This is a genomic window from Ditibartonella apis (genome assembly GCF_001952075.1).
Classification (GTDB): Bacteria; Pseudomonadota; Alphaproteobacteria; order Rhizobiales; family Rhizobiaceae; genus Bartonella; species Bartonella apis.
Genome location: NZ_LXYU01000004.1, coordinates 173,015 through 230,685, shown reverse-complemented (window position 1 = coordinate 230,685; position 57,671 = coordinate 173,015). Strand labels below are relative to the sequence as shown.

At 44.4% G+C, this 57,671-nt stretch carries 51 protein-coding genes and 2 tRNA genes (2 of these 53 running past the window's edge); 18 read left to right on the top strand and 35 right to left on the bottom strand.

What is annotated here, in order from left to right; genetic code table 11:
* A protein-coding gene (locus PEB0122_RS10165; protein ID WP_075917222.1) for an extracellular solute-binding protein crosses the window boundary here: on the top strand, positions 1–179 show its end. The gene continues 1,606 nt to the left of window position 1, outside the view; 179 of the gene's 1,785 nt are visible here — the last part of the coding sequence; its start codon lies off the left edge, out of view; the stop codon is at positions 177–179.
* 12 nt (positions 180–191) lie between these two features.
* Positions 192–866 (top strand): DsbA family oxidoreductase, encoded by a 675-nt coding sequence (locus PEB0122_RS10160; RefSeq protein WP_143238713.1) that lies wholly within the window; start codon positions 192–194, stop codon positions 864–866.
* A 122-nt stretch (positions 867–988) separates the two neighbouring features.
* Here the strand turns inward: PEB0122_RS10160 and mfd are convergent, their stop codons facing one another.
* Together mfd and PEB0122_RS10150 are read right to left on the bottom strand one after the other, a co-directional pair.
* Positions 989–4,492 carry a transcription-repair coupling factor gene (gene mfd / locus PEB0122_RS10155; RefSeq protein WP_075917078.1) on the bottom strand — a complete coding sequence of 1,168 codons (3,504 nt, stop codon included), beginning with the start codon at positions 4,490–4,492 and terminating at the stop codon, positions 989–991.
* A gap of 3 nt (positions 4,493–4,495) precedes the next feature.
* Complete coding sequence (locus tag PEB0122_RS10150; RefSeq protein ID WP_075870685.1) at positions 4,496–4,789, bottom strand: FAD assembly factor SdhE; 294 nt, start codon at positions 4,787–4,789, stop codon at positions 4,496–4,498.
* Positions 4,790–4,942: 153 nt separating this feature from the next.
* On the opposite strand from PEB0122_RS10150, the gene PEB0122_RS10145 reads away from it, so the two are divergent.
* Together PEB0122_RS10145 and PEB0122_RS10140 are read left to right on the top strand one after the other, a co-directional pair.
* A complete protein-coding gene (locus tag PEB0122_RS10145) occupies positions 4,943–5,665 on the top strand; it encodes an AzlC family ABC transporter permease (protein WP_075917076.1) in 723 nt (240 codons plus the stop codon).
* On the top strand, positions 5,665–5,979 hold the full coding sequence (locus tag PEB0122_RS10140) for an AzlD domain-containing protein (protein WP_075914437.1): 315 nt from the start codon (positions 5,665–5,667) through the stop codon (positions 5,977–5,979). The genes PEB0122_RS10145 and PEB0122_RS10140 overlap by 1 nt, the downstream gene beginning before the upstream one ends.
* A gap of 55 nt (positions 5,980–6,034) precedes the next feature.
* Here the strand turns inward: PEB0122_RS10140 and PEB0122_RS10135 are convergent, their stop codons facing one another.
* The 20 genes from PEB0122_RS10135 to PEB0122_RS10040 form a co-directional block, all read right to left on the bottom strand.
* Entirely contained in the window at positions 6,035–6,715 is a 681-nt protein-coding gene (locus PEB0122_RS10135; protein WP_075870688.1) for an ABC transporter ATP-binding protein, read from the bottom strand.
* A complete protein-coding gene (locus tag PEB0122_RS10130) occupies positions 6,715–7,995 on the bottom strand; it encodes a lipoprotein-releasing ABC transporter permease subunit (RefSeq protein ID WP_075870689.1) in 1,281 nt (426 codons plus the stop codon). The genes PEB0122_RS10135 and PEB0122_RS10130 overlap by 1 nt, the downstream gene beginning before the upstream one ends.
* Complete coding sequence (gene proS, locus PEB0122_RS10125) at positions 7,995–9,320, bottom strand: proline--tRNA ligase (RefSeq protein WP_075917074.1); 1,326 nt, start codon at positions 9,318–9,320, stop codon at positions 7,995–7,997. Before proS ends, PEB0122_RS10130 begins: the two co-directional genes overlap by 1 nt.
* Positions 9,321–9,605: 285 nt before the next feature.
* The gene (locus tag PEB0122_RS10120; RefSeq protein ID WP_075917072.1) at positions 9,606–11,282 is read right to left on the bottom strand and encodes a ribonuclease J; all 1,677 of its coding nucleotides are present in this window, start codon (positions 11,280–11,282) and stop codon (positions 9,606–9,608) included.
* Positions 11,283–11,338: 56 nt separating this feature from the next.
* Positions 11,339–12,136 (bottom strand): biotin--[acetyl-CoA-carboxylase] ligase, encoded by a 798-nt coding sequence (locus tag PEB0122_RS10115; protein WP_075917070.1) that lies wholly within the window; start codon positions 12,134–12,136, stop codon positions 11,339–11,341.
* Positions 12,137–12,141: 5 nt separating this feature from the next.
* Positions 12,142–13,599 (bottom strand): NADH-quinone oxidoreductase subunit NuoN, encoded by a 1,458-nt coding sequence (gene nuoN / locus PEB0122_RS10110; RefSeq protein WP_075870693.1) that lies wholly within the window; start codon positions 13,597–13,599, stop codon positions 12,142–12,144.
* A 14-nt stretch (positions 13,600–13,613) separates the two neighbouring features.
* Positions 13,614–15,083: an NADH-quinone oxidoreductase subunit M gene (locus PEB0122_RS10105; RefSeq protein ID WP_075870694.1), complete on the bottom strand. Its 1,470-nt coding sequence runs from the start codon at positions 15,081–15,083 to the stop codon at positions 13,614–13,616.
* Positions 15,083–17,047, bottom strand: coding sequence for an NADH-quinone oxidoreductase subunit L (gene nuoL / locus PEB0122_RS10100; protein ID WP_075870695.1), 1,965 nt, complete (start codon positions 17,045–17,047; stop codon positions 15,083–15,085). Before nuoL ends, PEB0122_RS10105 begins: the two co-directional genes overlap by 1 nt.
* Positions 17,048–17,053: 6 nt before the next feature.
* Entirely contained in the window at positions 17,054–17,362 is a 309-nt protein-coding gene (gene nuoK, locus PEB0122_RS10095) for an NADH-quinone oxidoreductase subunit NuoK (protein WP_075870696.1), read from the bottom strand.
* A 13-nt stretch (positions 17,363–17,375) separates the two neighbouring features.
* Positions 17,376–17,996 (bottom strand): NADH-quinone oxidoreductase subunit J, encoded by a 621-nt coding sequence (locus PEB0122_RS10090; RefSeq protein ID WP_075870697.1) that lies wholly within the window; start codon positions 17,994–17,996, stop codon positions 17,376–17,378.
* A gap of 99 nt (positions 17,997–18,095) precedes the next feature.
* Complete coding sequence (nuoI, locus tag PEB0122_RS10085) at positions 18,096–18,587, bottom strand: NADH-quinone oxidoreductase subunit NuoI (protein ID WP_075870698.1); 492 nt, start codon at positions 18,585–18,587, stop codon at positions 18,096–18,098.
* Between the two features lie 11 nt (positions 18,588–18,598).
* The gene (gene nuoH, locus PEB0122_RS10080; protein ID WP_075870699.1) at positions 18,599–19,645 is read right to left on the bottom strand and encodes an NADH-quinone oxidoreductase subunit NuoH; all 1,047 of its coding nucleotides are present in this window, start codon (positions 19,643–19,645) and stop codon (positions 18,599–18,601) included.
* A gap of 24 nt (positions 19,646–19,669) precedes the next feature.
* Entirely contained in the window at positions 19,670–21,739 is a 2,070-nt protein-coding gene (gene nuoG, locus PEB0122_RS10075) for an NADH-quinone oxidoreductase subunit NuoG (protein WP_075870700.1), read from the bottom strand.
* Positions 21,740–21,792: 53 nt separating this feature from the next.
* The gene (gene nuoF / locus PEB0122_RS10070) at positions 21,793–23,100 is read right to left on the bottom strand and encodes an NADH-quinone oxidoreductase subunit NuoF (RefSeq protein ID WP_075870701.1); all 1,308 of its coding nucleotides are present in this window, start codon (positions 23,098–23,100) and stop codon (positions 21,793–21,795) included.
* A 102-nt stretch (positions 23,101–23,202) separates the two neighbouring features.
* Complete coding sequence (gene nuoE, locus PEB0122_RS10065) at positions 23,203–23,862, bottom strand: NADH-quinone oxidoreductase subunit NuoE (RefSeq protein WP_075870702.1); 660 nt, start codon at positions 23,860–23,862, stop codon at positions 23,203–23,205.
* On the bottom strand, positions 23,862–25,052 hold the full coding sequence (locus tag PEB0122_RS10060) for an NADH-quinone oxidoreductase subunit D (protein ID WP_075917221.1): 1,191 nt from the start codon (positions 25,050–25,052) through the stop codon (positions 23,862–23,864). Before PEB0122_RS10060 ends, nuoE begins: the two co-directional genes overlap by 1 nt.
* Before the next feature lie 108 nt (positions 25,053–25,160).
* On the bottom strand, positions 25,161–25,772 hold the full coding sequence (locus PEB0122_RS10055) for an NADH-quinone oxidoreductase subunit C (protein WP_075917068.1): 612 nt from the start codon (positions 25,770–25,772) through the stop codon (positions 25,161–25,163).
* Positions 25,773–25,786: 14 nt separating this feature from the next.
* Positions 25,787–26,368: a NuoB/complex I 20 kDa subunit family protein gene (locus PEB0122_RS10050; protein ID WP_075870705.1), complete on the bottom strand. Its 582-nt coding sequence runs from the start codon at positions 26,366–26,368 to the stop codon at positions 25,787–25,789.
* Positions 26,359–26,724, bottom strand: coding sequence for an NADH-quinone oxidoreductase subunit A (locus PEB0122_RS10045; RefSeq protein ID WP_075870706.1), 366 nt, complete (start codon positions 26,722–26,724; stop codon positions 26,359–26,361). The genes PEB0122_RS10050 and PEB0122_RS10045 overlap by 10 nt, the downstream gene beginning before the upstream one ends.
* A gap of 579 nt (positions 26,725–27,303) precedes the next feature.
* Positions 27,304–27,380: transfer RNA gene (locus PEB0122_RS10040), tRNA-Asp, on the bottom strand.
* A gap of 239 nt (positions 27,381–27,619) precedes the next feature.
* On the opposite strand from PEB0122_RS10040, the gene PEB0122_RS10030 reads away from it, so the two are divergent.
* The 7 genes from PEB0122_RS10030 to PEB0122_RS10000 all read left to right on the top strand — a co-directional run bounded on the left by PEB0122_RS10030 (position 27,620) and on the right by PEB0122_RS10000 (position 33,757).
* Positions 27,620–27,695 (top strand) — tRNA-Val (locus tag PEB0122_RS10030).
* 498 nt (positions 27,696–28,193) lie between these two features.
* A complete protein-coding gene (locus PEB0122_RS10025) occupies positions 28,194–28,823 on the top strand; it encodes a LemA family protein (RefSeq protein ID WP_075917220.1) in 630 nt (209 codons plus the stop codon).
* Positions 28,820–29,665: a TPM domain-containing protein gene (locus PEB0122_RS10020; protein ID WP_075917066.1), complete on the top strand. Its 846-nt coding sequence runs from the start codon at positions 28,820–28,822 to the stop codon at positions 29,663–29,665. Before PEB0122_RS10025 ends, PEB0122_RS10020 begins: the two co-directional genes overlap by 4 nt.
* 5 nt (positions 29,666–29,670) lie before the next feature.
* Positions 29,671–30,312, top strand: coding sequence for a TPM domain-containing protein (locus PEB0122_RS10015; RefSeq protein WP_075870881.1), 642 nt, complete (start codon positions 29,671–29,673; stop codon positions 30,310–30,312).
* 717 nt (positions 30,313–31,029) lie between these two features.
* Positions 31,030–31,758 (top strand): lipoyl(octanoyl) transferase LipB, encoded by a 729-nt coding sequence (gene lipB / locus PEB0122_RS10010; RefSeq protein ID WP_083650317.1) that lies wholly within the window; start codon positions 31,030–31,032, stop codon positions 31,756–31,758.
* Positions 31,759–31,769: 11 nt separating this feature from the next.
* Positions 31,770–33,320, top strand: coding sequence for a glucosyltransferase domain-containing protein (locus PEB0122_RS10005; RefSeq protein ID WP_075917062.1), 1,551 nt, complete (start codon positions 31,770–31,772; stop codon positions 33,318–33,320).
* Positions 33,317–33,757: a GtrA family protein gene (locus PEB0122_RS10000; protein WP_075917060.1), complete on the top strand. Its 441-nt coding sequence runs from the start codon at positions 33,317–33,319 to the stop codon at positions 33,755–33,757. Before PEB0122_RS10005 ends, PEB0122_RS10000 begins: the two co-directional genes overlap by 4 nt.
* Positions 33,758–33,781: 24 nt before the next feature.
* Here PEB0122_RS10000 and PEB0122_RS09995 read toward each other — a convergent pair whose 3' ends face one another.
* Together PEB0122_RS09995 and PEB0122_RS09990 are read right to left on the bottom strand one after the other, a co-directional pair.
* Positions 33,782–34,672 carry a ChbG/HpnK family deacetylase gene (locus PEB0122_RS09995; RefSeq protein ID WP_075917057.1) on the bottom strand — a complete coding sequence of 297 codons (891 nt, stop codon included), beginning with the start codon at positions 34,670–34,672 and terminating at the stop codon, positions 33,782–33,784.
* Complete coding sequence (locus PEB0122_RS09990) at positions 34,669–35,628, bottom strand: glycosyltransferase family 2 protein (protein WP_075917055.1); 960 nt, start codon at positions 35,626–35,628, stop codon at positions 34,669–34,671. The genes PEB0122_RS09995 and PEB0122_RS09990 overlap by 4 nt, the downstream gene beginning before the upstream one ends.
* 175 nt (positions 35,629–35,803) lie before the next feature.
* On the opposite strand from PEB0122_RS09990, the gene parE reads away from it, so the two are divergent.
* Positions 35,804–37,882, top strand: coding sequence for a DNA topoisomerase IV subunit B (gene parE, locus PEB0122_RS09985; protein WP_075917053.1), 2,079 nt, complete (start codon positions 35,804–35,806; stop codon positions 37,880–37,882).
* A 546-nt stretch (positions 37,883–38,428) separates the two neighbouring features.
* Here the strand turns inward: parE and recJ are convergent.
* The gene (gene recJ / locus PEB0122_RS09980; RefSeq protein WP_075917219.1) at positions 38,429–40,210 is read right to left on the bottom strand and encodes a single-stranded-DNA-specific exonuclease RecJ; all 1,782 of its coding nucleotides are present in this window, start codon (positions 40,208–40,210) and stop codon (positions 38,429–38,431) included.
* 160 nt (positions 40,211–40,370) lie between these two features.
* Complete coding sequence (locus tag PEB0122_RS09975) at positions 40,371–41,654, bottom strand: O-acetylhomoserine aminocarboxypropyltransferase (RefSeq protein WP_075917218.1); 1,284 nt, start codon at positions 41,652–41,654, stop codon at positions 40,371–40,373.
* 1,403 nt (positions 41,655–43,057) lie between these two features.
* Here PEB0122_RS09975 and rplM point away from each other — a divergent pair.
* Together rplM and rpsI are read left to right on the top strand one after the other, a co-directional pair.
* Positions 43,058–43,522, top strand: a complete 465-nt coding sequence (gene rplM / locus PEB0122_RS09970; RefSeq protein ID WP_075870718.1) for a 50S ribosomal protein L13 — start codon at positions 43,058–43,060, stop codon at positions 43,520–43,522.
* A gap of 2 nt (positions 43,523–43,524) precedes the next feature.
* Positions 43,525–44,013, top strand: a complete 489-nt coding sequence (gene rpsI / locus PEB0122_RS09965; RefSeq protein WP_075870719.1) for a 30S ribosomal protein S9 — start codon at positions 43,525–43,527, stop codon at positions 44,011–44,013.
* A gap of 89 nt (positions 44,014–44,102) precedes the next feature.
* Here the strand turns inward: rpsI and PEB0122_RS09960 are convergent, their stop codons facing one another.
* Positions 44,103–44,468, bottom strand: a complete 366-nt coding sequence (locus PEB0122_RS09960) for a response regulator (RefSeq protein ID WP_075870720.1) — start codon at positions 44,466–44,468, stop codon at positions 44,103–44,105.
* A gap of 73 nt (positions 44,469–44,541) precedes the next feature.
* On the opposite strand from PEB0122_RS09960, the gene PEB0122_RS09955 reads away from it, so the two are divergent.
* Positions 44,542–44,835 carry a DUF3572 domain-containing protein gene (locus PEB0122_RS09955; protein ID WP_075914419.1) on the top strand — a complete coding sequence of 98 codons (294 nt, stop codon included), beginning with the start codon at positions 44,542–44,544 and terminating at the stop codon, positions 44,833–44,835.
* Positions 44,826–46,145: a DNA polymerase IV gene (locus tag PEB0122_RS09950; RefSeq protein WP_075917051.1), complete on the top strand. Its 1,320-nt coding sequence runs from the start codon at positions 44,826–44,828 to the stop codon at positions 46,143–46,145. The genes PEB0122_RS09955 and PEB0122_RS09950 overlap by 10 nt, the downstream gene beginning before the upstream one ends.
* Before the next feature lie 319 nt (positions 46,146–46,464).
* On the opposite strand, the gene PEB0122_RS09945 is transcribed toward PEB0122_RS09950, so the two are convergent.
* From PEB0122_RS09945 to PEB0122_RS09920, 6 genes are all read right to left on the bottom strand, one after another.
* Complete coding sequence (locus PEB0122_RS09945; protein WP_075917049.1) at positions 46,465–46,869, bottom strand: SUF system Fe-S cluster assembly protein; 405 nt, start codon at positions 46,867–46,869, stop codon at positions 46,465–46,467.
* Entirely contained in the window at positions 46,862–48,106 is a 1,245-nt protein-coding gene (locus tag PEB0122_RS09940) for a cysteine desulfurase (protein WP_075917047.1), read from the bottom strand. Before PEB0122_RS09940 ends, PEB0122_RS09945 begins: the two co-directional genes overlap by 8 nt.
* 9 nt (positions 48,107–48,115) lie before the next feature.
* Positions 48,116–49,396 (bottom strand): Fe-S cluster assembly protein SufD, encoded by a 1,281-nt coding sequence (gene sufD / locus PEB0122_RS09935; RefSeq protein WP_075870725.1) that lies wholly within the window; start codon positions 49,394–49,396, stop codon positions 48,116–48,118.
* On the bottom strand, positions 49,389–50,162 hold the full coding sequence (gene sufC / locus PEB0122_RS09930; protein ID WP_075870726.1) for a Fe-S cluster assembly ATPase SufC: 774 nt from the start codon (positions 50,160–50,162) through the stop codon (positions 49,389–49,391). Before sufC ends, sufD begins: the two co-directional genes overlap by 8 nt.
* A 57-nt stretch (positions 50,163–50,219) precedes the next feature.
* Positions 50,220–51,731 carry a Fe-S cluster assembly protein SufB gene (gene sufB / locus PEB0122_RS09925; RefSeq protein WP_075870727.1) on the bottom strand — a complete coding sequence of 504 codons (1,512 nt, stop codon included), beginning with the start codon at positions 51,729–51,731 and terminating at the stop codon, positions 50,220–50,222.
* 172 nt (positions 51,732–51,903) lie between these two features.
* Complete coding sequence (locus tag PEB0122_RS09920; RefSeq protein ID WP_075917045.1) at positions 51,904–53,049, bottom strand: cysteine desulfurase family protein; 1,146 nt, start codon at positions 53,047–53,049, stop codon at positions 51,904–51,906.
* Positions 53,050–53,230: 181 nt separating this feature from the next.
* On the opposite strand from PEB0122_RS09920, the gene PEB0122_RS09915 reads away from it, so the two are divergent.
* The gene (locus PEB0122_RS09915) at positions 53,231–53,905 is read left to right on the top strand and encodes an alpha/beta hydrolase (protein ID WP_075914413.1); all 675 of its coding nucleotides are present in this window, start codon (positions 53,231–53,233) and stop codon (positions 53,903–53,905) included.
* Between the two features lie 298 nt (positions 53,906–54,203).
* Here PEB0122_RS09915 and PEB0122_RS09910 read toward each other — a convergent pair whose 3' ends face one another.
* Complete coding sequence (locus PEB0122_RS09910; protein WP_075917043.1) at positions 54,204–55,337, bottom strand: anhydro-N-acetylmuramic acid kinase; 1,134 nt, start codon at positions 55,335–55,337, stop codon at positions 54,204–54,206.
* Between the two features lie 109 nt (positions 55,338–55,446).
* Between PEB0122_RS09910 and tyrS the strand changes: the two genes are divergently transcribed.
* Positions 55,447–56,700 (top strand): tyrosine--tRNA ligase, encoded by a 1,254-nt coding sequence (gene tyrS / locus PEB0122_RS09905; RefSeq protein ID WP_075917041.1) that lies wholly within the window; start codon positions 55,447–55,449, stop codon positions 56,698–56,700.
* A gap of 358 nt (positions 56,701–57,058) precedes the next feature.
* Here the strand turns inward: tyrS and PEB0122_RS09900 are convergent, their stop codons facing one another.
* Positions 57,059–57,671, bottom strand: the 3' end of a protein-coding gene (locus tag PEB0122_RS09900; protein ID WP_143238835.1) for a YhdP family protein. It continues 2,726 nt past the right edge of the window; 613 of the gene's 3,339 nt are visible here — the last part of the coding sequence; its start codon lies beyond the right edge, outside the window — the gene reads right to left on this strand; it ends in the stop codon at positions 57,059–57,061.

The window sequence follows — 57,671 nt, the reverse complement described above, 5'->3', positions numbered from 1 at the left end:
GCTCAAATGAAGATTTTACAGCAGCCGTCAGAGCTCTTGATCGTGTACTCATCTCGGGGAGTTACTATCTTCCGCTTTATCATTTACCTGACCAATGGGTTGCACATTGGTCACGTATAGAATATCCGGCCTATACTCCGCTTTATGGATATCGCTTGCCGGCCTGGTGGCACCGCTAAAGGAAAAATACCGTGAGTTCTCCAGTAATTTATATCAATATGATTTCGGATCTTGTTTGCCCTTGGTGTTTCATTGGACGCAAGAGGCTTTTCAAAGCAATAGCAGCACTACCGGAAATCACGATAAAACTTTCATGGACGCCGTTCCAGCTTTATCCGAATATGAAGCCGGAAGGCATTCCCTATCCAATTCATATGAAGAAAGTTCTAGGCAACCAGAATGCAATTGACGAAACCGAGCGCACGTTAATTGACCTCGGTAAACAGGAAGATATCGAATTCGATTTTGCTGCTATCAAAACAGAGCCCAACTCTCTTGATGCCCACCGCGTGGTCTATTGGGCTTCGCAGGATAAAGCAGGTATGCAGGACAAACTGATTGCCGAACTTTTTTCCCGTTTTTTTGAACAAGGCCAGAATATTGGTGATCATACTGTACTAATTGATGCAGCAAAAAGCACAGGAATGCGTTCCGACGTTGTTGAAAAATTGCTAGCGACGAACATTGATAAAGACACCATCAAACAGGATAGCGCCCATTCCTATTATATCGGTGTCCGTGGTGTACCATCATTCATTATCGACAAAAAATATGTGGTTATGGGCGCGCAACCAACCGAGGTTTTAATCGACACAATCGAACAAATTGCTGACGGCTATGAACCCGGAGCAAGTGAAGATCGCTAAAACCGGCTTCAGTTGTAATCGCACAACTTATTTTTAATCAAAAAATCCAAAAAATTTTTAATGCGGGATCAACAGCACCGTTAAATCACTGTTTAAACAGCTTACGAATGAAGACGCAAAGTTTATTTTTTTGCGCCTTCTTTTGAAAGTTTTACGAGCTGTGTCATGACGGTAGCAGCACCGTTCAAACGCTGATCGGCATTCGGCCAATCACGAATAAAGACGACGCTTTGATCAGGACGTATTTTGGCCATGCTTCCTTGCTCGCCAATCCATTTGATGAGTCCGACACCATTGGCAAAGTTGTTTTCTCTGAATTGGATAACAACGCCTTTAGGACCGGCATCCAGTTTTTCAACATTGGCTTGCCGACATAGAGCCTTGATATAAACGACTTTGAGCAAGTGCTGTACAGGAACAGGCAAGGGGCCGAATCTGTCGATCAATTCAGCACCAAACGCATCAATGTCGCCCAAATCTTCAATTTCTGCGAGCCGACGATAGAGCGAAAGGCGCAATGGAAGGTCGGGAACATAATTATCCGGTATCATAACTGCTGTCCCTACCGAAATCTGCGGCGACCATTGGCTTTCATTCACAGTCGTACCGTCTTTCAATTCGGCAACCGCTTCTTCCAACATCTGTTGATAAAGTTCGAAACCGACTTCTTTGATATGCCCTGATTGTTCTTCACCAAGAAGGTTGCCGGCACCCCTTATATCCATGTCGTGACTTGCAAGCTGGAATCCGGCCCCAAGGCTATCGAGGGATTGCAATACTTTGAGGCGGCGATCCGCTCCCGGTGTCAAAACTTTCTGGTTAGGAAGCGTAAACAATGCATAAGCTCTCTGTTTGGAGCGCCCTACCCGCCCACGCAATTGATAAAGAGCAGCAAGACCGAACATATCCGCGCGATGAACAATCAATGTATTGGCCGAAGGAATATCGAGTCCGGATTCAACAATACTGGTTGAAAGTAACACGTCATATTGCCCATCATAAAAGGCATTCATGATATCATCAAGCTGGCCCGGCGGCATCTGACCGTGAGCAGCTGTGACCTTCAGTTCGGGAACATGATTGCCAAGAAACTCCTGAACGTCTTTCAAATCCGATATTCGCGGACAAACATAGAAACTTTGTCCACCGCGATAATGTTCACGCATCAATGTTTCGCGCACGATCAACGGGTCAAACGGCGAAACAAAGGTTCTTACCGCCATACGATCAACCGGTGGCGTTGTAATAAGGGATAATTCTCTGACACCCGTCAAAGCCAGTTGCAAGGTACGTGGAATCGGAGTTGCCGAAAGGGTGAGCACATGAATATCGGTTTTCAGCTCTTTCAGACGTTCTTTCTGTTTAACGCCAAAGTTTTGTTCCTCGTCGACAACCAACAAGCCAAGTCGTGAAAACTGCATTGTCGACCCAAGAAGTGCGTGCGTACCAATAACAATATCGATTGTACCTTCACGCACACCATTTTTAACGGCTGCAAGCTCTTTTGCTCCAACAAGCCGCGATGCTTGTCCGATTTTTACAGGTAATCCCTGAAAGCGGGCTTGGAACGTTTTATAATGCTGACGTGCCAAAAGCGTTGTCGGCACCACAACGGCAACCTGATAACCATTTAACGCAGCGACAAATGCAGCTCGAATTGCAACTTCTGTTTTACCAAAACCGACATCACCGCAGATCAGCCGATCCATCGGTTTTCCCGCCGCAAGATCGCCAAGGACCGCGTCAATAGCGCGCAATTGGTCATCCGTTTCATCATAAGGGAAACGGGCAACAAATTCATCATAGCTACCAGTCGGAGGTACAAGAACGGGGGCATTACGCATCTCGCGCTCGGCCGCAATGTGAATAAGATGGCCGGCGATTTCAAGCAAACGTTTTTTAAGTTTCGCTTTTCGCGCCTGCCACGCAACGCCACCTAGTTTATCAAGAACAACATTCGTACCTTCACCGCCATAGCGTGACAAAAGTTCGATATTTTCGACGGGAAGAAAAAGCCGGTCTTCATCGGCATAATGAATTTCCAAACAATCTCTGGGCACTCCGGCTGCTGTGATTGTCTTCAAACCGACAAAACGACCAATACCGTGATCGACGTGAACAACGATATCACCGCTGTTCAATGTGGTCATATCCGAAATGAAATCGGCATTACGCTTGCGCCGCCGTGCAGACCGCACAAGTCGGTCACCCAATATATCCTGTTCGGCAACAACAACCAGATCGTCGGCAACAAATCCGTGCTCGATTGTTACGACTGCTGCTGTGATATGATCGCGTGGTGTGACTTTTACGGAATGAAGAGACGTAACCTTCTCTATTCCTTTAAGACCGTGTTCATCAAGCACCTGTATCAGGCGTTCCAATGATCCTTCGCTCCAACCGGTAAGGAGCACCTTGTGGCCTTTTGAACGGAGTTCCGCAACATGATCGACAACGCTTTCAAATAAATTCTTGTTTTCCGACGTGCGTTCTTCAACGAAATCCCGCCCTATTGTGACATTGCTATGAAGTACCAGATGCCCTGACGACTCCGGTTTGTTAAAAGGCGTAAGGTCAATGCGATGCCTAACTTTTTCGGATAACGAAGCAATATCTTCGGGGGTTAGATAGAGCTCTTCGGGTTTTACCGGATTATAGGGTGTGGAAGAATCTTTAGGATCGTGTTGTTCCAAACGAGCCTGATAATAATCTTCGATGAGTTTATTCCGTTCTATCATTGCCTCTTCGGCAAGATGATCAAACACGACCGGAATATCACCAATATAATCGAAAATCGTATCAAGATGATCGTAAAAAAGTGGCAGCCAATGTTCCATTCCGGAAAATCTCCGGCCCTCCGAAATTGCTTCATAAAGTGCATCATTCGGACTGGCGGCACCGAAAGATCTTATATAATTCGTTCGGAATTTGCTGATTAATTCGGGCGTCAAAGTTATCTCGCTCATCGGCTCCAGCGAGAATTCTTTAAGCGTTTTTGTTGTTCTTTGGCTTGCCGGATCAAATGCGCGCACTGTTTCAAGCGTATCACCAAAAAAATCTAGCCGTACAGGCGCGTCACTTCCCGGTGCAAACAAATCAACAATTCCACCTCTTACAGCAAAATCGCCAATTTCCCGTACTGTTGACACACGTTCGAAACCATTATGCTCAAGGTGATGAACGAGTTTATCCATATCAAGGTTTTGGCCTGGTCTCGCGGTAATTGACTGGCCTTCAACCATTGAATGCGGAGGCAGCTTCTGCATAATCGCATTGGCTGTTGTCAGGATAATTGCCGGATGCGGATTTCTGAATAGAGCTGAAATATTAGTCAGGGCCGACATCCGTTTTGCCGAAATTGCCGTATTCGGCGAAACACGATCATAGGGGAGGCAATCCCATGACGGCAGCTGAATAACCGGCATTTGCGGCTCTATAAAACTCAAAGCATGTGTCAGATCATCAAGTTTCTGCCCGTCACGTGCGATATATAGAATTGGCCTCTTACCGCCAATTTCAGACGCAATTTTATATATCGCAAATGGTTCGTAACCGGAAACGACACCATCAAAACTCAGATATTGTGGTAAATTTTCAGTAGTGAAGTTTTTTTTGAATATCGACATAACTTAAGCGTTAAAATCCATGCGCGTGCGGTAATCCAGAATATCGCGAAAAAGTGGCGAATCCACATCATAAGGTACAGGCACTTCACCTGTTACCCAAGTCAATAAATCCCTGTCTTCAAAGGACATAATATATTCAAGCTCATCCATGGCTTTTTCGTCCAACTTCATAATATGGGCATCAACATATTGTCCGAAAACCAGATCCATTTCGCGGATTCCACGATGCCACGCACGAAACACAAGCCGGCGTTGCCTTGCGTTCAGCTTACTGTTATCGACTTTCGACCCTGTCATCGCATCCTCCGGTTCAACATGATATGGAAGCTTGCTCTATATTCCGCTAGAGATCAGCTTTCAATAATTCGTTGTTTGACAATAGTCCAAATATGTAAACATGTATATGAAGACGTCATTTCAAAAGACGTTGAACATGAATTGAGTCTTTGAATGATGGATAAAAGCCACTGGCGTCTTTTCAAACAAGGTGTCGTTGCCTGCATTCCGACATTGCTCGGATATTGGGCGATTGGTTTTGCTTGCGGTGCAATTGGCGCGGTTTCCGGCTTTACGATTTTACAGATTTTCTGTTTGAGCACATTTGTCTACGCAGGGTCCGCGCAATTTCTGTTTTATTCAATGGCTTCCACAGGAGCCGGACTGGTGCAAATCGCATTAGGTGTTTTATTCATCAATATGCGTTATCTTTTAATCAACACCTATATGGCGCAATATTTCTCTCATGCCAATCGACTTGAAAAGCTTGTCGGCGGTTTTCTGATGACCGACGAAACCTTTGGCGTTGCGTCACAATATGCCCGAACTCACGGTAATATTCTTCCATTTTCATGGTTATTCGGACTTAATATCACAGCATGGTTGAGCTGGATTGCTGCAACACTTGTCGGAACCATATTTGCGGCATCGCTACCCGATTGGTTAAAAGACAGCTTGAGTTTCAGCCTCGTCGGTATGTTTGTCGGTCTTCTATTGCTTGGGTGGTATGCTAGTCAGACCAAAAAAATTGATATCGTTGTGATTATCGTCGCAATGGCAATTGTTGCTATTTCACATGGTATAATTGCGGCAAATCCATCGTCAATCTTAGCCACTCTCATTGCTGCAACTATTGGTATGTTTATGCTTCTCAACTCGGGGAGTAACAAGATATAATGATGGAAAATATCGGATTGGGCATTGCAGTTGCAACGGCGGTTACAGCACTGATTAAAATCGTACCGATCATGGTGTTGGCTCACAGGCCATTTCCACGACTTTTTCGTTATTGGCTGAATTTCGTTCCAGCTGCTGTGCTATCGGCAATCATCGTTGCTGAAATTCTTGAAAAACCGGAAACAACCAGCTTCGGCATTTCGGTTGCGCTTTTAAGTACAATTGTTTCGCTTATTGCAGGTATGGTGACGCGAAGCCTTTTTGTGACAGTTGTCGTCAGTATATTCGCCTATCTGCTATTCCAGAATGTATAGGAAATGCATCAATTTCCGAATTATTTTAGTTATCCGGTATTGCTTTTTTCCCTTTTTAAGGAAGCTCGATAATTTTTCCGCCCTTCAGCGTGATACGCCGATCCATTTGTTTTGCAAGTGACAGATTGTGCGTCGCAATAAGGGCTGCCAACCCCGATTGACGAACCAAAGCAGCCAGTGCCTGAAAAACATATGCCGACGTGACAGGATCAAGATTGCCAGTTGGTTCATCTGCCAAGAGAATTGACGGTGCGTTGGCAACTGCACGGGCAATGGCCACACGTTGCTGCTCGCCACCGGAAAGTTCGGATGGCCGATGTTTGGCGCGATGGCCGACCCGCAGGTAAGTCAGCAACTTCAATCCTCGATCGGCAGCCTCCGAACGCTTAAGTCCGGCGATCATCTGTGGTATCATCACATTTTCCAGAGCTGTAAATTCCGGCAACAAGTGATGGAACTGATAAACAAAACCGATATCGTTGCGACGTATCGCTGTACGGTCGTTATCAGATAAATTGGAACAGGAATGCCCGCGTAAAACGACGTCGCCGCCATTGGGACGTTCAAGAAGTCCGGCAATATGTAGCAAAGTGGATTTACCGGCACCGGATGGAGCTACAAGGGCAACAGTCTGTCCCTGTTCAAGTGAAAAGTTGGCTTTATCAAGAATAACCAGAGGCCTATCACTATCGAGATAACGTCGGTCAATGTTCACAAGTTGCAACAGCGAGGCCATTATTCGTACCTCAAAGCTTGCACCGGATCGAGCTTTGCAGCACGCCAAGCCGGTATTAACGTTGCTAGAAAGGATAGAAAAAGCGCCATGAATACAACCATCAACGTTTGTCCCCATTCCAGACGCGCCGGTAGTTTTGTCAGGAAATAAAGCTGCGGGTTGAAGACATCGACATTAAACAGCCAAGACACAAAATCCTGAATATGGCCGATATTCTCGCATGTCAGCACACCTAACAGAAGTCCGAAGATTGTTCCTATCACTCCAATGACCATGCCCGTCATGATAAATATGCGCATGACGGCGCTCTGTTTTGCTCCCATAGTCCTCAAAATAGCAATATCGTGCCCCTTGTCCTTGACCAACATGATGAGACCCGAAATGATATTCAACGCCGCAACAAGAACAATCAACGATAGGATAAAGAACATAACATTGCGTTCAACTTGCAATGCCGAAAAAAACGCCTGATTTCTAGACCGCCAATCAATAGAATAAACTTGCCTTCCGACAGTTTTTTCAATTTCCGGTGTTATTGAAGAGACTGCGTCGGGATTATTTAAAAAGATTTCCAAAGATTGCACTTTATTTCCCAAGTTGAAGAAAGCTTGTGCTTCTTTCAATGGCATAAAGACAAAAATGGTATCATATTCCGACATACCGACATTAAAAATAGCCGAGACTTTATAGGCTTTAACACGCGGATTAACGCCGAAAGGTGTTACATCGCCATCCGGTGTGATAATCCGGATATCACTTCCCACCGAAAGTCCCAGCTTTTCAGCCATGCCACTACCGATTGCAACTCCATCTTGCTTATCAAAGTCTTCCAGACTGCCAAATTTTATATTTTTTGTAACTGTTGTGAGTTTATCTAGATCTTGCTTGCGTACCCCGCGAACCAATGCACCGGTTCCTCCAGTTGCATCGCCTTGCGCCAATGCCTGCCCCTCAATAACAGGAAGCGCAAATTTGACGCCATCAACACCTTCAATACGCGGAATGAGAGTGTTGTAATCGGTAAAATCACTATCGATTGCCTGAATGACAAGGTGGCCATTCATACCCAAAATGCGATCAAGCAATTCGGTTCTGAAACCGTTCATAACGGCCATCACCACGATCAACGCAAAAACACCAAGCATGATACCGATCAGCGATATAATCGATATCACTGATGTAAAGATCTGTTTCTTGTTAGGAAGCATATAGCGGAACGCAATCATCCATTCATAGGACGAAAATCCTAACCGGTTACCACCCTTGGCTCTCGTAGTCATCAAGCCTCCGTTAAGCGTTTCAAAGCCGCATCATACGGAAGAACCTCTTTATGTCCGGTTTTGCGGTCTTTTATTTCGACTTCGTTTTGAGTAGCATTTTTCGGACCAATGATAATTTGTGTCGGTAGTCCGATAAGATCCATTGTTGCAAATTTGGAGCCCGCTCTTTCCTGCGTATCGTCAAGCAAAGGATCAAAACCTGCATTGGTCAATGATGAATAGACTTTCTCACTTAGATTATCGCAATTCGTGTCGCCCGGTTTCATATTTATGATACCGAAATCGAAAGGTGACATTGCACGTGGCCAGATGATGCCGTTTTCATCATGCGAAGCTTCGATAGCTGCAGCTACCAATCGTGATGGACCAATTCCATAAGATCCCATTGATACAGGATGTTCTTGACCGTCCGGCCCCATAACTGTGGCGTGCATCGGAAGCGAATATTTGGTACCAAAATGGAAGATATGACCGACTTCAATTCCTCTTGCCGCTATCTGGTCGGATTGTGGAACTTTCGCCCAAAGCTCTTCATCATACATTTCGTCGGTTGCGGCATAGGGTGTAGTCCATTGTTTGACAATGTCAGCCATAGCGGCATCGTCAGAAAAATCGACATCAGCCGGAGGAATGGTCATGTCCAGAAAATGCTTGTCGCAATAAACGGCACTTTCGCCGGTATCGGCCAGAATGATAAACTCGTGGCTCAAATTACCACCAATCGGCCCTGTATCCGCACGCATCGGAATTGCTCTAAGCCCTGTGCGGGCGAAGGTGCGTAAATAGGAAACAAACACACGATTATAAGCGGCTTTTGCGCCTTCATAATCAATGTCGAAAGAATAGCCGTCTTTCATCAAAAATTCACGTGATCGCATAACGCCAAAACGTGGCCTTATCTCGTCACGGAATTTCCATTGGATATGATAAAGATTAAGCGGAAGATTTTTGTATGACTTTACATGAGCCCTGAAAATATCAGTAATCACTTCCTCATTGGTCGGACCATAAAGAAGCTCACGTTCCTGACGGTCTTTGATGCGCAACATTTCCAGCCCGTAAGCGTCATAACGACCGCTCTCGCGCCACAAATCAGCCGACTGTATGGTTGGCATCCAGATTTCAAGCGCACCGGCGCGATTTTGTTCTTCGCGAATAATGTTGCAGACTTTATCCAGTACTTTTTTCCCAAGCGGTAACCAGGCATAGATGCCTGCAGCCTGTTGGCGGATCATACCAGCACGCAACATGAGGCGGTGGGAAGCAATTTCAGCTTCTTTGGGATTTTCTTTCAGTATCGGCAAAAAATAACGAGATAGACGCATCGACTATAAAAATTCCATCTGTTGCTCCTCGAATCGGAGCAGATTATCGGTATTTGTTAACCATAGCGGCTAACAACACGCTTGAAAATAGAAACAATCCCGGATCAAGAGCTTTTTGCTAAAAATGTGTTTTCAGGTATCCCACAACTTGATTATTGTGATTGCGACGACAATCCCTTTAAGGAATATTTCTGATTGCAGTAGAAAATATTACTGCCAGAGCAATTTCTTACACGATTATTATTTGACGAAAAACTTGCCCTTGGATCTCCTTGATTAGAGCATTCACTTCAAGCGATGCATGAAGACTGCGCAAACCGGCTTTTTGCCCCATATTTCGTTTACTTCCGCCCTGATTGCACGCCGTACAGCTTCGCACAGCAAGTCATCGTCTTTACGCTTGGCTCGCGGAATACTATCGATCGTGGTTTGGATTGTATCCGTGATAATCTCCTCAATGAGATTACCCTCGTCATCTGTTTCAGGTAAACCGAAGCTAACAACTTCAGGTACATCTGCCAAATTGTAGTGCTTATCCAGGAGAAATGATGCTGAAACCTGGCCTACATAACTTAATTTACGACGCTCACTAATGCCAAGTTCGTCTTCATTGCCAATAAGATTTCCATCCTTATAGATTAGACCAACCGGAACTTCATCAATAACTTCCACTGGCTCGGGCGCCAATTTCAACATGTCACCGTTGCGTATTTCAGCTACACGCTTGATACCAACCTGACGGCCCAATGCAGTCTGTGCGGCAAGATGAAGTGCTTCTCCGTGAACGGGAACCAAAATATCCGGTTTCACCCATTCGTACATTTTCTTAAGGTCACTACGCCGCGGATGCCCTGAAACGTGAACGAGGGCGTCGTGATCGGTAATTATTTTTACGCCCATATCGGTCAAGCGATTTTGGGTATCAATAATAGCTCTTTCATTTCCGGGAATACTTCGGGATGAATAGATCACGGTATCACCGGCAGTCAACGCCAGCGAGCGCATTTCATCGCGCGATAATTTTGATAGGGCCGCTCTTTGCTCTCCCTGACTTCCCGTCAGAACCATAACAATTTTATCACGCGGGATATAGGGATAGTCTTCTTCACTGAGAAACGCATCAATGCCGTCAAGATAGCCGAGTTCTTCAGCAACGCTTACGCTGCGTTTTATTGAACGGCCAACCAGCAATACCTGACGTCCTGCCTCTTTGGCTGCACGCGCTATCGAAAGAATTCTCCCGACATTGGACGAAAATGTCGTAACTGCAACACGCCCTTTTTCGTTGGAGATTATCTCGGCCAAACTGTTCGAAACATCATGCTCTGTTGGCGAAACACCTTCGCGCATCGCGTTTGTTGAGTCACAAACAAGAGCAAGTACGCCATCATCCCCCAGTTCTCTAAAACGTTTCTCGTCAGTCGGTAACCCCAGTGAGGGTTCAATATCGATCTTCCAGTCGCCAGTGTGAATAACTGTGCCAAGAGGTGTTTTGATTGCCAACGAAACCGCTTCAGGAATAGAATGCGCGACAGCTATCGCTTCGAGCGAGAACGGCCCCAGTTCAAATTGGTCGCCGGCTTTGAAAATTGTAACCGGCACATCATAGGAACTGTAATCGAGTTCTCGTTTCGTATCTAACAATCCGGCTGTAAATGCCGTGCAGTAGACCGGAATTTTTAATTTCGGCCATAAATCCAATATCGCGCCAAAATGATCTTCATGCCCGTGAGTCACGACTAATCCCAATATATTGGGTCGTTCGTTTTCAAGAAACGTGACGTCCGGCATCACAAGGTCAACACCCGGAAGTTCAGGGCCGCCGAAACTTACGCCAAGATCAACTATCAACCATTGCCGGTTGTCTTCAGGCCCGTAGCCATAGACGCCGAGATTCATACCAATCTCGCCTACACCCCCAAGAGGTAAAAAAACCAATTCATTTTTTTTACGCGATGCCATGAGGGACTCCCTGATATCCGGCTTTCTGATATTTATTTATCCGACTTATAGTCTTATTAACGTTCTGCATTCAAAGATGCAACGTTGCCGAAATGGACATCGCCCGCGGAGACCTTTGTTTCAACGCCGTGGCAATCTGTAACGATGCAATTAAATTTTTCATCGAGTCCGGAAAAAATTCCTTTAATGACGCGGCTATTGCCTGTGATTGTAAGTTCTTCGCCCAAGTGGGCTGCATAGCCAAGCCACTTTTTCCGAATTATTTCGCGTCCATTGGGTGAGAGGTATAAGTCATAATTTTCTGCCCAAAATGTGCTGAGCAATTCAAAAACCTCGGCACTATTGGTTTTTACGCCCATATTTCCTACTGCTTCAGTTGCATAGGGAGCGTCCTTGTAAACATGGATTATATTAACCCCGATACCAACAACCACAGCGTATCGCGATTGGGGTAGGTGCTGGAGTTCAAGCAATATTCCCGATGCTTTTGCATCTTTTAACAACATATCGTTAGGCCATTTCAGCGTTACGATATCACTTGCCACTCTATTATGTGCGAGAACATTTTTAACTGCTTCGGCTAAAGAAACACCCGCTACAAAACCGAGCTCGGCAGCGTTTTCCGGAGCTATATTGCGCGTAAGAAGCAAGCTTGCATATAAGTCGCCTTTAGGACTACTCCATTGGCGGCCTCTCCGGGCTCTACCCGCCGTCTGTTCATCGGAAACAATCCAAAGCCTATCTTCATCATCTTGTGCTTTAGCTAAAGCAACACGATTGGTGGAGTCCACACTCTCGTAGGACTCCACCTTATACCGATGTTCTTTAGCAAATCGAGAAAGAGAAAACTGCATCTTTCTTAAAAAAGCGATGCAGCTGCCTGCTCGGCCAGAGGTGAAAGATAGATGCCAAAGAAGATATAAAACAGCACAAATATGCCGGTTATTGTGAGAACAAATTTAAGCTCGCTCGTTAATGGCAGGAAGCTCGCTTGTTGTGCATCATCAAACCACATGATTTTTATCACACGCAGATAGTAGAATGCACTGATTACCGAAGCGATCATACCGATAACAACGAGCGGTATCAATCCGGCATAAACAGCAGCGGAAAATGTATACCACTTAGCGAAAAATCCGGCCATAGGTGGAACACTTGCCAACGAGAACAACATAACTGTCATAACCGAAGCCATAAACGGGTTATTTTTTGCAAGCCCTGCAAGATCATATATGCTCTCTACATTTCCATCACGCGTGCGCATGCCGAGTATAAATGCAAAAGATCCCAAGATCATTGCAACATAAACCGTCATATAGAGGATAACGCCTTCAACGCCGAACGCTGTTCCAGCTGAAAGACCGACAAGTGCGTAGCCCATATGGCTGATTGACGAATAAGCCATCAGACGCTTGATATTAGCCTGCCCTATTGCAGCAAAAGCACCTAAAATCATGGAGGCAATCGACATGAACACCAGTATTTGTTGCCATGCGGACAATGCTCCATGTACACCGGAAAGCGGCATAAATGCTTCGACTATAACACGGATAATAAGTGCCATCGCTGCAACTTTCGGAGCACTTGCAAAAAACGCAGTGATGGGGGTTGGCGCCCCTTCATACACATCCGGTGTCCACATATGGAAAGGAACAACCGAAATCTTGAAGGCGAGCCCCGCAAGAACAAAAACTATGCCGAATATAACACCAAGCTGGGGTACTTGACCATTAAGAACAGTTGCAAGCTCGTGGAAACCGATTTGACCGGTGAAGCCGTAAATCAACGTGATACCGTATAGCAGCATACCTGACGACAAAGCTCCAAGCACAAAATATTTTAAACCTGCCTCGGATGATTTGACATTATCACGATTGAATGCGGCAAGCACATAAAGAGCAAGCGAATGGAGTTCCAACCCCATATAGAGTGTGAGCATGTTTCCGGCAGAAATCATGAACATCATACCGAGAACGGCAAAAAGCATGAGAATCGGATACTCGAATTTTGCAAGCTTGTCAGAGCGGGCAAACCCGACCGACATTATCAACGTGAATATTGCACCCGCCAACATAAGTACCTTCATGTAACGCGCAAAATCATCAATAATGAGAGCGTTGGTAGCAAATGCACTATCTTTTGGCGACAAAATAATCACGAATATCGTCGCAACCAAAAGTGCGACAGATAAGCCGGTGATCGTCACATAGGAACGTGTGCCAGAGTATACGCCGACCAAAAGCAGCACCAAAGCCCCCAAAGCAACGAGGAGTTCGGGAAATATCAGCGGCAATTGAGCCATTAAATCAGTATGCATGGACATTCGCCTCTTTAGTGCAGCTGGTTAACAAGCGCTTCTACAGCCGCCGCAGTCGTGTTGAGAATGGGCGTCGGATAGAAACCAAAAAATACGGTAAGAATAATCATCGGATAGAGAATGAATTTCTCCCGCGGCGATAAATCAAGAAGCGTCTTCAAGCTTTCCTTGTCGAGTTTTCCAAAGATAACACGACGATAGAGATAGAGAGCATAAGACGCCGACAAAATGACACCGGTCGTTGCAATGACCGCAACCCAACTATTGACCTGGAATACGCCGATCAAAGTCAGAAATTCACCGAGAAAACCGGATGTTCCGGGCAACGCTATGTTCGCCATTGTGAAGACCATAAAAGCGACGGCGTATTTTGGCATATTGTTGGCAAGTCCACCAAACGCAGCGATCTCTCTTGTGTGCATGCGGTCATAAATGACGCCAACGCACAGAAACAGTGCGGCAGATACGATGCCATGAGAAAGCATTTGATAAATGGCACCCTCGATACCTTGCTCGTTTGCAGCAAAAATACCCATCGTTACATAGCCCATATGCGCAACCGAAGAATAAGCAATCAGCTTTTTCATATCTTCCTGAACAAGAGCAACGAGCGAGGTGTAGATAATTGCAATAAGCGAAAGCGTGAAAACAAATGGTGCCAAATCTGCAGAAGCAACCGGAAACATTGGCAACGAAAAACGTATAAAACCATAGCCGCCAAGTTTTAGAAGAATGCCTGCCAAAATAACTGATCCGGCAGTCGGTGCTTCAACGTGCGCATCCGGCAACCATGTATGAACCGGCCACATAGGTAGCTTCACAGCAAATGAAGCGAAGAATGCGAACCATAACCAGAATTGCATATGCGCAGGAAATTTATAGTGCAGAAGCGTTGGAATATCGAGTGTACCGGCTTGCCAATACATCACCATAATCGCAACCAGCATCAACACCGAACCGAGAAAGGTGTATAGAAAAAATTTCAAGCTTGCGTAAACGCGTCTTGGGCCGCCCCAAACGCCGATGATAATGAACATCGGTATTAAGCTGCCTTCAAAGAAAACATAGAACAACACTGCGTCAAGTGCACAGAAGACACCTACAACGGCAACTTCAAGGAGCAGAAAAGCAATCATATAGGCTTTAAGACGATCCTTGACTGTTTCCCAGCTTGCCAAAACACAGAACGGCATCAGGAACCCCGACAGAACAACGAATAAAACCGAAATTCCGTCAACGCCCATATGATAGTTGATGCCGCCGCCAAGCCAGCTGATCTTCTCTTCCATCTGGAAGCCAGAATTGCTGTTGTCGAAGCCTGCCCAGATAATCAGGGACAATACAAATACAAACAGAGTCGTAAAAAGCGCCACATTACGAATATTGCGTTTTGCTGTTTCACCATCGTCCTTGATCAAAAGGATCAGAACAACGCCAACAAGCGGCAAAAATGTGACCGTAGAAAGAATAGGCCAGTCGGTCATCAATTTAAGCTCCCGATCATCATCCAGGTGATGAGCGCAGCGATACCGATCAGCATCGCAAATGCGTAATGATACAGATACCCAGTCTGCATACGAACCACCTTATTGGTTATGTCTACAACACGGGCCGCGACGCCATTCGGGCCAAGGCCGTCAATAATTTTTCCGTCACCGACCTTCCAGAAGAAACGACCGATTGCAAAAGCGGAACGGACAAACACTACGTTATAGAGTTCATCAAAGTACCATTTATTGAGTAGAAAACGGTAAAGGAAAGGAAACGCATTAGCCAACGCTTTCGGTATTGCGGTTGAAACAATGTAGAAGAGATAAGCCAATACGAAACCGACAACCATCACAATAAATGGAGACCATTTTACCCATGCCGGAACAGAGTGAACTGCATGCAGGATATGGTTTTCAGATCCTGTAAACAATGCTCCTTTCCAGAAAGCATCATAGAGTTCACCAGAGAAATACGGTTGGAATATTACACCCGCGAAAATTGCACCGATTGCCAAAATAATGAGCGGAACAATCATCACAGGTCCCGATTCATGCACGTGATGCATGATGTCGGCCGTTGCCCGCGGTTTTCCATGAAAAGTCATAAAAATCAAACGCCAGGAATAGAAACTGGTGAAGAGTGCTGCAATAACCAGAAGCCAGAAGGCATATCCGCTCGCCACGTTATGCGATGCAAATGCAGCTTCGATAATACCATCTTTCGAGAAGAAACCGGCCGTACCGAAGACTGTGCCGGGAATACCCACACCCGTAAGCGCCAATGTCCCGATAACCATCATCCAGTAAGTTGTCGGAATATATTTCCTTAGCCCACCCATCTTGCGCATGTCCTGTTCGTCTGAGACCGCATGAATAACGGAACCTGCTCCGAGGAACAGCAGCGCCTTGAAAAATGCGTGTGTGAAGAGGTGGAATACACCGGCACTATATGCACCGACACCCAGAGCAACGAACATATATCCAAGTTGGGAGCATGTAGAATAGGCAATGACCTTCTTGATATCGTTTTGTACCAACCCGACAGTAGCAGCAAAAAATGCTGTTGTAGCTCCGATTATAACGATAAGTGTCTGTGTGGTGGGTGCAAGTTCGAAAATCGGCGACATACGGGATACCATAAAGATACCGGCTGTAACCATCGTTGCCGCGTGAATAAGTGCAGAAACGGGCGTCGGGCCTTCCATAGCGTCCGGCAACCACGTATGCAGGAAAAACTGGGCTGATTTAGCCATTGCACCGATAAACAGGAAAATACAAGCAACTGTTATCGCTGTATCGCCGTTAACCGGCCAACTCAGGAAAGTCATATGTTCGACGAAACTCGGATCGGCCGCTCTTGCAAAAATCGTGTTGAAATTAACTGATTTGAACAGGACAAAAATGCTAAAGACACCGATAAGGAACCCGAAATCACCTACCCTGTTGACCACAAATGCCTTGATTGCCGCAGCACATGCAGAAGGCCGTTGGTACCAGAAGCCGATGAGCAGATATGACGCAAGGCCAACACCTTCCCACCCGAAGAACAACTGCACAAGGTTGTTCGAGGTTACAAGCATCAACATCATGAAGGTGAAAAACGACAGATAGGCAAAAAATCTTGGGCGAGAGGGATCGGAATGCATATATCCGATCGAATATATATGAACCAATGCCGATACTGAATTGACGACAATCAACATAACAGCTGTGAGAGCATCAATATGAAGTGCCCAGTCAAACTGCAATCCTCCGACCAAAATCCAATGAAAGATCGGTATATCAACAGTTTTACCTGTCCCCAAGGCTATATCGAAAAACGCTATCCATGACAAAATAGCAACGATAACCATAAAGGTGCAAGTAACGAGTTCGGCGGCGCGAGCACCCAACGTTTTTCCACCTAATCCGGCAATAAAAAAGCCCAGAATCGGTAGGAAGACAATAGCGTAAAACATAACGCGTCAGCCTTTCATCACGTTAACATCTTCAACCGCAATCGAACCGCGATTACGATAGAATACAACCAGAATAGCCAAGCCGATCGCGGCTTCCGCTGCGGCGACGGTTAACACAAAAAGCGCAAATACTTGCCCTACGAGGTCGTGTAAAACCGAAGAGAAGGCCACAAAATTCAAATTGACTGAAAGCAATATGAGCTCAATCGACATCAAAATAATAATGACGTTTTTTCTGTTCAGAAAAATGCCAAAGACACCAATTGTGAACAACAATGCAGAAACGGTCAGATAGTGAGCAATTTCAATGTGCATATTATTCTTCCCGTTAAATACCTTTACCAGATTCAACTTTTTTAATTTCGAGTGTATCTTCGGGCATCCGCGCAACTTGTTTTGCAATCGACTGCCTTTTTACGCCCGAGCGATGATGTAATGTCAAAACGATCGCTCCGATCATTGCCACGAGCAAAACGAGCCCGGCAAGCTGGAAGTAGAAAACGTAATCGGTATAGAGGATATCACCCAACGCCTGCGTATTTGTACGTTCCGCTAAACTCGGCATCGGCTCGGTTACGTGCTCGGCCAAGTTCGGTGAAAAATGCGAACTTGCAAAAACGACTATCAATTCGACAGCGATAATTATTCCGATCAAAGCGCCAATCGGTGCATATTTCAGCGCACCTCTTTTAAGCTCGGCGAAATCCACATCAAGCATCATTACGACGAACAAGAATAAAACAGCAACCGCACCCACATAAACAACCAGCAGAATTAGACCAAGAAATTCCGCACCGGTCAGGATAAACAACGCTGCCGCATTAAAAAATGCCAGAATTAAGAACAAGACCGAATGCACCGGATTACGCGCGGCAACGACCAGAACTGCGCTTGCCAGCATAATGAAAGCGAACAAATAAAAGAATGCCGCTGCTATACCTGTTAACATTGGTTTCCCCTAAGTTAAACCAAACACGTTGACGCAAAATATTTACGCCGATTTAAATTTTGTCGCGTCAATGAACGCAACTGCAAGATTTTTCCAAACTCACCGATAGGGTGCGTCCATAGCAATATTTCTTGCTATTTCACGTTCCCAACGATCACCATTCGAAAGTAATTTTTCTTTGTCATAATAAAGCTCCTCCCGGGTTTCAGTCGCAAATTCGAAGTTCGGTCCTTCAACAATAGCTTCCACCGGACAAGCTTCCTGACAAAACCCGCAGTAAATACATTTAACCATATCAATATCGTAACGCACTGTCCGGCGTGTACCATCATTACGACGAGGACCAGCCTCGATAGTAATTGCCTGTGCCGGACAGATAGCCTCGCAAAGCTTGCAAGCAATGCAACGCTCTTCACCATTAGGATAACGGCGCAAAGCATGTTCGCCACGAAACCGTGGAGATACGACTCCCTTTTCGTAAGGATAGTTGATCGTCGGCTTCGGAGCGACGAACTGGCGCATGGAAAGCCAGAATGCACTCCAGAATTCTATCAGAAGAAGTGACTTGGCTGCTTGAAAAAGACCAGACATATTCCTCACCCTCAACTAAAACTTACGAATTTCAAATAGGCCGCCGTAATAACCACCATTGCCAATGAAATCGGAAGAAATACTTTCCATCCCAATCTCATCAACTGGTCGTAGCGATAACGGGGAACGAATGCTTTAACCATGGCGAACCAGAAGAAAACGAAGCAAACCTTCAATACAAACCAGATAATTCCCGGAACCCAATTGAGCCACCAAACATCAAGCGGAGGCAGCCAACCACCAAGGAAAAGAATTGTAGTCAATGCGCACATAAGCACGATTGCTACATATTCGCCAAGGAAGAACAGCATATAAGGCGTCGAGGAATATTCAATCATATGGCCGGCAACAAGTTCGGATTCTGCTTCAACCAGATCGAACGGTGGACGATTGGTCTCAGCCAAGGCAGAGATGAAGAAGATGATGAACATCGGAAACAGCGCCAACCAATTCCAATCAAGGAATGTATTGAACGGCAATCCGATATTTGTACCAAGGCCGGCTTTCTGACCATTGACAATAGTTGTCAGATCAAGTGAACCACTCACCAGAATGACGGTAACCAGAACGAAGCCTATCGAAACCTCATACGAAACCATCTGGGCAGTCGAACGCAAAGCGCCAAGAAAAGGATATTTCGAGTTGGAAGCCCATCCCCCCATGATAACGCCATAAACTTCAAGGGATGATATAGCCAAAATATACAATAGCCCGATGTTTAAACTTGCAACTGCCCAACCTTCACTGACCGGCACCACTGCCCAAGCAGACAATGCCAATGTTGAAGAAATAAAAGGTGCAAGCAAAAATACACCCTTATTTGCGCCTGCCGGGATAATTGGCTCCTTGACGACGAACTTGATCAAGTCTGCAAATGACTGGAACAGCCCCCAAGGCCCGACAACATTTGGACCCCGACGCAACTGGACTGCTGCCCAGATTTTTCTATCTGCATAAAGCAGATAGGCAATGATAATCAATAAAACCACCAAAAGTAGCAGCGCTTTGCCGACAATAATCAGCAGGGGAAGCAGCCAGGTCATAAAGAAATCACCCATTGTCTTTATTTTTCCTCTCTACTTTCATTCTGCCGCTTCTGTCAGTCGAGCTTTTGCAAGGGCTGAACACTCAGCCATTACCGCCGACGCGCGGGCAATAGGGTTAGTCAAATAAAAATCTTTTATCAAAGACGAAAAAACTTGCTTGCCAAGTTTGACAGGATGCGAACCTAGCTTTTCTACCTCTTTGTAATCACCCGCTTTGATGGCGTTTATATTGGCCATATGCGGATAATTTTCGAACAGGTTTTTGCGTAAGTCAGCAAGTGAATCAAACGGCAACTTATGTTCCAGAACTTCTGATAAGGCTCTGATAATCGCCCAATCATCCTTGGCTTCGCCTGGTGCGAATGCAGCACGCGCAGTCATCTGCACACGGCCCTCGGTATTGACATAAATACCTGATTTTTCCGTATAGGCCGAAGCTGGCAAAATGACATCGGCGTTTTGCGCACCATTGTCACCATGGCTACCGATATAGATGACAAATCCTTTCTTTTGATCAAGATTTATCTCGTCTGCTCCAAGAAGGAATAACACCTCGGATGACTTGACGATATCGTCAGCGCCAAGATTGGATGAAAAACCGATATCCAGCCCACCAACACGTGACGCTGCGGTTTGCAAAATACCCAAACCGTTCCATGTATCCGACAGTGCTCCGACTTCGTCACAAAGCTTTGAGATCGCCTTCAATATTGCTTCGCCGTTTTGACCTACCAATGCAGCTTGTCCGACTAGAATTAACGGTTTTTCAGCTTTTTTCAAAACTTCGAAAAACTCGTTCTTACCACCAAGCAATTGCGATAGCGTATCAGAGCCTGCACCAAGATAGGTGTAAGGATAACGCAAGTCCAACTTGTCTCCGATAAGACCAATCGGGAAATTGCCTTGCCGTTCACGCTTGCGGATTCTCGCATTCATTACGGCCGCCTCAAATCGCGGATTGGAGCCAATGATCAACAATGCATCAGCATCTTCAATGCCGGCAATTGTCGGATTGAAAATATATGAAGAACGCCCCGTCACGCTTGAGGAAACACTTCCGTCCTGCCGACAATCAACAGCTGACGAACCTAGCGATTTCAACAGCAGTTTCAGTGCATACATCTCTTCGACGGTAGCAAAATCTCCTGCAACAGCACCGATCTTATCATGCGACGCAAAATCGATAGCCGATTTTATTGCCGAAAATGCCTCGGTCCAACTTGCCTCAACCAATTTTCCGCCTTTACGAACATAAGGCCGGTCAAGCCGCTGAGTACGCAAACCATCCCAAATAAAGCGGGTTTTATCCGAAATCCACTCCTCGTTAATATCATCGTTGACACGGGGCATAATACGCATGACTTCACGACCACGCGTATCTACACGAATGGCACTGCCCAATGCGTCCATTACATCAATCGTTTCCGTCTTTGTGAGTTCCCACGGACGAGCATGAAATGCGTAAGGGCGAGATGTCAATGCGCCGACAGGACAAAGATCAATGACATTGCCCTGCAATTCGGACGTCATTGCCTGTTGAAGATAGGTTGTAATCTCCGCGTCTTCACCACGTCCTATTAATCCGAGTTCGGATATACCGGCAACTTCTGTCGTAAAACGAACACATCTTGTACAGTGAATACAACGATTCATCACCGTTTTAACCAAAGGACCAATGTACTTGTTTTCGACGGCCCGCTTATCCTCTTTATAACGCGAAAAATCATGACCATAAGCCATGGCCTGATCTTGCAGGTCACATTCGCCACCCTGATCACAAATAGGACAATCAAGCGGGTGATTGATAAGGAGAAATTCCATAACTCCTTCACGAGCTTTTTTTACCATCGGTGTATTGGTAAACATTTCCGGTGGTTCGCCATTAGGACCCGGACGCAAATCGCGGACACCCATCGCGCAGGATGCTGTTGGCTTGGGCGGTCCCCCCTTCACTTCAACAAGGCACATGCGGCAATTGCCAGCGACCGAAAGACGTTCGTGAAAGCAGAACCGTGGAACTTCTGCGCCTGCTGCCTCTGCAGCCTGAAGAAGCGTATAGTGATCCGGTACTTCGATCTCTTTTCCGTTAATTTTGATCTTCGCCATTGTTATTCCAGTCCGCGGAAAAACCGCTTAACCTTAAAACTTCAATCTGTCTTTTATTCGGCTGCTTCCAAAGCAATATTCTTACTTTGAACAGCATTACGAGTATAATCATCAATGCGTTTTTCAATTTCCGGACGGAAATTTCTGATCAACGCTTGAACCGGCCAAGCCGCAGCATCGCCCAAAGCACAAATCGTATGTCCTTCAACATGTTTTGAAACATCGAACAAAAGGTCAATTTCACGCTTTTGTGCCCTGCCCTCAACCATACGTCCCAAAAGCCGCATCATCCAGCCGGTACCCTCACGGCACGGTGTGCATTGTCCGCAACTTTCATGTTTGAAGAATGCGGAAATACGCCAGATCGCCTTGATAATATCTGTTGATTTATCCATCACAATTGCGCCACCGGTACCAAACGATGAACCTATGGCTTTCATGCCGTCAAAATCCATGATTGCTTCAGGCATTTTCTCGCCCGGAACAACGGGGCAGGATGCACCACCCGGAATAACTGCCAAAAGATTATCCCAACCGCCGCGAATTCCGCCAGCGTGTTTTTCTATCAATTCGCGAAAGGTTAGTCCCAAGCTCTCTTCTACAACGCATGGTGTATTGACATGTCCGGAGAACATAAACAACTTCGTCCCGACATTGTTAGGCCTGCCGAAAGAAGAGAACCACGACGCCCCGCGACGCAAAATCGTCGGTGAAACTGCAATTGATTCAACATTGTTCACCGTTGTGGGGCAGCCGTAAACGCCCATATTGGCAGGAAAAGGTGGCTTCAGACGCGGTTGGCCTTTCTTACCTTCCAGACTTTCAAGAAGTGCCGTTTCTTCACCGCAAATGTAGGCACCTGCGCCATGGTGAACGATAATATCGCAAGCATGACCATGTTTTGTTTTTTTACCGAGAAGCCCGGCATCATAGCATTCATCAATTGCTGCCTGTAAGGCCTCGCGTTCGCGGATATATTCACCGCGCACGTAAATAAACGCAGTATGCGCCCCCATAGCGAAGGTTGCAATTACGCATCCTTCAATCAAGGTATGAGGATCGTGACGCAATATTTCGCGATCCTTGCAGGTACCCGGCTCTGACTCATCTGCGTTGACAACCAGATAGTGCGGACGCCCATCATCCTGTTTAGGCATGAACGACCATTTCATGCCTGTCGGGAAACCGGCACCACCTCTCCCACGCAAACCGGATGCTTTCATCTCGTTGATAATCCAGTCGCGTCCTTTTTCAAGAATGGCTTTTGTACCATCCCAACAGCCACGAGACATCGCGCCTTTAAGAGACTTGTCCTTTAAACCGTATATATTGGTGAAGATGCGATCACTATCAGCCAGCATTTCTCACCTTTTCCTTTGTTTCAATACGTTACTCAACTTTTTTAAACTGATTTATTAATAGTCTTCCTAATTCACTATCTCAGTTTAACCTCAAGCAATAACTCACTCCTCCGCTTTTTTTGCGGACGATTTCCTCTTTGTTGTTTTCTGGTCACCATCCAACAATGAAGTAAGTCCCGTAATCGGCTCGGATGTTTTTCGACCATTTTGCGGGCCAACCGGAATAGACGAACCCTTGCCTGCCTCGAATGCATCAATGATTTCTTCCAGACGTTCCGGTGTTAAATCTTCATAAGTATCCTTGAAGATCATAACCATTGGTGCATTTGCACAAGCGCCCAAACATTCAACCTCTTCCCAGGAAAGCGTACCATCTTTGTTGGTTTCAAACGGCGCTTCATTGATCTTGTTTTTACAAACTTTGATCAGTTCTCCGGCACCTCTCAACATGCAGGGTGTTGTTCCGCAAACTTGAACATGCGCCTTTGTACCAACAGGTTTGAGTTGGAACTGCGTATAGAACGTCGCTATTTCCAAAACCCGAATATATGCCATTGAAAGCATATCCGCGACATATTCTATTGCTGCACGAGTCACCCATCCTTCTTGCTCCTGAGCGCGCATCAATAACGGAATAACAGCAGACCTTTGCCGTCCCTCAGGATATTTGGCAATAGTCTTCTCTGCCCATTTCAAGTTCTCCTTATTAAAGGAAAAAGAAGCAGGTTGGACGGCTTCATTGGCAAGACGGCGCACAGTCATCAGCGATCGACCTCCCCGAAAACAATATCAATAGAACCCAAGATTGCTGTAACATCCGCAAGCATATGTCCACGAGTTAAAAAGTCCATCGCTTGCAAATGCGCATAACCAGGCGCACGTAATTTCACACGATAAGGCTTATTTTTACCTTCCGAAACAAGGTACACGCCAAATTCACCTTTAGGTGCCTCTACTGCAGCATAGACCTCACCCGCGGGGACATGAAAACCCTCAGAATAAAGTTTGAAATGATGGATAAGAGACTCCATTGAACTTTTCATTGCCGCTCTTCTGGGCGGTGTAACTTTATGATCTTCCGCCAAAACCGGACCGTCTTTTTCAGTGCTTAACAAACGTTCTACACATTGACGCATAATACGTGCAGACTGGCGCATTTCTTCCATACGGATCAAATAACGATCATAACAATCGCCATTTTTCCCCACCGGAATATCAAAGTCCATTTCGTCATAGCATTCATAGGGTTGACTCTTCCGCAAATCCCACGGAACACCGGCACTCCGGATCATCACACCTGAAAATCCACGCACCCATGCATCTTCAATCTTGACTACACCGATGTCGACATTGCGTTGTTTAAAAATACGGTTCGGCGTAACAAGAGCATCAAGCTTATCCAAAGCGACTAGAAAAGGATCAATAAAATTTCCGATATCTTCAACGAGTTTTTCCGGTAAATCCTGATGCACCCCACCAGGACGAAAATAATTTGCGTGCAACCTTGCTCCACAGGCGCGCTCATAAAAAATCATAAGTTTTTCGCGCTGTTCGAACCCCCAGAGCGGCGGCGTCAAAGCACCAACATCCATAGCCTGCGTCGTGACATTCAACAAATGATTGAGAATACGACCGATTTCCGAAAAAAGTACACGAATAAGCTGACCGCGCTTTGGAACTTCAATACCAAGCAATTTTTCGACTGCAAGCACAAACGCGTGCTCCTGATTCATTGGAGCAACATAGTCCAACCGATCAAGATATGGCGTCGCTTGCAAATAGGTTTTTGTTTCCATCAGCTTTTCGGTGCCACGATGAAGAAGCCCGATATGCGGATCGACGCGTTCGACTATTTCTCCATCAAGCTCCAGCACCATACGCAAAACACCGTGCGCAGCAGGATGTTGCGGACCAAAATTTATATTGAAATTACGGACATTGACCTCAGCCACGACCCGCTCCTTTGCCTTGCTGCAATTCAACAACTACCCAGTCAATTACAGTAATAGGTTTTCGACCAAAATCACGACTATTTATGTCCGGAAAACACGTCTGCAATTTCATTTTATTCCCCCGGCCTTCTCGTCGCCCGGCAATACATAGTCTGTCCCTTCCCAAGGCGACATGAAATCAAAATTTCGCATTTCCTGACGAAGCACAACCGGCTCATAAATAACCCGTTTTAATTCATTGTCATATCTACATTCGACAAAACCGGACGTCGGAAAATCCTTGCGTAAAGGGTGTCCTTCAAAGCCGTAATCCGTTAAAATACGCCGCAAATCCGGATGACCCGAAAACAAGATGCCATACATGTCGTAAGCTTCTCTCTCATACCATTCCGCCCCCGGATAAACACTGCACGCAGAAGGTACAGGAGTATCTTCGTCGGTGCGTACTTTAACGCGCAAACGTAAATTATGACGAGGAGACAATAAATGATAAACGACGTCGAAACGTTTTTCCCTCTCGGGAAAATCAACACCGCAAATGTCGACAAGACCGACAAACTGACAATGTGAATCATCCTTAAGGAAAGAAAGGACATCAATAATGGCGTCAAGTTTAGCTACAACCGTCAATTCATTATAAGCAAAAACAGACTCATCAATTACGCTCTCCAACCGTTCTGCGAGATAAGACTGCAATTCCTTAAGCGCTTCACTATTCATCACTTGCTCTCCCCTCACCGTTCAATAGAACCGGTGCGACGTATCTTTTTTTGTAGCAACAAAACTCCATAAAGGAGAGCTTCTGCCGTTGGAGGACAACCAGGAATATAGATATCAACTGGCACTATACGATCACATCCGCGTACAACAGAATACGAGTAATGATAATACCCTCCTCCATTGGCGCATGAGCCCATAGAAATAACGTAGCGAGGTTCAGGCATCTGGTCGTAAACCTTACGTAACGCCGGTGCCATTTTGTTTGTCAAGGTTCCTGCCACCATCATCACATCTGATTGGCGCGGTGAGGCGCGTGGAGCGTAACCAAAACGTTCATTATCATAATGCGGCATCGAGCATTGCATTAACTCGATCGCGCAACACGCAAGGCCAAAGCTCATCCACATCAACGAACCGGTACGTGCCCAGGTAACAAGTGCATCTACAGAGGTTACCAAAAAACCTTTATCCGAAAGTTCACCGCTGATATTATTGAAAAATTCGTCATCCGAACCGATCAATTTCCCCGTATTCGGGTCTATAATACCTTTTGGTTTGGGAGCAACCAGTGTCGAATTGTCATGAATCAATCCCATTCAAGTGCTCCTTTTTTCCACTCATAAATAAAGCCGACGGTCAATACAGCCAAAAACACCAACATAGAAACAAAACCGAACATACCGACCGCATCGAATGACACAGCCCAAGGAAATAGAAACGCAACTTCTAAGTCGAAAATAATAAACAGAATGGAAACCAGATAAAATCTAATATCAAACTTCATACGTGCGTCATCAAAGGAATTAAATCCGCACTCATATGCTGAAAGTTTTTCCGGATCGGGAGAACGATAAGCCACAATATAAGGCATTATCAACAGTATACCGGCGATCAACGCCGACACGATTATAAAAATCAATACTGGCAAATAAGAACTTATCAGATCGGTCATGGTCCACTTCTGCCTTTAAAAGGTGCTGAACTAACACTACCGGAGTCTACCTGAAACGTAGCAAAACCGGCTTGTAAGTTAATCCCGCCCGTGCAGCTTAAAGGGCATGCCGTGCGATAAAATCTGCGTTAAGCGTTACCCCACCAAACGCTCTTACGCAATAGCAAACGCTATCATAAAATCGTAAGTTGTGCAAAATCCAGAACGAGTTTTACAAGCATAGGTTTGTATAACAGTGATCAATTCTGAAAAAAATAATTGAAAAACAATATATTGGGATATTTTTTACAGCGATTATTCCGCTCTAAAATTCAAACAATTCATCTTTTATTCATTCAGTCACGTTTTAGCGAACGATAATATTTACGTCACTTTTGGACCAAAACGACACAAAGTATACCACCATATGCCATTCGACATCAGATTCACTATCAGGAGAGCCAAATACAAACTCATAACAATTAAAAGTTTAATCAAAAATCAGGGGGGGGGAGCAATAAAGAATAAAACGAAGGCTTTGACTATCTAAACAAAAAGTCAAACATTAGCCATGATCAGCTAAAATAGCCATCTGAAAAATGGCGCGAGTGACGGGACTCGAACCCGCGACCTCCGGCGTGACAGGCCGGCGCTCTAACCAACTGAGCTACACCCGCGCACTTTTCAGTTCAGTCATTGTGACTGTGTGCGGTCGTTTAAGGTGTTCGCTTGCATCTGTCAAGCGACAAGCAGATAGTTTTTTCACAAAAATTGTTTTTTTCGCGAAAAACGTGGAAAAACAGCGTGGCCAAAAAAAATTAAGCAAAAAATCTATTTTAAGTGTCATCTTTCTCTTGCGTTTAGCAAAAGTTTTGCCTAAAGAGTGCGTCAGTTGTTACCAACCCACGGTAACGGCGGGCGATTAGCTCAGCTGGTAGAGCGCCTCGTTTACACCGAGGATGTCGGGAGTTCGAGTCTCTCATCGCCTACCATTCTCCATTTTCATTCTTTTACTAACTGGCTTATCAAACCTATTGAGCGCAGACGTTTGGGAAATTGTATCGTTTGTCGCATCTAATTGAATTCCCGCCCCCCTCTTCATGTTGTAATGACTGTCGGTCTCTAGCGACTTTCCAACTCCTTAATGAAGGTAACTGGTATAATAACAGCGAGGTCAACAGGATAACTTTTTCCGCATGTAAGCTGTTTCCACGTATCTCCATAGCATTTCAATACACGATGGTGAATCATAACCTGACTGTCTCGCTATCAAAGGGGTACCGTTGCAGTTAATGCGCTCTGTCAGGACCATTCGTACTGTGATGCAGTAAGACTCAACAATTTTCCAGTTTTAACCAATTTAAAGGGTGAATTTTTACGAGTCGTTCGTAATGTCTCAAAAAAAGCCATAAAATTTTTCAAAAGCTCTTTCCGAAGGGGAAGTTTTTCCTATCTGCATCAATATGGTGTTCATATTCGGAGAAGATTTTATGCAAGCCGTTCATCTCGTTGACGACCGAAATTCGGTCAAATTGCCTTTTATCTTTTTATTGATCTCTCTTTTTCTTCCAGTATTGGCAGGCTGCGGTTTCAATACAATTCCAACCAATGAGGAAAAAGCACATGCTGCTTGGAGTGAAGTATTAAACCAATATCAACGGCGATCCGATCTGATTCCAAACCTTGTCGAAACCGTTAAGGGATATGCTCAACATGAACAGGCTGTGTTGACCGGCGTTGTAGAGGCGCGGGAGAAAGCAACGCAAACAAATATCAACGCCGATATGCTCAACAACCGCGAAGCTATGCAACAATTTATCAATAACCAGTCCAATCTGACGGGAGCATTGTCCCGCTTGATGGCTGTTGCCGAAAACTATCCTGATCTAAAAGCGAATCAGAATTTTCTTGCATTACAATCGCAGCTTGAGGGAACCGAGAATCGCATTGCAGTAGCAAGAAGAGATTATATCGAAGCAGTGCGTGTCTATAACACAGCTCTCAAGACGATGCCGACTATGATATGGACGTGGTTATGGTATCGTGATGCAAAACCAATGCCCACATTTTCAATCGACGAGGCCGCCGAAAAAGCCCCCAAGGTTGAGTTCAACAAATGATTCTTTTACCTAGGCCAGTTTTCATAAGGATAATTTTCTTCATAATATTGGCCTTTAGTTCTGTTTGGACTTTATCCAATGCCTCTTCAGGTGGCTTGAATTTCCCCGAACTATCGAATCGCATCGTCGACAATGCGCATTTACTTAGTTCGGAAACAAAAACATCTCTTGGTACCAAGCTAGCGTCACTTGAGCAAAAGACGGGTGACCAGATCGTCGTAGCCACTCTTCCTAGCCTTTACGGCTACGATATAGAAACTTATGCAAACGGCTTATTCAGACATTGGGCTTTGGGGCAAAAGCAAATAAACAACGGCGTACTATTGGTAGTAGCACCGAATGAACGGGAAGTACGAATTGAAGTTGGATATGGGCTGGAAGCGATACTTACAGACGCTCTGTCTTCAACTGTTATTAATGCGATAATCATACCAAATTTCAGGAATGGGAATTTTGATAAGGGAATAAGTGAAGGCGTCAACGCAATCGAAGACATTCTGACAGGGAGTAAAGCCGACTTTGATTCCCGGATAAAAGCTTACCAGCAAATCGAACAGGAGAAGATCGAGCAGCAGCGAAAACAGGATTTAATAGCCAATGCCATAACTTTCATTGTGTTTTTCATCTTCGTCGTACTTCCGATATTGGCTTCAATTTTCGGAACGAAAGTTGGCCCTGGACGCTATCGCTGGCTCGGTATCGTCTTTGTACTTTGGTTTCTCGGATCGGGTCGCGGTGGAGGATTCGGAGGAGGTTTTGGCGGGGGATCTGGCGGCTTGGGTGGAGGATTCGGAGGCGGCGGTGGTTCGTCTGGCGGCGGTGGTGCATCAGGAAGATGGTAATATCAATGAATAAACAGGCTTTATCGGATGTGATTGAACGCGATAGAATCAGCGCTGCAATTCATTCTGCCGAAAAAACAACCAGTGGTGAAATTTTTGCTGTATTTACAAAAGGAAGCGACAGCTATTTTATTATTTCGTTTTTTATGTGGACTGTCTTTGTCTTTTTCTGTTCGATCATAGTTGCTTATTGTCTGCATTTTTGGCGGTATGACATTCCGCTTCATTATTTCGCGTCAATTTTTCTTACCATACATCTTTTAGGCTTATTCTATCTGTCCATTATTCCGGCTTTAAGATTGGCAATAACTCCCGCTTCGATTAAAAATCGTATTTGTCATGAAAACGCTATGCGTCAGTTTCTGGCGCAAAATATCAACCGGACAAAAAAGCGCACCGGCATTCTTTTGTTTATTTCAGAAGCGGAACATTATGCCGAGGTTATAGCTGACACAAAGATTTCGGAAAAAGTACCACCGGAAACATGGAACGCGATCGTTAAAGGCATGATGAAAAAGGCACGAAATAGAGAACTTACCGAAGCTTTTGTGGAAGCGATAAAAAAGTCTGGTGAAATACTAACGTGCTATTTTCCGGAAAGCAGCCATATAGATAACGAATTGCCTGACCATATTATTGAACTCTGATAACTCTTTATTTGTATTTCAGATATTCGTTATTGGCCGTATGTTTGTTTCAAGATGGTTTGCTACGCTATCAAGCCCGTGGCCCTACTCCAATTTTATTCATTGTCATGGGCTTATTCTTTGCTCTTGGCTCTTATATCGTTATTCATAAAAAACACCAACTTCTCCATTAAGTTTATAGATAGAATAAACCCGCATTTGGTAAACAGAGATCGCAGTATCGGTACGAGTTAATATTAAGCAGTTGTACGCCATTGGTTTGTTTTTTTGCCAACTGTAACACTAATTGAAATATTGCACCTTCTTCGTCTAACCTCGTCCGTTGAAGCAACCAAGCTTCACATTTGTAGTATTCCATATCCGATTTGCAAACCGGAAAAAACGCTTTACAGGAAAAACTGTTTGATCAATTCAGATATTTTTCTGTAACGTTAAAGAATACATTTAAAATTATGGATTTCTTGAATTTAGAATATATTCTATGGTATATTCTAAATTCTAATAATATTTATAATAATATAAATTACATAAATTATTATTTCATATTTATTCAAATACCTTGTTATAATTAGAAAATAAAATTTGAAACTAATAATTTTTAACATATTACAATTCACTCTATTGTCCTAATCCTTCAATCTCCAACGATCTAATTCCTTGATTTAAGTTTCATAGGCTAATAAATTATCGTGGAAAAATTTTTCGCGGCTGGATATGATGAACAATATAATCCGACAAAACCTAGATCACCATTTTTTACCGACAAAAGCTTCCCCGCCCGTAGAATGGGTCATAAGCGACGAGCTAGTTCCATATCCGTTTGCTCTCGAAGAAATGGAAAAGAGAATTGCCAGAATAGCTTCCGGAGACGCTCGTGAACGAATTTGGTTATTGGAGCACCCGGCTGTATACACGGCCGGTACAAGCGCCAAAAAAAGTGACCTTTTAACACCTGACCGGTTTCCGGTTTATCAAACCGGACGTGGGGGAGAATTTACCTATCATGGACCAGGCCAACGTGTAATTTATGTCATGCTTGATCTGAAACGTCGCAAAGAAGATGTCCGTGCTTTTATAGGGGCGTTGGAAGAATGGATCATCCAAACTCTGGCCGAATTCAATATCAAAGGTGAACGTCGGGAAGATCGCGTGGGCGTGTGGGTTGTGCGTCCCGACCGGCCGTCGACAATTAAAAACGAGCCGGCGGAAGACAAGATTGCGGCAATAGGAATACGTTTGCGCAAGTGGGTAAGTTTTCATGGAATTGCGTTAAACGTTGAACCGAATTTGTCACATTATGCTGGAATTGTTCCTTGCGGGATATCGGATCATGGTGTGACGAGTTTTGTTGATCTTGGTCTGCCCGTCACCATGGCAGATGTTGACATTGTCCTGAGACAAACGTTTGAAAGAATATTTGGCGCCACAATTTCTGTAAAACTTTAGGTTGCAACAAAATGATCTGCGAGAATACAGACCAGAAGAAATTTTATATCACGGCAATTATTGCCACGCTTTTATTTTATTTTCCTCTCATACTAAGTAATTATTATTATAGAGATGATTTTGAAAGGCTCGTTAGTCAAACTCCGGGATGGAGCGAATATGGACGACCATTTGCTGACGTTTTAGCATTCTTTCTTTCTGCTGATTGGCAATGGATGCCGGATTCATCCCCCTTTTTTCTTATCATTGCGTTATGTTTAACTATCGTATCAGCGTGTCTATGTTTAAAGATCCGTTCAATTCCGTTTAACGCGGTAACTGCGGCTCTGCTCGTCGCCTATATCTTCAATCCATTTCTACTCGCTGCATATCTTTATCGTTTTGATTGTGTGATAATGGCGATGGGATTGACATGCAGTTTGTTGGGTTGGGCCTACTACAAAAATTCAAAAATAAAATCTGCGATATTTTGCTTCATTTCTATGGGATTTTACCAATCCTATATCAATATGTTTATTATTCTTGTTTTAGTAGAAACACTATTTGATATTTACCGTGGTAGAAAAATCAGCATTGCAATTAGATATTTCATAAAGTCAGTTATCTTTGCTGCATTAATCACGGTTTTCTTTTATTTTTTTGATAAAATATTTATCGATGAATATGCTGCGGTGAAAGGTCAATTTATCTTTCAAAGTTCGAAAGGTGCAGCTCACTACATTGCAGTGACGACTGAAAATGTTTTTTCACGTTATTTCGGCTTTTTGTCAACAACCGGTAAAATATTGTATGGTGTAGCTATTTGCGTCGGTTTTGCACAAATTCAACTTCACTTTTATCGCGATACGCACTTCGATAAACCGGTTTTGAGAGCGGCAATCTGCTCGATTGCTTTTTTATTCATGCTACCCATTTCGCTTGGTGTGTTGTATGGAATCGTAGGTGACAGCGGCATCCCACCGAGGGTTATGCCCCAATCTATCTTCTTTTCTGTTTGCGTTCTTTTTCTTCTCATTCAATTTGTCACGCGTTTACAAAAGCTAGAAAATCAAAGGGGTGCTCTTACTTTTGCAAATACAAAAGCAACTTGGGGAATAATCGGCTTTTTCCTGCTATTTCCGCTTGTTTTTAGCTATATCTTGAATAGCGCAGTCAGGATTCAAAATGATTTGAACCGTTATTACTTATACCGTATCGCTACATCTTTAGAATCGTTTCCTCCCGAGAAGCCCATTTACATTCTGGGCGGATTGGGAACATCTTCTTACATAAAAGATACTGCCGAAAGAATGCGCCTTATTGCGGTGATGATACCTCATGGGAGTGACTGGCTCTTATCATCGCAATTAAAAGAATTCGGATATAACAACATAAAAATGATATCTAATACGCGGCTCGCCGCTCAACTGGTTACGGAATTATGTAACCAAAATCGGCTGCCTGATATCTACACTATGAATTATCGAATATTCGACCTGGACGAATTTCTTTTTATTTCGCTTGGACGCAAAAATATGTGCCTGAGCGATTATAATGAAAATACCGGGGATGATCCCCAATGACCCGACGCTTGGATGTGAATGAAGTTGTTTTGGACATTTATAAGAATCACAGGTCGTTTGTGCTGTTTTTATGTTCCGGATCGATCGCATTCTGGATCGATTTTTTTACTCTTTGGATATTACAGACATCTGGTCTAAATCTTTGGATTGCCAGAGCGTGCGCATTTATTGTTGCAGCTACTTTCACTTGGATATTCAACAGTCGGATATCATTTCGAGGTCGGGAAGCGCGTTTCAAAAATCTGAAAGGTTGGGGAAGTTATATGGGGCTTGCAGCCATCGGCGGTGTGCTCAATTACTGCGCGAGCATGACTGTGTTAAAAAGCTCCGGCAATGTCACGCCATTGACTTTATTCCTGGCTATTGCGGCCGGATCGTTTGCAGGACTTTTCGCCAATTATTTTTTAAACCATTTTGTATTTTTTAAAAAAGCATGAAATAGGCTGATATTTCTATTTGAATTATTCAACAAAAACAGCGTTATATTTTCTCATGATCTCCAAAAGATCATCCGATAATAATAATTCAAGTTCTTTTTGCCGTTCAGTTGTCTTATGAGCCAGACGATACTGGCTATCTTTATAAAAATTGCTTTCCGAAACTTCGTTATTAACCGGGTGTGTCATTATCTCGATAATCACATCGCGATCTGACGTTTTGCTTGATATCAACGCCAACCCCTTATCAATATCATCCAAAGCGAGGTTGCAACTCGCAGTCGCTCCTAAAAAAAAGTCGGAAGTGGGCACCTGATAGCGACTCACTAAAGCTCTCGTATCTTTTGCCCAAAAAGCCAATAATTGCCGGCGCAAATTTCCTTTGATATTATCAACAATATTTGACCGCCTCATATATCCAAGTTCTAATGGTGTGCGTATGTAGGAAACCGGATATTTTTTTAAAAGCTCTTCGATCACTGGTCTTAATGGCGGCAATATGTGGATATGAAGATGACCGTCGAGCCTTATTTGCCTATCACTAAAACGGTTATGGACGAATTCAATTTGCTGGCAAAATTCTTTGAATATCCATTCTTGTAACAACTTTTTCTTAGAAGAAAAATAAAGTTTTTTTATCAATTGCCCCAGTGACAAACAAAAAAAGCCATGTTCACTGGTCAATCCGAACGCACTCCCTCCTTCTGAAAGAGATCGTCCCTCAAGAAGGTTGAGATGTGTATTGATAAACTTGCAACCTGTTTTATCTAAAGCTTCGTAGCTTGATTGGTCTTCACCGCCGGCAAGAACACTGGTGCCCTGTAGCCGACCTTTTTCTAGTGCTGTAACGATTGCGCTCGAGCAGCCGCGATCAACAGCAAAGTCGTCCGCATTAAACAAGCAGAAAAGTGTCATTTTCGCGCTTTCCTGTTCTTGGAATCTTCTCCGCCTCCCAGATTTATTTTTTGACTGATCAGAAAACGCGGACGACTTTTTACTTCATAAAAAATTTGACGGATATATGCCGACAAAACACATAAGCAAGAGAGGACCGCAACACCGGTAATCAAAATGACAAGGATCAAAGTTGAAAAACCACTGACCGATTTCCCGATAATTTTAGAGATGACAGCGTCACCGCCAACAACTAAAGAAAATAAGACAAACAGGAAAGTCATAAACCAGATGAAAACGAGAGGCTTTGCTGAAAAACCCGTTAGCGAATCTATGGCTAAATGCAGTTTTTTCCAAAATGACCAACCGCTTTTCCCAATTTCACGATTTTTAGGAACAAAAGAAACACTTACCTGCTTGAAACCGAGCCATTGCACAACACCTCGATAAAAGAAAAGCTTTTCCGGTAGTGATTTCAGTGCATCTGCTACTTTTCGGTCAAGCAAAATAAAATCACTCGTTCCTCCAATATCATTTTCGGTTATCCAGTGAAAAATTTTATAAAAGCTTGCCGCCGCCAAACGATCCAAACACGATTCTTGTTGTCTCTTCTCTTTCACAGCCGAAACAATTTCGGCCCCCTCTTCCCACAATTCAAGCATTTTGGACATCAATTCCGGTGGATGCTGCAAATCGCAGTCAATCGTTATGACAACGTCACTATCTGCCAAAGAAAGGCCGGCTGCGATTGCCGATTCCTTGCCAAAGTTTTTTGCAAGCCGAATACCCTGAATTCGGAATTTTTCAGGAATAATTTTTTGTAAGTCCGACCAGCTTGTGTCCTTAGACCCGTCGTCGACAAGTATAATCGTCAAATCATACTCAAGTTTAGAAAATACTCGTGCGACTTCTTCGACAAAAATCGCAATTCCTTTTCCTTCATTATAAACCGGACTAATTACTGTGACTGTTGTCATCTTTGCATTCCGCAAACAAACCCCTTGATGTAGATCTTTTACATGATTTCATTTTAATTGAAAGTCTTGCGAACAGAACACGAACATCCTCGCTTTTTCGCATCATATATGCAAAAATAGAACGATTCGTACAAATTGAACTTCAGATAAATCCTAGGATAGATAATCGACACCGATGGACGAGAAACATAACGATCTTTTTGGAAATTTGCAAAGCAATACAGAAACGGCAAAAGAACTTTCCGATGGCGTTTCAAAAAAAGTGAATCTCGAAAAAAAAGATAAACAAACGTTGAAATCCTTGACTGTAACAACCGATGCAGAAGATAGCTATGATGCTTCATCTATCCGTGTGCTGGAAGGGTTGGAACCGGTGCGTTTGCGTCCGGGAATGTATATCGGTGGCACTGACAGTAAAGCACTTCATCATCTTTTCGCAGAAGTTATTGATAACTCGATGGACGAGGCTGTTGCAGGCTATGCCAATTTTATCGAAGTATCGCTTGATGCCGACGGGTATTTAACAGTTACCGATAACGGACGCGGTATACCGGTAGAGAACCATCCGCAAATGCCTGATAAATCGACGCTTGAAGTTATCATGACCCAATTACATTCAGGCGGCAAATTCGACGGAAAGGCATATGAAACATCAGGTGGACTTCACGGCGTCGGAATATCGGTTGTCAATGCTTTGTCAGATGACATGGAGGTGGAGGTAGCGCGTGGCCGCAAACTTTACCGACAGCGGTTTTCCCGCGGGATTCCCAAGTCAGGTCTGGAAGATTTAGGCGAAATCCATAATCGCCGTGGTACACGCGTCCGTTTTCATCCGGATGCAGAAATATTTGGGCCAAAAGCTGCTTTCGATCCTGAACGGATCTACAAAATGGCACGCTCGAAAGCCTACCTTTTTGGCGGTGTTGAAATTCGCTGGAGTTGCGATCCGGCAAAGCTTATCGGGAAAGACAATATTCCCGAGAAAGCTGTTTTTCATTTTCCGGGCGGGTTGAAAGATTTTTTAAGTTCATCTCTTGACGGGGAATATCAAGTCACTTCGGATATTTTTGCAGGAAAAACCGAACAGCGCGGTGGCCATGGTTCTGTCGAATGGGCGATCACGTGGTACGGTGGTGACGGTTTTATCCATTCCTATTGCAATACTATACCAACGGGTGAAGGTGGTACGCATGAAGCAGGTTTGAAACAGGCTCTTCTACGCGGATTAAAGGCTTATGCCGAATTGACGGGTAATAAACGGGCGTCCGTTATCACCACCGATGATGTGATGATATCGGCGGCTGTAATGCTTTCGGTCTTTATCCGTGAACCGGAATTTGTCGGACAAACCAAAGATCGTTTGGCAACCGTCGAAGCACAACGAATCGTCGAAAATGCGATTCGTGACCCGTTTGATCATTGGCTCGCCAATTCCCCTCAGGAAGCCACCAAACTTCTTGATTGGGTTGTTGAGAGAGCCGAGGAACGATTAAAAAGGCGTCAGGAGAAAGAAGTCAGTCGCAAAACTGCCGTGCGGAAGTTACGCCTTCCAGGAAAACTCGCTGATTGTACGCATAATTCCGCTGCGGGAGCAGAGTTATTTCTCGTCGAAGGTGATTCAGCCGGTGGTTCGGCAAAACAGGCCAGAAATCGTGCAACTCAGGCGGTGTTACCCTTACGCGGAAAGATTCTTAATGTTGCCAGTGCCGGCCGTGACAAGTTGAGTAATAACCAGATAATATCCGATCTTATATTGGCACTCGGTTGTGGCACACATTCAAAATATAAAGAGAGCGATCTGAGGTATGATAGGATTATCATCATGACAGATGCCGATGTCGACGGCGCCCATATTGCCTCGCTCCTGATTACTTTTTTTTATCAGGAGATGCCGGAACTTATAAAGAAGGGGCATCTTTTTTTAGCGGTTCCGCCTCTCTATCGCATTTCGCAAGGTGGTAATGTTGCCTATGCGCGGGATGACGCCCATAAGGATGAACTATTAAAGACAAAATTTACCGGCCGTGGAAAAATCGAAATCGGTCGGTTCAAAGGTTTAGGAGAAATGCGTTCGGACCAGCTTAAAGAAACGACCATGGATCCGAAAAACAGGACTTTACTACGAGTCGACATTGATAGTGAAAGCAATCAGGTGACTAAAAAAGTCGTTGAGGATCTTATGGGATCAAAGCCTGAAGCCCGTTTTCATTTCATTCAGGAAAATGCGGAATTCGCCGATAATCTGGATATTTGATAATTTATCGAAAAATTAAACGTTTAGCGAACTACAATAATAAAATTGACTGTAAAAAAAATCTCGTAAAGCGTCGTTGAAATCTCACACCGTTAAAATTGAAATATTATGGTTTGATTTTCATGTTCCCAATATCAAACTGTTGGATACACATTTAGTTTTGTGAATGAGATAGATTTGTCTCGATCCAATGCTCATTTAAAAATATTGATTGTTACCTGAACTTGAAATTATGACAGTAAAACATGAAAGGTTTACGCATAACCGTTCGTCAGAGATTTTTTAAAATATAATACTGTTGCTATAAAATTCATACTTTTAATAATATTTATAATATTATAAATAATTTAAATATTATTTTTTTAATTTACCTATTTTTCAAATTGTATAATTGTATTGCTTATTCTCTTTCTCACATGATTTTACGTATATTTATTCGTAATAATACTGCGATGATGTAAAATTATCGAGAACCACATCTTGGAGTCCTCATTTCCGGACAAGTGAACAGTTTTCGCGTTGGAACATATCCCGATAAATTTTTCCTTATTCAGGCTCGGCTGCGTCAATCACCCTCAATTGGGGTGACGCCTGACCGTTCCAATAATTAAGGTTCAGATTACCCGCAATATGAATGTTTTTTCCAAGATGTGCTATCAAAAAGTTCCCGAGATCCGTATCTACCGCACGAAATGCTATGGCTTTTAATTTTTTTCCTTCAATATTTGATAGTGACATCAATAAATGTCCGCTGCCCACTTCTCTGACATCTGACAGACGGTGCGACGGTAATACAAATATTGGCAGCGGATTTCCGGAACCGAAGGGTCCAGCTTTTTCAATCATTTCATAAAGCTCTTTGGTAGCTCCCGAAGCCGATAACAGTCCATCTATCGACAATGTTTCATGGGCGTGCAAATCATTTACTTTGGCAGACAATTTCTGCCCAAGCCATTTCCGGAATTCATCTATTTTGCTCTTTAAAATTGTAACGCCTGCTGCCATAGCATGTCCCCCGCCTTTTTCAAGCAGGTTCAATTCAACAGCTTCCCGCACCAGCTCACCGAGATTAACTCCGGCTATCGAGCGCCCCGATCCTGTCGCGCTGCCATCTGCTTTGATTGCTATTGCAAAAGCCGGGCACCTGAATTTTTCTTTCAATCTGGCTGCAAGAATTCCAACAATACCGGGGTGCCACCCCTCGTGTGAAACAACGATCACACTTGGACTTTCGTCAAGTTTTAATGATTGCAGATCGCTTTCTGCTTCCAAAAGTTGCTTTGCTTCGATAGCTTGTCTCTCCTGATTGAGAGTATTGAGCTCTTCCGCGATAGCATTGGCCTCGTCCTCGGTTTTTGTAGTCAACAGGCGCGCTCCAAGCGCCTGATCACCAATTCTGCCTCCTGCGTTTATACGCGGTCCGAGTAAAAAACCGAGATGAAACACATTGAGTGGTTCGCCAATTCTGGCAACTCTTGAAAGCGCTACAATACCGGGATTGGACATCATACGCGCAACTTTTAACCCCTTTGTAACGAAAGCCCTGTTCACACCGACAAGCGGCACAACATCACAAACTGTCGCAAGCGCTACAAGATCAAGATAACATAGAATATCCGGAAGATCGCGATGCTTTCTTTGCTGTCTGATTTTTTTTAACGTCCATGCTACTGTTATAAAAACAAGACCGGCCGCACAGAGATTTCCCTGTCCCGAACGGTCGTCCGGACGATTCGGATTAACGAGTGCATAGGCTTCCTTATGGACTTCCCCCATCTGGTGATGGTCGAGTACAACCACATCAACACCTTTCTCCCGTGCTGCTTTTATAGCCTCTGCGCTATTTGCTCCACAATCCACAGTGACGATCAAACTTGCACCGTTATCAGCCAACATTTTCATAGCTTGCGGATTGGGTCCATAACCTTCAACGATGCGGTCAGGTATGTAGATATCCACGTTGAGACCAAAAAAAGTCAAAAATCGATAGAGAATAGCTGAAGAACATGCACCATCGACATCATAGTCACCGAAAATCGCAACTTTTTCTTTGTGGTCAATAGCTTGGACAATCCGCTCTGTTGCTTTTTCCATGTCTACAAAAGTCACCGGATCAGGTGTCAATGCCTTCAAAGTCGGGTCTAGATAATTCAAAACTTCTTCTTCTGGAACCGAACGCGCTGCTAGAACGCGTGCCAGAGGCTCTGCTATGCCGAATTTTTGCGACATAGTGAGAGCATCATTGACCCCTTCCCGATCAAGGCTTGCAATCCATCTCCGTCCGATTGCAGATCGGGCTACACCTAAAAAATTCTGTTCGGTCTCTATCATGATTGATCTGATACAACAAAAAGCCCTTCAAAGCGACGCACAAATTCAAATTTCCTTTAATTTTCAGAGACGTCCGCGTAGCAACATAAATAAAAACCTTCAGAAGTGTTTTTCACCTCTGAAGGCCTTACCCCTTTTTACGATACTATCTTTACTGTCAAATTTTATCCAATGCCTGTTCTATATCGCCAACAATGTCCTTCACGTCTTCTATACCGATAGACAAACGAACAACGTCAGGACCGGCACCGGCAGCAATTTTTTGACTGTCGGTCAATTGGCGATGAGTGGTCGAAGCCGGATGGATAACAAGCGATCTCGTGTCTCCAATATTTGCCAAAAGCGAGAACAATTTTAGTGAAGAAGCAAATTTCACACCGGCCTCATATCCGCCTTTGACGCCGAAAGTGAAAACAGAACCTGCACCTTTTTGCGCGTAATGTTGCTGAAGCTTATGATATTTATTGCTTGGCAAACCGGCATAGTTTACCCATGAAACCTTTTTCTGCTTCTCTAGATATTGTGCCACAGCTAAAGCATTATCACTATGTTTTTGCATACGCAGCGGCAAAGTTTCGGCACCTGTCAAAATTAAAAATGCATTAAATGGCGAAATGGTTGGTCCAAAATCACGCATACCCAAAACACGCGCAGCCGTTGCAAAAGCGGCATTCCCCGTAGCTTCGTAGATCACGAGTCCGGCATAATCGGGACGTGGTTCGGTCAATTTTTTATAGTGCCCTGATTTTCCCCAATCAAAAGTTCCGCCATCGACAAGAAGACCACCCATAGAATTACCATGACCACCAATAAATTTTGTTAGCGAATGGATAACAATATCGGCTCCATGCTCGATCGGGCGCAGTAGGTAAGGCGTTGCAAGCGTATTGTCGACGATGAGCGGCACACCATGAGCGTGAGCAATTTTCGCAATTGCTTCGATATCCACCACAATTCCACCCGGATTGGCAAAACTTTCAATATAGATAGCGCGCGTCTTGTCGTCGATTTGCTTCTCGAACGTCTCGGGTTCTTCGCTGTCAGCCCAACGGACTTGCCAGTTGAACGACTTGAATGCATTCGAGAATTGGTTGATCGATCCACCATAAAGCTGCCGTCCGGCAACGAAATTTTCTCCGGGTTCCATAAGCGTATGAAATGTAAGAAATTCTGCAGCATGACCGGATGCGGTTGCCAAGGCAGCCGTACCGCCTTCCAGTGCTGCTACTTTTTCTTCCAATACCGCTTGTGTCGGGTTTGTAATACGCCCATAAATATTTCCGGGTTCAGTCAAGGCAAAGCGGTTTGCTGCCTGATCGGCATCCTTGAACACATAGGCTGTGGTCTGATAAATGGGTGTGATCCTCGCGCCCGTTGTCGGATCAGGAGCGGTTCCCGCATGGACTGCCAGTGTTTCTATTCCCGGTTTTACTTTTGTCATTTGCTTCTCCATAAAGCATCTTGAAATATCTTTGTTACAAAGAAGCTAGAAGAACCTGCGTAGAGGCACAAGAAAACAATTTCTCTAATCCCTGAATTGTCACTATTTTTATCCCGCAATTAAACTCGTCCGGATATTTATTTACTCCGACATTTGCAGTCTGTCTGATCTGGAACATTCAGAATAAAAATCGCTCATATTTCCTCTCAAAACCGCTTAAGCCGGATTTTTTAACCAATATAATGTGCTTGGTTGGATTTTATCGACAGCGTTTCGACCTATATAACCGAACGCGCAAGCCTGTTTTCTACAAACAAAGTCATGCGATGGCTAAACACCAAGTGAATTGCTAAGATCGGGAATGTTCAATCGTTTTATTGAAATTGATTTACCTGCTTTTAGTTTCGTATCAAATGCAATACATGCATCAGAATGAACTGCCTTTATCGAATTTGATAAATGCACGCCATACATGAAAATCATAGCTTGAAAAGGTAAAAACCGAAGGTGGAGGTATGTGATCTACGTAGAATTCCCAATCCACTGTAGAGAGTTGATGTCCTTCAATTCATTCTCCCGCCCAACCGTCGTTCAACGTTTTTAACGGGAAACGTTTTCGCTAGACTTTGTGGTTGTTCCTCTAACTGCTCGTATGGTCATTCCCCTTTTCCCCCGCAAGTATTGCAATTTATCATTGATAATAGCTGTTTTGGACATTGCTCAAGGCGAAAATACGCATATCTGGTTATCGATTAGTCCGATGTTGGGCGGTTAATTGCTTATTTTCAGATTTCGTTTTGATCACACCCTTTGACTGTCTCCAACTATTGCGGGCCCAAGAACTTTTTAGATTTACCTTTAATTACAGCATATTGATTTATTTTTTTAATATATTTGTTCAAGTTTTCCAACAATGCTTTGTCAATAAATGCTTCGCTAAATGCGACTAAATATATCCGACTGAAACTTATGAACTCATGTGCGCATTCGGTGCACCCCATTCATTTGAACTTTGCCACCTGTCAACCTGCTAAAGTCAGCAAATATGTTCGATGGATATCTGATGTTTTTAACGGCTAGTTCAACGATATATATAACTCAGCAATAAAAACCTTCTCGCTGTCAGACAGCGCACCGGCAATATTCTCACTAATATCGGGATAATATCCTTTGCCAACGCCATATCAATACTATGTGGTACGATAATACCTCTATCGCAAAATATTGGAAATATTGGCTTATTTTTCGATTAATGTAATTTTTTTTGATTGACGTAATTGCACTAAGCTTATAAGAAGCTCGCACGTGTCATGGATGGCACATTTGTTGTGGTCAACTTATCACAACACTAAGCAACAAAAAACGCCCTTGTTCAACATGGGATTTTAAAAAGGAAAGCTTCAATGGCAACTTTTTCACAAAAGCCCGCTGAAGTGGCCAAGAAATGGGTCATTATTGACGCAGAGAACCTTGTTTTAGGTCGTCTTGCCACATTGGTAGCCAACCGGTTACGCGGTAAACACAAACCAACTTATACACCACACGTTGATGATGGTGATAATGTTATCGTAATCAATGCCGACAAAGTCGTTTTGACTGGCAAAAAACTTCATAACAAAAAATATTACTGGCATACCGGATATATCGGCAGCGTCAAAGAACGTACGGCTCGTCAAATCCTTGAAGGACGTTTTCCTGAACGAGTTATTGAGAAAGCTGTTGAACGCATGATTCCGCGTGGTCCTCTTGGCCGTCGGCAGATGAAAAATTTGCGTGTCTATGCTGGAACCAAACATCCTCATGAAGCCCAGCAACCTGAAATTATCAATGTTGGCGCTCTCAACCGTAAAAATAAAAGGATTGCTTAATTATGGCCGAGATTAGTTCTTTTTCCGAGCTTGGTGCGGCAACCGAAACGGTTGTAGCTCCTGCAGCACCGGAAGCTCCTGTTCATGAACGTAAGCTTGACGCTCAAGGACGTTCCTATGCTACAGGTAAACGTAAAGACGCTATTGCACGCGTTTGGATAAAACCGGGTAGCGGCAAAATTGTCGTTAACGGTAAAGATTTTGACAAATATTTTGCACGCCCTGTTTTGCAAATGATTTTGCGTCAGCCAATTCTTGCTGCAAATCGCGATGGTCAGTTCGACATTATTGCATCGGTTGCCGGTGGTGGTCTTTCTGGTCAAGCCGGTGCTGTTCGTCACGGTATTTCCAAGGCTTTGACCTATTTCGAACCTGGTCTCCGTTCGGTACTGAAAAAAGGCGGCTTCCTCACACGTGATAGCCGCGTTGTTGAACGTAAGAAATACGGTAAGGCAAAAGCCCGTCGTTCTTTCCAGTTCTCGAAACGTTGATTCCTATGTTATTTTACAAAAAGCCCCGTTTTTGCGGGGCTTTTTTATTTTTGTAATTCATCGAATTCAAAAGTCTTTATGAGTGTATCTCACCCGAGAAATCGTTTGACCATAGCCATGAAATTAACAACCGATATCGGCTTCGACATATAATCTTCACATCCACTAGCTCTGATTCTTTCCTCGTCGCCCTTCATAGCAAAGGCAGTAACTGCAACGACCGGTATAGATTTCAATTCATCATCCGCTTTCAATTGTTTGATGACGTCAATTCCGGAAACCTCTGGTAATTGGATATCCATTAAAATAAGGCCGGGTTTGTTTTGTCGAGCCAGATCCAATGCAGCCAAACCGCTGCGGGTTTCAACCGTTTCATAGCCACAGGCTTCGACAAGATCGTGGAACAATTTCATATTGAGTTCGTTATCTTCCACGATCATAACTTTTTTTGACATCCTACAATCTCCGCTCTTCCAGCTTTGTAACTATAAGAGTAAACTTGTTATGGTTACTACTTGGCTAAATGATATGAAAAAACTGATAACCAATCGTGAAGAAGCTGAAGAATTGGCGGTATCCGCATTATTGTTTATCGCGAACGATCCCGAGCTTATGCCACGTTTTTTAAATATCACAGGGATAAATGCTTCCGATATTCGTACGGCAGCAGCCTCGAAAGGTTTCCTTGCCGGCGTATTGCAATTCATATTGGCACATGAACCGACACTCATGTCTTTCTCGGAACAGTCAGGCTACCCACCACAATCAATCGGGGAAGCTGTCAACTTTCTTCCTGGCGGAGAACAACCTGTATGGCTATAAGCCCGTTTAATCAACCAGAATTTGGTTTTTGTCGGGATTGTTTATCCATTCAGCACAAGTTCAACAAACGTTGCGAAAAATGTGGTTCGCCGCGTCTTATCTATCATCCGGAACTTTATTCTCTTACATTGGCACATATTGATTGCGACGCATTTTACGCTTCCGTTGAAAAGCGCGACCATCCGGAGCTACGCAATAAACCTGTTATTGTCGGAGGTAGCAAACGCGGGGTGGTTTCTACCGCCTGTTATATTGCGAGAATTTCAGGTGTACACTCGGCAATGCCGATGTTCAAGGCCCTGGAACTTTGCCCAGACGCAATAGTCATTCCTCCCGATATTACAAAATATGCCCGCATAGGGCGGGAAATCCGCCAGCTTATGTTCGAATTAACCCCATTGGTTGAACCTATTTCAATTGACGAGGCATTTCTGGATATGCGTGGTACTGAAAAGCTCCATAAAGCGCCGGCTTCATATATACTCGCACGCTTTGGAAAGCGTATCGAGCAAGAAATTGGTGTTACTGTTTCTATCGGTTTGTCATATTGCAAGTTCTTGGCCAAAATTGCTTCCGATCTTGATAAACCGCGTGGTTTTTCAATTATCGGAGAACATGAAGCACTCGCGTTTCTTGCAAAACAACCTGTAACGAAAATATGGGGTGTCGGTACAGCATTAGCGCAAAAATTATCCCGTGACGGAATTACCTCAGTGGGTGAACTTCAACAATTGGACGAAGCGCTCCTAATCAAACGTTATGGGCAAATGGGCCAGCGTCTTTATCGGTTGTCACGCGGGAAAGATAATCGCTCTGTTCAACCCGAACGTGAAATGAAGAGCATATCGTCTGAAACGACCTTCATGAGCGATTTATCAAATGCGGAAGACCTGATACCGGTTTTACGCATGTTGTCTGAAAAAGTTTCAGCACGACTGAAGACCAGTGAAATTGCCGGGCAAACCGTTGTTTTGAAGTTAAAGACCAAAGATTTCAAAACGCGAACGCGCAACCAAAGCCTTGACGACCCAACACAGACTGCTGACCGAATTTTTCGGGTAGGGTTGCGATTGTTACAGAAGGAACTTGATGGAACGAAATTCCGGCTACTCGGTATAGGTGTCCAGCAATTATCGAAGGCTTCTCGTTTACAAAATAATGATCTTCTAGACCCATTTCAGCACAAACGAGCTATAGCCGAAACCGCGATGGATAAACTTCGTGCCAAATTCGGAGATAAATCTATTGAAACCGGTTATACATTCGGCAAAAATATTTCCGTGCGCAAAGCACCGGATGACAAAGCTTGATAATGCAGAAAAAACGTTATTTTCAAAACAATGAAAGGCCGCGCATTTCGCTCGAACAAAAAATCCATGCCGGATGATCAGACAAAAAATCCGCCACTTCCACCCAGATACCATCATTACTTGACTTGCATTGACCTATATCAAAACAATTTAGCCAGATGAACGTCGGTTTTTTGAACTTTCGTTTACCCGCCCCCACTCCTTCGAATTTGACAATAAAAGAGCCACCTTATTACCCATCAGATAACAGGAACAAATAATCATTGACAAAATTTCGCCTATATTCATTTGGCGACAATTATTTATCAAGTCGGAAGTGTTAATACCAACCAAGTGCAATCTGTGCTTCTTCGGACATTCGATCCGGTGTCCAAGGTGGATCAAATGTCATATTAACCTCAACGTGTGAAACGCCCTCCACCGCGCCTACTGCATTTTCAACCCAGCTCGGCATATCACCTGCGACAGGACATCCCGGTGCAGTCAATGTCATATCTATTTTTACGGTGCGATCGTCCTCGATATCAATCTTGTACACCAGCCCCAGCTCGTAAATATCGGCTGGAATTTCGGGGTCGAAAACTGTCTTCAAGGCATTGATAATATCGTCTGTCATGCGATCAAGTTCAGCAGGAGGAATCGTTGAAGTGTTTGTCGTAGCAACATTATCGCCCCAATCGCCTACCGGCTCTGCAGCATGAATTTTGTTGTCGGGATCACTCATTAAAAAACCTCCTTGCCTTTTCCAACGCTTCGGCAAGCTGATCGACATCATCGCGATCATTATACATTGCAAAAGATGCACGACAGGTCGATGTGACATGAAAGCGATTAAGGAGCGGTTGGGCACAATGCGTTCCTGCTCGCACTGCTACTCCCTGACGGTCAATATACATTGAGACATCGTGGGGATGAATTCCCTCGAGTTGGAACGAGATGATGCCGCCTTTATCAGGAGCACGCCCGAAAATACGCAACGAATTGATCGCCCCGAGCCGTTCATGAGCATAGGCCGTCAATGCTTTCTCGTGAGCCTCAAGAGCTTTACGATCTTTCGACATAATATAGTCGAGAGCAACACCCAGTCCGATAGCCTGAACAATAGGCGGCGTTCCTGCTTCAAAGCGATGAGGCGGTTCGTTATACGTGATCTTGTCAACGCTCACGTCTTCAATCATTTCGCCGCCGCCCTGAAACGGGTGCATTTCTTGCAATCGATCTTTTTTGCCGTAAAGAATGCCGATACCTGTCGGCCCATACAGCTTGTGGCCTGTCATCACATACCAGTCGCAATCAAGATCTTGAACATCAACGGTCAAATGAACGGACCCTTGCGCCCCGTCGATCAAAACCGGAATATTCCGCTCATGAGCGGCCCTTATCATCTCTTTGACCGGTGGTACTGTGCCGAGGGTGTTAGACATATGGGTGACTGCTACAAGTTTCGTCTTTTCAGTCAATGCCTTTTCGAAATCCTCCAAATGGAGAACTCCATCGTCGTCAACCGGCACAAAAACAAGTTTTACGCCCTTGACTTCGCGTATAAAATGCCAGGGAACGATATTGGAATGATGTTCCATAATCGTCAAAACAATTTCGTCACCTTCCGAAAAACGCGGCATTCCATATCCATATGCCACAGTATTAATTGCTTCAGTCGCGTTTTTGGTAAAGACAATTTCGTCATGCGATGAAGCGTTTATGAATTTACGAACGCTTTCTCTGGCTTTTTCATAAAGTTCGGTCGCAGTGTTCGACAAAAAATGAAGGCCGCGATGAACATTGGCGTAGCTTGTCCGATAGACCTCGTCCATAGCCTCGAGCACCTGCCTCGGCTTCTGGGCCGAAGCAGCATTATCAAGATAGGCCAAGCGTTTACCGTAAATTTTCTGATCAAGAATCGGAAAATCACGCCGTATTTGATCGATATCGAAAGACGAAGACGTTTGGTCTGTCATCATTATTCCTTCTTAAAGGTGCTTTTCCAACCATTGATTGATGAGGGCAACAATGATGTCCTTCATTTGATCGTTTTCCACGTCATCAATCAACTGGGAGACAAAAGCCTTTACCAGCAAGCCGCGAGCGACAGATTCTTCAATACCGCGTGCCATCAGATAAAAAAGTTGTTCGTGATCGATCTCTGCAACAGTTGAGCCGTGTCCGCAAGCAACATCATCGGCAAAAATTTCAAGTTCGGGTTTCGAATCGAATTCTGCGTCATTTGACAAAATAAGACTGTTGCACGTCATCCGGGCATCGGTTTTCTGAGCTTCTCTGGAAACCTTGATCATCCCCTGAAACGCGCCTCTTGCGCTGTCAGTAACAACATTGCGGACAATTTCGGTCGAAACAGTATCTTCGCCAATGTGACGAACAAACATTGTAACGTCGCTATGGCTAGCCCCTGCAAGGAGATTGATCGTCCTCAATTGGAAGTTTCCTCCCTCGCCCGGCATCTCGATGTCTATTTCCTGCCGGTTCAACTCACTTGCCACATTCACGATGTAAAGGGTCAGTTTTGCTTTCTTGTCGAGATTTGCAAGAAACTTGGAAAACTGCGTTGCATCGAAACCCCGATCACGAATGATAATCCAGGTTACATCTGCACCCTCGCCTATTTTGAGGTCTTGCACGGAAGTTACAAATGTGGATTTTTCGCCACCCAATTGTCGTTCAATGAAAGTAACGGAGCTATTATTTCCTACTTTGATTTGGGAATAGGCATGAGCCTGACCACCCGGATTGATCATTTGCAATTCAATCGGATCAGGAATTTTTGCGCCGTCAGCTACTTCGAGAAGCCAGCCATCACTAACAAAAGCGGTATTAACCTGACCGACAAAATCATCGTCGGAAATATCCGGCTTCAGCGTGAAATGCTCGTTAGCAAGTTCGTCGGCCACGCGTTTAACAGTGACTGAATCAACTTCAGGAGCAGCGAGTGTTTTGCCGTTAAAAATCGCAAATACAGAATCCTTTGGCAAAAGCGGGTCGCGAGATAATCCGTCACCTTCATCACTGAAGTTCGGGATTGTCTTCAACAAGGTACGCAAATCGGTGTAATGCCAATATTCACGTTTTCTGGAAGGAATGCCCACGCGTTTGAACTGTTCTATCACGCTATCCCGCGTTGACATAACCTCGCTATTTCCAGGAAAATCACCCAGTTTTTGACCAAAGATATCGACTATTGCCTGTTCTGCAGCGGTCATTTCCGGTTTTTTATCGACTTTGGAGGTTTCACTCATGTTCTTCCTCCGCTTCTGCCTTGTCGATAATGTCGGCATAACCCGTTTGTTCAAGCTGCATAGCTAATGTCTTATCGCCAGTCTTAACGATTTTACCTTTATAGAGGACGTGCACAGTATCCGGTACAATATAGTCCAGAAGTCTTTGATAGTGGGTGATGACCATGAACGAACGGTCCGGAGAGCGCAAAGCATTGACACCGTTTGCCACGATTTTTAACGCATCAATATCAAGGCCTGAATCTGTTTCGTCAAGAATACAGAGCTTCGGTTCCAGCAATAGCATCTGAAGTATTTCTGCGCGCTTCTTTTCACCACCGGAAAAACCGACATTGAGAGGACGCTTGAGCATGCTCATATCCATCTCAAGCTCGGTAACGCCCGCTTTTACTTTTTTCAAGAATTCGGGTACTTTCAATTCTTCTTCGCCGCGCGCTTTTCTCTGGCAATTCATTGCGACTTTTAAAAATTCCATTGTCGCAACGCCAGGTATCTCCATCGGATATTGGAAAGCCAGAAACACACCGGTTGCCGCGCGTTCTGCCGGATCCATATCAAGAAGCGACTTGCCGTTAAAGATAACTTCTCCGTCCGTCACCTCATAATCATCGCGGCCGGCAAGGATATATGAAAGCGTTGATTTACCAGAACCGTTCGGTCCCATAATTGCTGCAACTTCGCCATCGTGGATTGTCAAATCCAGACCATGCAGAATTTCGGTCTTGGTTTCGGCTATACGTGCATGAAGATTTTTAATTTCTAACATTTTTAAATCCTATTTTGCGGACACTGATAAGGCCCCCAACAAAAACAACAGTTTCAGTTAGCCGACACTACCTTCAAGACTGATACCGATAAGCTTTTGTGCTTCAACAGCAAATTCCATCGGTAATTCCTGAATAACTTCTTTGACAAAGCCATTTACAATAAGAGCAATCGCTTCTTCTTCCGGAATGCCCCGCTGCATAACGTAGAACAATTGATCTTCGGAAATCTTCGATGTAGTAGCCTCGTGCTCGAATTTTGCCGTCGCGTTTTTCGCTTCAATGTAAGGAGCTGTGTGGGCACCACAATTATTGCCAATCAACAGGCTGTCACATTGGGTGAAGTTACGGGCATTGGTGGCTTTGCGATGGGCCGAGATTTGTCCACGATAAGTATTATTGGAAAATCCGGCTGAAATACCTTTGGAAATAACACGGCTTGATGTGTTTTTTCCAAGATGGATCATTTTTGTGCCTGAATCGATCTGCTGGTGTCCATTGGAAACTGCAATGGAATAGAATTCACCGCGTGTATTATCCCCACGCAACAGGCATGAAGGATATTTCCAGGTTATCGCCGAGCCGGTTTCAACCTGTGTCCAGGAGATTTTTGAATTGTCGCCGCGACAATCACCGCGTTTGGTAACAAAATTGAAAATTCCGCCTTTGCCGTCTTTATCACCCGGATACCAGTTCTGAACGGTTGAATATTTTATTTCCGCATCTTTCTGGGCAATGAGTTCGACAACCGCCGCATGCAGCTGGTTCTCGTCGCGTTGCGGTGCTGTACAACCTTCAAGATAGGATACGTAGGCTCCTTCATCGGCGATAATTAATGTACGTTCGAACTGTCCGGTATTGCGTTCGTTAATACGGAAATAAGTCGACAGCTCCATTGGACAACGAACGCCTTTAGGAACGTAAATAAATGACCCATCAGTAAAAACTGCCGCATTAAGCGCCGCATAAAAGTTGTCTCCGGCAGGAACCACCGAGCCGAGATATTGTTTTATCAGATCAGGATGCTCACGTATCGCTTCGGATATTGAGCAGAATATAACACCTGAACGGATCAATTCTTTCTTGAATGTAGTGACCACAGAAACCGAATCGAACACTGCATCGACCGCAACGCGACCGGATGCATATACATTATCGTCCAATTTCGATGGTTCTGCCTGCTTACGTACACCTGCGAGAATTTCTTGTTCTTTTAACGGAATCCCGAGCTTCTCGTAGGTGTTGAGCAATGCAGGATCAACTTCGTCGAGCGACTTGGGAGCATTTTGACTTTTAGGTGCCGAATAATATGAAATAGCCTGAAAATCTATTTTAGGGATTTCCAGCCTTGCCCAGTGGGGCTCTTCCATTGTCAGCCAATGATGGAATGCTTTGAGCCGCAATTCCAACATCCATTCCGGCTCTTGCTTTTTTGCCGAGATCAAACGGATAATATCATCATTAAGCCCTAGCGGGGCCTTATCCGCCTCGATTTTGGTTTCAAAGCCATATTTATACTGGTCAACGTCAATTTCACGGACCTGACTTATAGTTTCCTGCGCTGCAGGCATGGGCGTCTCCCTCCTGGCCGGGTCAAAAACCGGCAGTTACGATTATACCAAAATAAGCATAACCTGATTTAGGGTTTCAGTCGCCGGACTTCAATGAAAAACATGATAAATCTAGTCAAGCTTATTTGACTTTGTTTAAAACAGTTCTAAAGAGGATTTCAAGTGCTGTTTTTCAATTTTTCGAATTCCGGATAATTTTTTCAAAAGCCGAAAGAAAATCGTCGATGTTTTTCAAGCTTGTGTGTTTACCCGTGGAAACGCGAATTGCTCCATCCGGTACATGACAGCCCATTGCAGACAGAACGCCACTTTGTTTTACTTTTCCCGATGAACAGGCCGATCCGGCCGAAACCGCAAATCCTGCAAGGTCGAAGCCGATTTGCAACGTTTCCGCCTTTAACCCGTCGACAGCAAAATAGGTTGTGTTCGGTAAACGCGGTGATTTTTCTCCGAAGATAACAAGATTGTTACTCAATTGATGCAACCCATGTTCCAGACGCATTTGAAGCGCTTTCGAATGATCCAAATCCTGAGTAGTCGGTTTTTGTTCCATCGCTACCCCAAAAGCCGCAATAAGCGGAATCGACTCTGTACCGGAACGGAATCCCTTTTCCTGCCCTCCACCCAATATCAGAGCTTGTGGCATAAGGGCGCTTCCTGTGGCAATAAAGGCACCGATACCCTTTGGCCCACCAATTTTGTGCGCTGCAACGATAAAAAAATCCCCCCCGAAACTTGCAACATCAACAGGAAGTTTGCCTATATATTGAACGATGTCGACAACAAGAACGCCACCAGCTTGTTTGACAATATCTGCTATTTTTCTCACCGGCTGGATAACACCTGTTTCGCCATTAGCTGCCTGAATAGCAACCATCGGCAGACCTTCCGATTTATTGTGATTGGAAAGTTTGCTTTGAAGCTCGTCTAAATTGACGATGCCATTTTCATCAACACCGATAATTACCTGTTGGTCTTTTCCAAAACGCCCACCCTTGCCAATGCACGGGTGTTCGGTTGCGCCAATATAAACTTTTGAAAAATGAACATCCGAACGGCCCATCTTGTAATCGGGTGTAAGGAGTGTCATTGCTGCTTCTGTTGCACCGGAAGTAAACACAACGTGATCCGGCTCGGTATGAAGACGGTGGGCAACCTGACGCCGTGCTTTTTCAAGCAAGGCTTTTGCGGCACGCCCTTCCTGATGGACAGACGAAGGATTACCATAAACATCAAGGGCGCTTACAAGGGCGTCGCGTGCTGCGTCTGACAAAGGTGTCGTAGCATTATAATCGAGATAGCATCTTGAAGATGACATATGAAGCCTCGTAATTTTTAATTATTTCAAACGCATCCATAGCGCAATTTCCTTGAAAAGTGCACCCATTACAGACTATCTAAAGCCAAGATACATTCAAACAATCGAAACAGTTTGAATTTGCCAATATCCATTTCTGCAAAAAATGGAACGTTCAAACTGATATAGTAAGGAGTACTTGATGCCTGAAGTCATTTTCAATGGTCCTGCGGGTCGCCTTGAAGGCCGTTATCAACCCTCGCCGGAAAAAAATGCTCCTATAGCCATTATTCTCCACCCCCACCCGCAATTTGGCGGGACGATGAATAACAAAATCGTTTACGATCTTTTTTATATGTTCCAACAACGCGGCTTTACAACATTGCGTTTCAACTTCCGCAGTATCGGGCGCAGTCAAGGTGAATTCGATCATGGTGCTGGCGAGTTATCCGATGCGGCAGCCGCACTGGATTGGGTACAGGCGCTACACCCTGATTCAAAAAATTGTTGGGTAGCGGGTTACTCTTTCGGCGCATGGATCGGCATGCAGCTTTTGATGCGACGCCCTGAAATCGAAGGATTCATCTCGGTTGCCCCTCAGCCTAATCTGTACGATTTTTCTTTTCTTGCGCCTTGTCCTTCTTCGGGGCTGATCATTCACGGCGATGCCGATCGTGTTGCTCCGGCAAAAGACGTGCAAGGTCTTGTAGACAAGCTTAAAACACAAAAGGGAATTACAATCACACAACAGATTCTTGAGGGTGCAAACCACTTTTTTTCCGGTCAGGTCGACGAGCTTATTGATGATTGCGCCAACTATCTTGATCGGCGTCTTAATGGCGAATTGGCCGAACCGCGCATGAAGCGTTTGAGATAAATTTTCAAGTTGTAGGCGATCTTAAACCGTCTCTTTTAATATGAAATTGTGAGCTAAAAAGGCTTTTGCAAAATTCCGACAAAAGCCTTTTTTCGTCTGCAATATTCTGTCCTTAAAATGATAGTGCGGCTTTAAATGTTGTGAGACGTCAGGTTCAATCACAAGTTCCTCTTATCAATACATCTCCAATGCGTTTTCCAAAAAGCCTGGCAAACAATATCTAGCACACAATTTAAAGAACTACGTCCACGACTGCCAAAACGCTTTTTAACATAGCCCCATTGTCTCACATATATTGTCATGCTTGAACCGGATGGCGTGCCAACTCACCGCCTGATCGTGGTCGATCGCAACCTGTCGTTGTCGGAAAGGTGATAGGCAAGTTATAGATTGATCTTATTGCAAGATAGGCCCACGCCTCTGCTTCCAGGAAATCCGAGCAAAGCCCAAGTGAACGGGCTGATAATGTGATGATTCCGTTTTTTTGCGTAAGTTCCTTCAAAGTCTTCATAATTGCGCCGTTATGAACGCCTCCTCCGGAAACGATAAGTGTCTTTGGCAACATCGGTAAATGCCTGAAAGAATTTACTATCCCATAGGCTGTTATGAAGCTCAGCGAGGCCGCCCCATCTTCGACAGAAATGGCATCATTCACCAAAGGCTTGAAACTCCGCCAATCAAGTGAACCAGGCTTTTTACCGCTAAAAAAGGGATGACTTGCGTAGCTATTGACAATCTTGTAATCAACAGTTCCACTTAGACCGGCTTCGCCATTGCGATCCATCGGGCTTCCGGTTTTAAAAAACATCCACTGGTCGATCAAACCGTTACCCGGACCACAATCAAAAGCATAAAGTTCATTATCTTTTCCGACAAAAGTCAGGTTGGAAATTCCACCGATATTGATAAACGCAACAGGAAAATCAAGTTTATCCTTTAATTTTTGCGCCAATGCCTGATGATAGACCGGCACCAGCGGAGCGCCCCCGCCCCCGTGCTTCATATCATTTGATCTTAAGTCAAAAACCACATCGATTCCGCATTTTCTGGCGAGTAACGGCCCGTCGCCTAATTGGATCGTCAATCCGATATCCGGTCTATGAAGAATAGTTTGTCCATGAAAACCGATGAGATCAACTTTGGAAGGCGAGATTGCATATTTTTTTAACAATTGATCAACAATGGCTGCATGTTCAAGTGTGAGTTCACGTTCCAGACTCAAAACAGTTTCCGGAAGATCTGCCCGTTTGGTCACTCCGGCTACTTTATCAAGTGACTGTTTCAATTTGCTTCGAAAAACCGCAGGATAAGCATGGGATAAATGACCGACAATTTCGATCTCGTTCTGCCCGTCACTTTTGAGCACAGCCGCATCAATTCCATCCATTGACGTACCACTCATCAGGCCGATTGCCGTTTTTATCGCACCCATTACTTGCTTCCCGTAAGATGTTTCCTTGTGAATCACATATATTCTATGATAAAGCCCACAAAACAGTTGAATATTGCTTTCCAAGCAGGAATTTTCAGGGAAAAGTTTGATGGCCGGTTTTAAATCCGATTTCCTAAATGTGATGAGCGAACGTGGCTTTATCCACCAAATGTCCGACGAAAAGGGGCTGGACGATCTCCTTTCAAAGGAAGTTGTAACCGGTTATATCGGGTTTGACCCGACTGCAGCAAGCCTTCATGCAGGCAGTTTGATCCAGATTATGATGCTTCATTGGTTGCAACAAACCGGACACCGTCCGATAGCCCTTATGGGCGGCGGTACAGGTATGATCGGCGACCCTTCGTTTAAAGATGAGGCACGTAAACTGCTCACAGTCGACAAAATCGACTCTAATATCGCCGGTATTAAAAAAGTGTTTTCAAACTATATCAAATTCGGTGATGGTGCCACAGATGCAATTATGGTGAACAACGCCGATTGGCTTAGAGATTTGAACTATATCGAATTTCTGCGTGATGTTGGGCGCTTTTTTTCGGTCAACAAGATGTTGTCCTTTGAATCAGTGAAACTGCGGATGGATAGAGAGCATTCTCTGTCGTTTCTCGAATTCAATTATATGATCTTGCAAGCCTATGATTTTGTCGAGCTCAATAAACGATATGGTCTACGGATGCAAATGGGCGGTTCTGACCAATGGGGAAATATTGTAAACGGCATTGATCTTGGCCACCGGATGGATGCCCCCCAACTTTTTGCTTTGACTTCACCTTTATTGACCACAGCATCAGGCGCCAAAATGGGAAAATCTCTTAATGGCGCTCTATGGCTGAATGCCGACATGCTTTCTCCATATGATTTTTGGCAATATTGGCGCAATACGGAAGATGCCGATGTTTCGCGTTTTTTAAAACTTTATACAACTTTGCCTATGGATGAAATAAAACGGCTTTCAGCTCTCCAGGGATCCGAAATCAATGATGTGAAAAAGATATTGGCGACAGAAGTAACCGCCATGCTTCACGGACGCGATGCTGCTGAAAAAGCTGCAGAAACTGCACGTAAAACATTCGAAGAAGGCGAAGTCAGTCACGATCTTCCCAAAATAGAAGTTCCGGCAACCGAGCTTAAAGATGGAATTGGTTTGCTCACTCTCTTGGTGAAAGCAGGTTTTGCCAAATCAAACGGCGAAGCGCGGCGTCACGTACAAGGTGGTGGCGTACGTGTGAACGACGTGCTGGTAGAGGATGAAAAGCGCTTAATCACCGAAAATGATGTCAACGCCGATGGTGTTGTCAAATTGTCTTTCGGTAAAAAGAAGCATGTTCTCGTCAAGCCAATGTAACTGTTTTACTGTTTGGGAACGCAAATCCTAATGAAGTCGCGCGGCTAATTCCGCCTTAAGGCTTATTTCCCGATTTCTTACCGACAACAACGTTTCCGTTGCCGGTAACATGCTTAAAAAGCATTATGACTTTCATTTTCACCAGTGCTTCATCACACTCGCCCGTTTTCGCCGCCTTTAAATAAAGAGAAATACAAATTGGTTCCATTTTGAAATCGACGCGACAGCGAACGCCTGATTCACACGTCGTTAAATAAGTAAACTAGGACGATAAAAGTCGCGTCAAAAACACTACTGCCTATTTGGTCAGTCATCGAAACGCACTGAAAATTATTGAAAAATTCCATTCTTTTCAGGTTTATTGGAATTCGAATATCGACCTGAAAATGCCTGGAGCGATAACGGAAATCGGATTGACCATTACTTGCGGGTGCTTCGCCTTACCTTCAATTTTAAAAGTAATTCCTATCAATCCCCTATCGCGGCCATTTCCTAATACCTGCCCGATAATTGGCAGATCTCCAAACAGGCGGTTCAGACCATATGCAGGCATGAAGGTGCCGGTAATCGACATATTTCCGGACACATCATAAAGAACCCCTTGAAAGGTTGCCCCTACCGTTGGCCCTCTCAACACACCGCGATCAAGAACAAGGTAATTGTCACCTTTTGCAATATGAGCATAGGCAAGATCAAAGCCGATACTGGAGCTATTGATTTTGCCTTTGACGGCTTCATTCAAACTTTTGCCACCGCCTCTGGGGCGTGACGATACAATTGCAGCCAAACGGGGTTCATCAACCACTTCAAAATTTCTAATACTGACACGGCCTGACATTGGTTGTCCGGAAGATGAAGTTAAATCAGCTTTCAAAACACCTCCACGGATTTTGTCATAGTAATTCATGAAGCGGAACAGCGCGCCCGCATCATTACTTCTCGCCGTGACAGTTTGATGCCCTGAAATTTTT

Coding starts and splice junctions, on each gene's coding strand:
- nuoI (WP_075870698.1), bottom strand. CDS start 18,587: ATGTCTGGTCTTTTTCAAGCAGCCAAGTCACTTCTTCTGATAGAATTC.
- PEB0122_RS09940 (WP_075917047.1), bottom strand. CDS start 48,106: ATGATGACAGACCAAACGTCTTCGTCTTTCGATATCGATCAAATACGG.
- PEB0122_RS10135 (WP_075870688.1), bottom strand. CDS start 6,715: ATGGCCTCGCTGTTGCAACTTGTGAACATTGACCGACGTTATCTCGAT.
- parE (WP_075917053.1), top strand. CDS start 35,804: ATGGACGAGAAACATAACGATCTTTTTGGAAATTTGCAAAGCAATACA.
- proS (WP_075917074.1), bottom strand. CDS start 9,320: ATGCGTCTATCTCGTTATTTTTTGCCGATACTGAAAGAAAATCCCAAA.
- lipB (WP_083650317.1), top strand. CDS start 31,030: ATGAACAATATAATCCGACAAAACCTAGATCACCATTTTTTACCGACA.
- PEB0122_RS10045 (WP_075870706.1), bottom strand. CDS start 26,724: ATGACCGATCTGATAAGTTCTTATTTGCCAGTATTGATTTTTATAATC.
- nuoN (WP_075870693.1), bottom strand. CDS start 13,599: ATGCATACTGATTTAATGGCTCAATTGCCGCTGATATTTCCCGAACTC.
- PEB0122_RS10015 (WP_075870881.1), top strand. CDS start 29,671: ATGAATAAACAGGCTTTATCGGATGTGATTGAACGCGATAGAATCAGC.
- PEB0122_RS10005 (WP_075917062.1), top strand. CDS start 31,770: ATGATCTGCGAGAATACAGACCAGAAGAAATTTTATATCACGGCAATT.
- PEB0122_RS10115 (WP_075917070.1), bottom strand. CDS start 12,136: ATGCAGTTTTCTCTTTCTCGATTTGCTAAAGAACATCGGTATAAGGTG.
- PEB0122_RS10145 (WP_075917076.1), top strand. CDS start 4,943: ATGATGGATAAAAGCCACTGGCGTCTTTTCAAACAAGGTGTCGTTGCC.
- PEB0122_RS09960 (WP_075870720.1), bottom strand. CDS start 44,468: ATGTCAAAAAAAGTTATGATCGTGGAAGATAACGAACTCAATATGAAA.
- PEB0122_RS10055 (WP_075917068.1), bottom strand. CDS start 25,772: ATGAATAGTGAAGCGCTTAAGGAATTGCAGTCTTATCTCGCAGAACGG.
- sufB (WP_075870727.1), bottom strand. CDS start 51,731: ATGCCTGCAGCGCAGGAAACTATAAGTCAGGTCCGTGAAATTGACGTT.
- nuoL (WP_075870695.1), bottom strand. CDS start 17,047: ATGTTTTACGCTATTGTCTTCCTACCGATTCTGGGCTTTTTTATTGCC.
- PEB0122_RS10090 (WP_075870697.1), bottom strand. CDS start 17,996: ATGTTAACAGGTATAGCAGCGGCATTCTTTTATTTGTTCGCTTTCATT.
- PEB0122_RS10020 (WP_075917066.1), top strand. CDS start 28,820: ATGATTCTTTTACCTAGGCCAGTTTTCATAAGGATAATTTTCTTCATA.
- PEB0122_RS10130 (WP_075870689.1), bottom strand. CDS start 7,995: ATGACTACGAGAGCCAAGGGTGGTAACCGGTTAGGATTTTCGTCCTAT.
- rplM (WP_075870718.1), top strand. CDS start 43,058: ATGGCAACTTTTTCACAAAAGCCCGCTGAAGTGGCCAAGAAATGGGTC.
- tyrS (WP_075917041.1), top strand. CDS start 55,447: ATGGCCGGTTTTAAATCCGATTTCCTAAATGTGATGAGCGAACGTGGC.
- sufC (WP_075870726.1), bottom strand. CDS start 50,162: ATGTTAGAAATTAAAAATCTTCATGCACGTATAGCCGAAACCAAGACC.
- PEB0122_RS10150 (WP_075870685.1), bottom strand. CDS start 4,789: ATGACAGGGTCGAAAGTCGATAACAGTAAGCTGAACGCAAGGCAACGC.
- PEB0122_RS09955 (WP_075914419.1), top strand. CDS start 44,542: ATGAAAAAACTGATAACCAATCGTGAAGAAGCTGAAGAATTGGCGGTA.
- PEB0122_RS09995 (WP_075917057.1), bottom strand. CDS start 34,672: ATGACACTTTTCTGCTTGTTTAATGCGGACGACTTTGCTGTTGATCGC.
- PEB0122_RS09915 (WP_075914413.1), top strand. CDS start 53,231: ATGCCTGAAGTCATTTTCAATGGTCCTGCGGGTCGCCTTGAAGGCCGT.
- PEB0122_RS10105 (WP_075870694.1), bottom strand. CDS start 15,083: ATGACCGACTGGCCTATTCTTTCTACGGTCACATTTTTGCCGCTTGTT.
- mfd (WP_075917078.1), bottom strand. CDS start 4,492: ATGTCGATATTCAAAAAAAACTTCACTACTGAAAATTTACCACAATAT.
- PEB0122_RS10140 (WP_075914437.1), top strand. CDS start 5,665: ATGATGGAAAATATCGGATTGGGCATTGCAGTTGCAACGGCGGTTACA.
- PEB0122_RS09945 (WP_075917049.1), bottom strand. CDS start 46,869: ATGAGTGATCCCGACAACAAAATTCATGCTGCAGAGCCGGTAGGCGAT.
- PEB0122_RS10025 (WP_075917220.1), top strand. CDS start 28,194: ATGCAAGCCGTTCATCTCGTTGACGACCGAAATTCGGTCAAATTGCCT.
- rpsI (WP_075870719.1), top strand. CDS start 43,525: ATGGCCGAGATTAGTTCTTTTTCCGAGCTTGGTGCGGCAACCGAAACG.
- PEB0122_RS10120 (WP_075917072.1), bottom strand. CDS start 11,282: ATGGCATCGCGTAAAAAAAATGAATTGGTTTTTTTACCTCTTGGGGGT.
- PEB0122_RS09920 (WP_075917045.1), bottom strand. CDS start 53,049: ATGTCATCTTCAAGATGCTATCTCGATTATAATGCTACGACACCTTTG.
- PEB0122_RS09975 (WP_075917218.1), bottom strand. CDS start 41,654: ATGACAAAAGTAAAACCGGGAATAGAAACACTGGCAGTCCATGCGGGA.
- PEB0122_RS09950 (WP_075917051.1), top strand. CDS start 44,826: ATGGCTATAAGCCCGTTTAATCAACCAGAATTTGGTTTTTGTCGGGAT.
- nuoF (WP_075870701.1), bottom strand. CDS start 23,100: ATGCTGGCTGATAGTGATCGCATCTTCACCAATATATACGGTTTAAAG.
- PEB0122_RS10000 (WP_075917060.1), top strand. CDS start 33,317: ATGACCCGACGCTTGGATGTGAATGAAGTTGTTTTGGACATTTATAAG.
- nuoK (WP_075870696.1), bottom strand. CDS start 17,362: ATGCACATTGAAATTGCTCACTATCTGACCGTTTCTGCATTGTTGTTC.
- nuoG (WP_075870700.1), bottom strand. CDS start 21,739: ATGGCGAAGATCAAAATTAACGGAAAAGAGATCGAAGTACCGGATCAC.
- nuoE (WP_075870702.1), bottom strand. CDS start 23,862: ATGACTGTGCGCCGTCTTGCCAATGAAGCCGTCCAACCTGCTTCTTTT.
- sufD (WP_075870725.1), bottom strand. CDS start 49,396: ATGAGTGAAACCTCCAAAGTCGATAAAAAACCGGAAATGACCGCTGCA.
- PEB0122_RS10050 (WP_075870705.1), bottom strand. CDS start 26,368: ATGGGATTGATTCATGACAATTCGACACTGGTTGCTCCCAAACCAAAA.
- PEB0122_RS09990 (WP_075917055.1), bottom strand. CDS start 35,628: ATGACAACAGTCACAGTAATTAGTCCGGTTTATAATGAAGGAAAAGGA.
- nuoH (WP_075870699.1), bottom strand. CDS start 19,645: ATGGGTGATTTCTTTATGACCTGGCTGCTTCCCCTGCTGATTATTGTC.
- PEB0122_RS09910 (WP_075917043.1), bottom strand. CDS start 55,337: ATGGGTGCGATAAAAACGGCAATCGGCCTGATGAGTGGTACGTCAATG.